Origin of the sequence: Caballeronia sordidicola, assembly GCF_001544455.2 — a bacterium.
In the GTDB taxonomy this organism is placed as follows: domain Bacteria; phylum Pseudomonadota; class Gammaproteobacteria; order Burkholderiales; family Burkholderiaceae; genus Caballeronia; species Caballeronia sordidicola.
Window position 1 is genome coordinate 1 of record NZ_FCOC02000031.1, and the last position, 57,671, is coordinate 57,671.

At 59.3% G+C, this 57,671-nt stretch carries 46 protein-coding genes (1 of these 46 running past the window's edge); 30 read left to right on the forward strand and 16 right to left on the reverse strand.

The features are described 5' to 3' along the window. The first annotated feature begins 518 nt into the window (after positions 1-518). The gene (locus tag AWB64_RS28605) at positions 519-2,513 is read left to right on the forward strand and encodes a tetratricopeptide repeat-containing glycosyltransferase family protein (protein ID WP_244164239.1); all 1,995 of its coding nucleotides are present in this window, start codon (positions 519-521) and stop codon (positions 2,511-2,513) included. Between the two features lie 56 nt (positions 2,514-2,569). Here the strand turns inward: AWB64_RS28605 and AWB64_RS28610 are convergent, their stop codons facing one another. After that, complete coding sequence (locus AWB64_RS28610) at positions 2,570-3,436, reverse strand: alpha/beta hydrolase family protein (protein ID WP_060858788.1); 867 nt, start codon at positions 3,434-3,436, stop codon at positions 2,570-2,572. A 215-nt stretch (positions 3,437-3,651) separates the two neighbouring features. On the opposite strand from AWB64_RS28610, the gene AWB64_RS28615 reads away from it, so the two are divergent. Further along, on the forward strand, positions 3,652-5,586 hold the full coding sequence (locus tag AWB64_RS28615) for a methyl-accepting chemotaxis protein (protein ID WP_244164240.1): 1,935 nt from the start codon (positions 3,652-3,654) through the stop codon (positions 5,584-5,586). Between the two features lie 112 nt (positions 5,587-5,698). After that, entirely contained in the window at positions 5,699-6,085 is a 387-nt protein-coding gene (locus AWB64_RS28620; protein WP_060858789.1) for an ester cyclase, read from the forward strand. A gap of 9 nt (positions 6,086-6,094) precedes the next feature. Here the strand turns inward: AWB64_RS28620 and AWB64_RS28625 are convergent, their stop codons facing one another. The 5 genes from AWB64_RS28625 to AWB64_RS28645 all read right to left on the reverse strand — a co-directional run bounded on the left by AWB64_RS28625 (position 6,095) and on the right by AWB64_RS28645 (position 10,700). Further along, positions 6,095-6,823: an SDR family NAD(P)-dependent oxidoreductase gene (locus AWB64_RS28625; protein ID WP_060858790.1), complete on the reverse strand. Its 729-nt coding sequence runs from the start codon at positions 6,821-6,823 to the stop codon at positions 6,095-6,097. A gap of 21 nt (positions 6,824-6,844) precedes the next feature. Continuing rightward, on the reverse strand, positions 6,845-8,146 hold the full coding sequence (locus tag AWB64_RS28630) for an MFS transporter (RefSeq protein WP_060858791.1): 1,302 nt from the start codon (positions 8,144-8,146) through the stop codon (positions 6,845-6,847). A 77-nt stretch (positions 8,147-8,223) separates the two neighbouring features. Then, the gene (locus AWB64_RS28635) at positions 8,224-8,976 is read right to left on the reverse strand and encodes an SDR family oxidoreductase (RefSeq protein WP_060858792.1); all 753 of its coding nucleotides are present in this window, start codon (positions 8,974-8,976) and stop codon (positions 8,224-8,226) included. Next, the gene (locus tag AWB64_RS28640; RefSeq protein ID WP_060858793.1) at positions 8,973-9,500 is read right to left on the reverse strand and encodes a 2,4'-dihydroxyacetophenone dioxygenase family protein; all 528 of its coding nucleotides are present in this window, start codon (positions 9,498-9,500) and stop codon (positions 8,973-8,975) included. Before AWB64_RS28640 ends, AWB64_RS28635 begins: the two co-directional genes overlap by 4 nt. A gap of 156 nt (positions 9,501-9,656) precedes the next feature. After that, complete coding sequence (locus tag AWB64_RS28645; RefSeq protein WP_060858830.1) at positions 9,657-10,700, reverse strand: LacI family DNA-binding transcriptional regulator; 1,044 nt, start codon at positions 10,698-10,700, stop codon at positions 9,657-9,659. Positions 10,701-10,958: 258 nt separating this feature from the next. On the opposite strand from AWB64_RS28645, the gene AWB64_RS28650 reads away from it, so the two are divergent. After that, the gene (locus tag AWB64_RS28650; protein WP_060858794.1) at positions 10,959-11,834 is read left to right on the forward strand and encodes a sugar phosphate isomerase/epimerase family protein; all 876 of its coding nucleotides are present in this window, start codon (positions 10,959-10,961) and stop codon (positions 11,832-11,834) included. 82 nt (positions 11,835-11,916) lie between these two features. Then, positions 11,917-12,534, forward strand: coding sequence for a nucleoside/nucleotide kinase family protein (locus AWB64_RS28655; RefSeq protein WP_060858831.1), 618 nt, complete (start codon positions 11,917-11,919; stop codon positions 12,532-12,534). Between the two features lie 56 nt (positions 12,535-12,590). On the opposite strand, the gene AWB64_RS28660 is transcribed toward AWB64_RS28655, so the two are convergent. Next, entirely contained in the window at positions 12,591-12,914 is a 324-nt protein-coding gene (locus tag AWB64_RS28660; protein WP_082850673.1) for a c-type cytochrome, read from the reverse strand. Beyond that, entirely contained in the window at positions 12,911-14,179 is a 1,269-nt protein-coding gene (locus tag AWB64_RS28665; protein WP_060858795.1) for a PQQ-dependent sugar dehydrogenase, read from the reverse strand. The genes AWB64_RS28660 and AWB64_RS28665 overlap by 4 nt, the downstream gene beginning before the upstream one ends. A 1,213-nt stretch (positions 14,180-15,392) precedes the next feature. Between AWB64_RS28665 and AWB64_RS28670 the strand changes: the two genes are divergently transcribed. The 3 genes from AWB64_RS28670 to AWB64_RS28680 are packed head-to-tail and all read left to right on the forward strand — an operon-like array spanning position 15,393 to position 21,226. After that, positions 15,393-18,584 (forward strand): efflux RND transporter permease subunit, encoded by a 3,192-nt coding sequence (locus AWB64_RS28670; RefSeq protein WP_060858796.1) that lies wholly within the window; start codon positions 15,393-15,395, stop codon positions 18,582-18,584. Then, positions 18,574-19,761, forward strand: a complete 1,188-nt coding sequence (locus AWB64_RS28675) for an efflux RND transporter periplasmic adaptor subunit (protein ID WP_060858797.1) — start codon at positions 18,574-18,576, stop codon at positions 19,759-19,761. Before AWB64_RS28670 ends, AWB64_RS28675 begins: the two co-directional genes overlap by 11 nt. 1 nt (position 19,762) lies before the next feature. After that, a complete protein-coding gene (locus tag AWB64_RS28680; protein ID WP_060858798.1) occupies positions 19,763-21,226 on the forward strand; it encodes an efflux transporter outer membrane subunit in 1,464 nt (487 codons plus the stop codon). 27 nt (positions 21,227-21,253) lie between these two features. Here AWB64_RS28680 and AWB64_RS28685 read toward each other — a convergent pair whose 3' ends face one another. Beyond that, a complete protein-coding gene (locus tag AWB64_RS28685) occupies positions 21,254-21,985 on the reverse strand; it encodes a FadR/GntR family transcriptional regulator (RefSeq protein ID WP_060858799.1) in 732 nt (243 codons plus the stop codon). A 166-nt stretch (positions 21,986-22,151) separates the two neighbouring features. Between AWB64_RS28685 and AWB64_RS28690 the strand changes: the two genes are divergently transcribed. From AWB64_RS28690 to lhpI, 3 genes are read left to right on the forward strand one after another with little or no spacing between them, the layout of a single operon-like run. Then, positions 22,152-23,270, forward strand: a complete 1,119-nt coding sequence (locus AWB64_RS28690; RefSeq protein WP_060858800.1) for a branched-chain amino acid ABC transporter substrate-binding protein — start codon at positions 22,152-22,154, stop codon at positions 23,268-23,270. Positions 23,271-23,298: 28 nt separating this feature from the next. Further along, on the forward strand, positions 23,299-24,306 hold the full coding sequence (gene lhpH, locus AWB64_RS28695) for a trans-3-hydroxy-L-proline dehydratase (protein ID WP_060858801.1): 1,008 nt from the start codon (positions 23,299-23,301) through the stop codon (positions 24,304-24,306). Between the two features lie 2 nt (positions 24,307-24,308). Further along, positions 24,309-25,211 (forward strand): bifunctional Delta(1)-pyrroline-2-carboxylate/Delta(1)-piperideine-2-carboxylate reductase, encoded by a 903-nt coding sequence (gene lhpI / locus AWB64_RS28700; RefSeq protein ID WP_244164241.1) that lies wholly within the window; start codon positions 24,309-24,311, stop codon positions 25,209-25,211. Positions 25,212-25,223: 12 nt separating this feature from the next. Here lhpI and AWB64_RS28705 read toward each other — a convergent pair whose 3' ends face one another. The 4 genes from AWB64_RS28705 to AWB64_RS28720 form a co-directional block, all read right to left on the reverse strand. After that, complete coding sequence (locus tag AWB64_RS28705; protein ID WP_060858803.1) at positions 25,224-26,477, reverse strand: four-carbon acid sugar kinase family protein; 1,254 nt, start codon at positions 26,475-26,477, stop codon at positions 25,224-25,226. Positions 26,478-26,489: 12 nt separating this feature from the next. Further along, positions 26,490-27,545 carry a 4-hydroxythreonine-4-phosphate dehydrogenase PdxA gene (pdxA, locus tag AWB64_RS28710; RefSeq protein ID WP_060858804.1) on the reverse strand — a complete coding sequence of 352 codons (1,056 nt, stop codon included), beginning with the start codon at positions 27,543-27,545 and terminating at the stop codon, positions 26,490-26,492. Between the two features lie 12 nt (positions 27,546-27,557). Further along, positions 27,558-29,000 carry an FAD-binding oxidoreductase gene (locus AWB64_RS28715; protein WP_060858805.1) on the reverse strand — a complete coding sequence of 481 codons (1,443 nt, stop codon included), beginning with the start codon at positions 28,998-29,000 and terminating at the stop codon, positions 27,558-27,560. A 92-nt stretch (positions 29,001-29,092) separates the two neighbouring features. After that, positions 29,093-29,881 (reverse strand): DeoR/GlpR family DNA-binding transcription regulator, encoded by a 789-nt coding sequence (locus tag AWB64_RS28720; RefSeq protein WP_060858806.1) that lies wholly within the window; start codon positions 29,879-29,881, stop codon positions 29,093-29,095. Positions 29,882-30,115: 234 nt separating this feature from the next. Here AWB64_RS28720 and AWB64_RS28725 point away from each other — a divergent pair, with 234 nt between their 5' ends. From AWB64_RS28725 to AWB64_RS28800, 16 genes are all read left to right on the forward strand, one after another. Next, positions 30,116-31,468, forward strand: coding sequence for an MFS transporter (locus tag AWB64_RS28725; RefSeq protein WP_208603330.1), 1,353 nt, complete (start codon positions 30,116-30,118; stop codon positions 31,466-31,468). Between the two features lie 5 nt (positions 31,469-31,473). Continuing rightward, positions 31,474-31,932: a MaoC family dehydratase gene (locus AWB64_RS28730; protein WP_060858808.1), complete on the forward strand. Its 459-nt coding sequence runs from the start codon at positions 31,474-31,476 to the stop codon at positions 31,930-31,932. Next, positions 31,925-33,103: a CaiB/BaiF CoA transferase family protein gene (locus tag AWB64_RS28735; RefSeq protein ID WP_060858809.1), complete on the forward strand. Its 1,179-nt coding sequence runs from the start codon at positions 31,925-31,927 to the stop codon at positions 33,101-33,103. The genes AWB64_RS28730 and AWB64_RS28735 overlap by 8 nt, the downstream gene beginning before the upstream one ends. Beyond that, positions 33,100-34,305: an ABC transporter substrate-binding protein gene (locus tag AWB64_RS28740; protein ID WP_060858810.1), complete on the forward strand. Its 1,206-nt coding sequence runs from the start codon at positions 33,100-33,102 to the stop codon at positions 34,303-34,305. The genes AWB64_RS28735 and AWB64_RS28740 overlap by 4 nt, the downstream gene beginning before the upstream one ends. Positions 34,306-34,308: 3 nt before the next feature. After that, on the forward strand, positions 34,309-35,898 hold the full coding sequence (locus AWB64_RS28745; RefSeq protein WP_060858811.1) for a class I adenylate-forming enzyme family protein: 1,590 nt from the start codon (positions 34,309-34,311) through the stop codon (positions 35,896-35,898). A gap of 43 nt (positions 35,899-35,941) precedes the next feature. Then, positions 35,942-36,718: an IclR family transcriptional regulator gene (locus AWB64_RS28750; protein WP_060858812.1), complete on the forward strand. Its 777-nt coding sequence runs from the start codon at positions 35,942-35,944 to the stop codon at positions 36,716-36,718. Positions 36,719-36,922: 204 nt separating this feature from the next. Next, positions 36,923-38,200, forward strand: coding sequence for an MFS transporter (locus tag AWB64_RS28755; protein WP_060858813.1), 1,278 nt, complete (start codon positions 36,923-36,925; stop codon positions 38,198-38,200). A 24-nt stretch (positions 38,201-38,224) separates the two neighbouring features. Next, entirely contained in the window at positions 38,225-39,433 is a 1,209-nt protein-coding gene (locus AWB64_RS28760; RefSeq protein WP_082850674.1) for an alpha-hydroxy acid oxidase, read from the forward strand. Between the two features lie 48 nt (positions 39,434-39,481). After that, entirely contained in the window at positions 39,482-40,306 is an 825-nt protein-coding gene (locus AWB64_RS28765; RefSeq protein WP_060858814.1) for a phytanoyl-CoA dioxygenase family protein, read from the forward strand. 4 nt (positions 40,307-40,310) lie between these two features. Then, positions 40,311-41,408, forward strand: coding sequence for a Zn-dependent alcohol dehydrogenase (locus AWB64_RS28770; RefSeq protein ID WP_060858815.1), 1,098 nt, complete (start codon positions 40,311-40,313; stop codon positions 41,406-41,408). A 2-nt stretch (positions 41,409-41,410) separates the two neighbouring features. Beyond that, entirely contained in the window at positions 41,411-42,409 is a 999-nt protein-coding gene (locus AWB64_RS28775) for an alpha/beta fold hydrolase (RefSeq protein ID WP_060858816.1), read from the forward strand. A gap of 84 nt (positions 42,410-42,493) precedes the next feature. Next, positions 42,494-43,492, forward strand: coding sequence for a GntR family transcriptional regulator (locus AWB64_RS28780; RefSeq protein WP_060858817.1), 999 nt, complete (start codon positions 42,494-42,496; stop codon positions 43,490-43,492). Between the two features lie 235 nt (positions 43,493-43,727). Next, positions 43,728-44,075, forward strand: coding sequence for a hypothetical protein (locus AWB64_RS28785; RefSeq protein WP_244164242.1), 348 nt, complete (start codon positions 43,728-43,730; stop codon positions 44,073-44,075). 1,122 nt (positions 44,076-45,197) lie between these two features. Then, on the forward strand, positions 45,198-46,355 hold the full coding sequence (locus AWB64_RS28790) for a glycosyltransferase (protein WP_060858819.1): 1,158 nt from the start codon (positions 45,198-45,200) through the stop codon (positions 46,353-46,355). A gap of 57 nt (positions 46,356-46,412) precedes the next feature. Further along, complete coding sequence (locus AWB64_RS28795) at positions 46,413-47,354, forward strand: glycosyltransferase (protein ID WP_060858820.1); 942 nt, start codon at positions 46,413-46,415, stop codon at positions 47,352-47,354. A 73-nt stretch (positions 47,355-47,427) separates the two neighbouring features. Continuing rightward, the gene (locus AWB64_RS28800) at positions 47,428-48,360 is read left to right on the forward strand and encodes a glycosyltransferase family protein (RefSeq protein ID WP_060858821.1); all 933 of its coding nucleotides are present in this window, start codon (positions 47,428-47,430) and stop codon (positions 48,358-48,360) included. Between the two features lie 69 nt (positions 48,361-48,429). Here the strand turns inward: AWB64_RS28800 and AWB64_RS28805 are convergent, their stop codons facing one another. From AWB64_RS28805 to AWB64_RS28815, 3 genes are all read right to left on the reverse strand, one after another. Next, positions 48,430-49,506 carry a hypothetical protein gene (locus AWB64_RS28805; protein ID WP_208603331.1) on the reverse strand — a complete coding sequence of 359 codons (1,077 nt, stop codon included), beginning with the start codon at positions 49,504-49,506 and terminating at the stop codon, positions 48,430-48,432. A 40-nt stretch (positions 49,507-49,546) separates the two neighbouring features. Next, positions 49,547-50,767: a polysaccharide biosynthesis protein gene (locus AWB64_RS28810; protein ID WP_244164243.1), complete on the reverse strand. Its 1,221-nt coding sequence runs from the start codon at positions 50,765-50,767 to the stop codon at positions 49,547-49,549. A 101-nt stretch (positions 50,768-50,868) separates the two neighbouring features. After that, entirely contained in the window at positions 50,869-53,124 is a 2,256-nt protein-coding gene (locus AWB64_RS28815) for a polysaccharide biosynthesis tyrosine autokinase (protein WP_060858823.1), read from the reverse strand. Positions 53,125-53,810: 686 nt separating this feature from the next. Between AWB64_RS28815 and AWB64_RS28820 the strand changes: the two genes are divergently transcribed. The 3 genes from AWB64_RS28820 to AWB64_RS28830 form a co-directional block, all read left to right on the forward strand. Continuing rightward, positions 53,811-54,746 carry a polysaccharide deacetylase family protein gene (locus AWB64_RS28820; protein ID WP_060858824.1) on the forward strand — a complete coding sequence of 312 codons (936 nt, stop codon included), beginning with the start codon at positions 53,811-53,813 and terminating at the stop codon, positions 54,744-54,746. 311 nt (positions 54,747-55,057) lie between these two features. Next, positions 55,058-56,701 carry a NosD domain-containing protein gene (locus AWB64_RS28825; RefSeq protein ID WP_244164244.1) on the forward strand — a complete coding sequence of 548 codons (1,644 nt, stop codon included), beginning with the start codon at positions 55,058-55,060 and terminating at the stop codon, positions 56,699-56,701. A gap of 263 nt (positions 56,702-56,964) precedes the next feature. Next, positions 56,965-57,671, forward strand: partial view of a hypothetical protein gene (locus AWB64_RS28830; RefSeq protein ID WP_244164245.1) — the 5' portion only. 16 nt of this gene lie beyond the right edge of the window; 707 of the gene's 723 nt are visible here — the first part of the coding sequence; it begins with the start codon at positions 56,965-56,967; its stop codon lies beyond the right edge, outside the window.

A 57,671-nucleotide genomic window follows, 5' to 3' on the forward strand; every position in this document is an offset into this window, starting at 1 on the left:
ACGTGGCTGAACACGGCGTATCCGAGCGGTAACTATCTGAGTTTGATCAAGAACTGATCGATAGATAGCGGCATATATGCAGCACAGAACGCGAGGCTTCCGGCAGGTCGGAGCCTCGCGTTTTTTATGGGCGAGCTGAACTCAGGGTCTGCGATCGGTTGAACGGATTTTCTTCGACATGATTTTACATGGCACCTTAAGATAATATGGGATCCTAAAATAATAACAACTGGCGAGTTCTGCTGATCAGAAGCCAAGTCTGACCACATTGAGATAAAGATTGTGATTATGAAAAGCGCCCGCGTTAGTGCCGCGAAAGGTCCGAGTCAACTGTGAGGGACGGCAGCTTTCATGCAGACATTTACGCGCGCGCTGACCGTACGCTGCTTGGATTTATCAACATTTGCCGGCCAATAAGATAGGCATGTCTATCAAGTGTCAGTGATGTGTGCCTTTGCCTTCACCTCGTTCTTGATCTTTGGCGGTCCGGTCAATCACGTCTTCATCAGAAAACGGCAATGAACGCGGCGGCCAGTGTGCGACGACCTGTGTTGACCTGTGTGTATCAAACGAATTTCAAGATACGGAAAAAGAAACGTAATTTAAACTGCTCGCGAGCCGCTCGTCAGTTTATTTTTCTTGTTACCGAATGTTTGGGAGCGAAGCATCGCGCTTTTTACGCGTGGATCCATATTAACTACTCCAATCACACGTTCATGCCCGAGTCGGAACTATCAAACACAATTGATCCAGTTATCGCCGTTTGGCACTTGCTGCGTAACCGGGGAGTCGACGCGGCAGTGAACCATTCCAGCATCACGCCTCAACTGCGTGGAGAGGTACGCATAAGCGCCGACGAGCTATCGGAGTCAGGCGGAGATGAATCGGCGATCAAGCCCGAGGCGGCCAACGGCGCGCGCTATGCACGAATCGCGTTATTTTCCGACGCGCTCGGCAACCCGGCCGCGACCCGTCGATATAGCGAGAGAGCCGTCGCCGTGCTCGGAGCAGCCTTAAGCATCCGGTGGATCAACTGGTTGATCAGCCAACGCGCGTTGTCGGCAACAGTTGCGATGCTTCGTGCTTATGAGCAACTAGAAAGTGAAGATTCGCGGGCAGCGTGGTGGCTGGCTTCGGCGTTGGCGCAGTTGCCCGGCGACGATGCGCGGGCGGAGCGTTGTGCGGCACTTGAGCGCGCTTACGCGCGCGATCCTGCGATTGATCAGGCGTTGCCGCTGGAACTGGCAATCTCATATCGCGAGAGCCGGGACTGGGATCGCGTTGAACAAGTCTGTCGAGACGTTCTATCGCGGGAACCGGCCAACGCTGAAATTGCCTGGCAACTCAGTCACGCGCAATGGCAACGCGACAATGACGCTGTTGCGGCCGAAGCGACGATGCGCGCAGTCAATGCCACCGCACCGGGCAATAGCAAGGTGGTTGCCGCGATCGGCCTTTATCTCGCTGAGCAGGGACGCTACCGAGACAGCGAGGCTGTATTGCATGCATCACTCAAGCTAGATCCTGGCAACGCCCAGGCGTCCGCCGACCTGGCAGAACTCCAATTACGCCGGGATTTCTGGTCTGCGGCATGGCCGCGATTTGAAAAACGCCTGACGACTGCCGATCGCGCTTCGGACAATGTCGTCCATGTTATGGCCTCCTTGGCCCCACGCTGGCAGGGAGAATCGTTGGCTGGCAAGACGCTGATCGTTTATAGCGAAAAGGGCAGCGGCGATGATATCCAGATGGTCCGTTTCATTCCGGCATTGGCTGCGCAAATCCGTCAGGCAGGCGGCACGCTCAGGCTTGCAGTGCGTCGCTCATTGCAGCCGTTGTTTTTACGCTTTTATGAGAATTGCGTCGCGATCGAAGATAAGTTGCTGGGCACACCTGACTATGTACTGGCCATGATGAGTGTCCCCCACGCTATACGCCTGCGAAAGAGCCAAGTGCGCGGTGTACCCTATCTGGTTGCCGACACTCGCAAAGTGAAGACTTGGCGCGAACGGCTCAGCTCAAACGAGGGCGCGCTGCATGTTGGATTGGTTTGGAGCGGCGATCCCACGCATCGGCGCGACGCAAAACGCTCGATCGCATTGACCGCCCTGGAACCGGTCTTGGCTATGCGGAATGTGGTGTTCTATCCATTGACGCCGGGTCGCTCCAACGACTCCATGGCTTTGCTTGATCGAGGTTATCGAGTGTGCGATCTGACCGATCGCTATACCAATGGTTTCGACGACGTTGCCGCGCACATCACAGCGCTTGACGCAACAGTGACGATCGATAGCGCTCCATTGCATCTGGGTGGCGCGCTGGGTCGCCCCGTGTTCGCGATGCTCGATCATGTATCGCACTGGTGTTGGGGCGATGCGCAAGCGCAACCATGGTACGACTCGGTCGAACTTTTCAGGCAGCCCAAGCCTGGGGAGTGGGCGCCTGTGGTCGAACGGGTGGTGGCACGTTTGGGCCGCATGACAGGTGTCTCCTGCGCGCATGCGGACGACTAAATCGCTTGTCTGAAAGTGCTTGTCCTTCAACGATAACGAATCGCGGCGCACATCGGCTATTCGTCAAAGCGCACGCCAAGAGTCCGCACCAAGAAATCGTGGACCAAGACCGGAAGCACTTCATGGAACTGCTCGCGATCAAACCCTTCCGGATCTGAAGCAGGTGGAAAGTCCGCCCGCTGCATTGCCACGGGAAAGGGCGACAGGAAAGAAAAGTGCCCCGCGCCCGGTACGACGATCATTTCCAATGGCGTGCCCGCCGGCAATCGTGCCAAGGCACGCTGGATTGCGTCAGGTGGCATAACCGGATCGCGCTCTCCGGCCATCACCAGTAACGGCGTGACTACGCTGTCAAGCGCTCCGGGCACCATGAACCAGTCCGTGGCCGGCGCGAGCAAAACAGCGGCTCCAATACGGCTGTCTGCAGTGACCGGCAGTGGCTGACCGGAACGCGACCAGGCATGGCCGCCAGCGAGTGCCAGGGCCGTGAATCCGCCCATCGAATGCCCCACTATGCCGACACGGCAGGCATCCGCCGACAACCGAAAGAATGGATCCGCGAGCAGAGCGTCGAGGGCAAGCGACATATGACGCGGACGCGCCACCGCAGACTCGTCCGTGTTGGAGAGGGAGCGATCGTTGTTGTTGTCGCCCGGATGCTCCGGACTGAGCACAATAAAACCGCGCCTGGAAAGATGAGTACCAATGCTCCGGTAGAGAAGGTGCGAGCCGCCACCACCATGCGATATCAAACATACGGGAAACAGGCCCGACGCAATCGGAGCGTCCAGTGTCGCGTCGAATGTGTAGGGGCCGAGTGTTGTCCCCGACGCCGCCGCCAGTGTCGGATATTGAACGATGCAGGCAAACGTAATGGCTCGATCATGATCTTCTATTTGCACGCTGCGCAAGCCGGAATTCATAAGACCTCGAAGAGCGGTTGCCTGGGCGAGTACGCGGTGTCGGCAATGCACCGGAAGCGCAGTTTAATGCACCAGATACGTGCCGTGAAGAAGATTAAGCCACTTAAAAAGCACAGGGTTTGTGCATCGCAAAATTTCCGTTGATGGGCCTGTTCAGTTGTGAACGTCAGCGCCGTTATCCCCCATAACCCTGACCTAAAAGGAAGTGACTCGATATGCGTTTGTTTGCACCCGGCATGGTCCTGATGGGCCGGCTGACCATGCCGAAAAAGCTCGTTGTTCTCGCGCTGCTGTTTCTGTTGCCGCTTTCAGTTTGCCTCTTCTCCACGCTGCGCGACGCCGATCACGCCTATGCATCCACGCAGCAGGAAATAGAGGGCGTGGCATTGCTCGGCACGAGTCAGGCGCTGATCAAGTCGGTACAAAAACGCAGAGGCGCAAGTGCCGGGGTCATGGCAGGCAACGAAGGCATGCGTTCCGCTTTCAACACCGCAAACGCCGAATCCGACCACTTGCTGAAAGCCTTGAGCGCTCAGGCCGCCTCCACAAGAACCTTCAGCGTAAAGGCTCAGGTCGATACACTCGCTGATCAATACGCGAAGCTCGCGGCAATGCCGTTGTCGGCGAATGCGAAGGATGTATTCGACGCACACACCGCGCTGGTTCGTGCAATCTTTGCGTTCACCGCCGACCTGGCCGATAGCTCCAGGCTCGCGCTCGATCCAGAGCCTGCAACGTATTACCTCATCAACACTGTCGTTGTATCGTTGCCTGCGGCTGCGGAAATGGCTGCGATCGCACGGGGCAAGGGTACAGCGGCACTCAGCAGCGCGCAGATCAATCCCGCGGATCGGGGCGCGCTTGGCGTGCACGCAATGATGCTGCGTGACCAGATGGAAAACGTGCGGCAGGATCTCGTGCGCGTGCGCCGTGCCCTCGACGATTCCGCCGCGCAGAATCAGTTGGGTAATTCTGATTTCGACGACTTCGATTCCTTCGGGAAAACCGTCGCAAGCCTTGCGTCGGATGCGGGCGCGGCCACGGTGGATGCAGGTGCGTATTTCGCCATGGGCACCCGTGCTGTCGATTCGCTTTATAGCGCGCATACACGCCTTTCCGCCTTGCTTGGTAGCCTGCTTGCAGAGCGGGCTGGCGCCGAAGCGCGCAAAGTGTGGACCATGAGCGCGCTTAGCGTGGTATCCGTGGGTCTTGCGCTTTACCTTTTTATCGCGTTCGCGAAACGCACGAGCGAAGATGTCAACGAGATCGCCGCATGCATGGCGCGCGCCGCCGAAGGCGACTTGCGACATCGGCTCGTTGTTGACGGCCGCGACGAGATCGCCTCGATTCGAAGCGGACTCAACACGCTGTTCATGGCGCTCAACGACATGATCGTTTCGACAAAAGCCACCGCCGGGTCGGTGCTTGCGGGCAGTGAAGAGATCGCTTCGGGCAATCTCGACTTGTCGCGCCGAACGGAAGAGCAGGCGGCGTCGCTCGAGCAGACCGCCGCGAGCATGGAGGAGCTCACTTCCACTGTGCGCCACAATGCCGACAACGCGCGGCAAGCGGGCGCGCTGAGCCGCGATGCATCGGCCAAGGCAGGCAGCAGCGGCGAGATCATCACGCGCGCCGTGTCCGTTATGAACGAGATTGCCAAACGTTCTAGCGAGATGGGCGAAATGATCTCGACTATTGAAAGCATTGCGTTCCAGACCAATATCCTTGCACTCAACGCCGCAGTGGAAGCAGCGCGTGCGGGCGATCAGGGCAAAGGGTTCGCCGTCGTCGCGGGAGAAGTGCGCACGCTTGCGCATCGTACGTCGGTAGCCGCGAAAGACGTCAAGGGTTTGATCGAGCGCTCGGCTGAAGGCGTGCGCGGCGGCACGACGCTGTTTCATGAAGCGGATGCCGCGATCCAGAGCGTGATCGCTTCCATTAGCGGTGTGGATGTCATTATCAACGAGATCGCAGGCGCATCGGCGCAACAGGGCGACGGCATAGAACAGATCAATGTGGCGATCGCGCAGCTTGATCGCGTGACACAGCAGAATGCGGCGCTGGTGGAAGAAGCGGCTGCAGCTAGCGCTTCGCTAAAGGAACAGGCGCTGAAAATGGAGGGCGTGGTTGCGGCATTCGATGTTGCGTAGCCCTTGCCCCCGCAATGCACGTCCCTGGTCGCGAGCGGGTATATTGAGCGGATCCGCGAAGCGCGAGGCGTCACGCTTCGAAGAACCGTCTTGATCGATCAGGGGAATTGCAATGGAAAAAAGCGAGCTTTCCGACCTCTACCGAGCCTACATTGCCTGCTTGAACAAGCAGGACTGGACGCAACTCGGACAGTTCGTTCATGACGATGCGTCCCATAACGGCAAACGCTTCGGCCTGGCTGGATATCGTGAGATGCTGGAACGAGACTTCGATGAAATCCCGGACCTCCACTTCAACATTCAATTGCTGATCGCCGATCCTCCGTTTATAGCAAGCCGGCTCGCCTTCACGTGCGCGCCAAAGGGAAGATTTCTCAGCCTTCCTGTGAATGGCAAGACGGTTTCCTTTGCGGAGAATGTCTTCTATCAGTTTCGGGAAGGAAAGATTGCGGAGGTATGGTCGGTGATAGACAAGGCGGCTATTGAAGCGCAGCTCTAGCTTCGAAACTCATGCCGCCAGATACCCGCCGTCCACGGGCACGATAGCGGCGGTCATGAACGACGCCGCGGGCGTGCACAAAAACGCCACAACCTGCGCAACTTCCTCAGGTGCGCCCCAACGCTTCATGGGCGTGCGATCGAGAATCCCTTGCGAGCGGCCCGTATCTTCCTGCAGCGCCTGCGTCAACGGCGTGGCAATCCATCCCGGCGCAACCGCATTCACGCGAATGCCGTCCGCAGCGTAGGCAATGGCGAGCGATTTGGTCAGTTGCGAAATCGCGCCCTTGCTCGCGCTATAAGCGGGCACGAGGCCGCCGCCGAAAAAGCTCAGCATCGACGCCGTATTCACAATGCATCCCGACGATGCCTTGAGCAACGCGCGCGCACCGGAACAGACACGCATGGTGCCGTGCAGGTTGATATCGACAACGTCTTCGAATACGTCGACTTCGTGTTCGGCTCCGCGCCGGATCACGCCCGCGCAATTCACGACAATATCGAGCCGGTCGAACTCCTTGAGCACGGCGCTTACGTTCGCTGCAGAACGCACGTCGAGCGTGACCTTGCGCACGGCCGGCGCCAAACCATCCGGCGCCTCCGCTGCAAGCGGCAAGCCTGCCGCCACCACGTGCGCACCAAGCTGCGCCAGATGATTGGCAATGGCTGCGCCAATGCCGGACAGGCCACCGGTGACCAGCGCCACCTTGCCTTCGAGCACGTTATCCTTGAAAGTCATGTCCAATCCTGAGAATAAAATTTACGAGGGCTGTGTCTCGATTGAAGCGGGCAGCACGTCGGGCGCGACCTCTTTCACCACGAACAAATAGACCAGCGCAGCGGCGAAAGCGACGCCCGCGCTGATCAACAGCGCGTTGACGAACGAATGCGTCTGGTCGACCACAATGCCGGTGATGATCGGCGCGAACGATCCGCCAAGATAGCCGCCAAAGTTCTGCATGCTGCCCAACGATGCCACCAGATGACGTGGCGCCGCCACGCTGACGAGCGCCCATGCGGTGCCACTCGACATATTGACGAAGAACATTGCGAGCGAGATATAGACAATGGCGAGCGTGGTGCTGGGCGTATAAGCCGCCGGCACCGTGAACGCAGCGGCGCCGACCAGCCCAATGCAGACCGGCCACTTGCGGCTGCGAATGGGCGCCATGCCGCGCTTGAGCAGATGATCCGCAATGTAACCGCTTGACACCATGCCAATGGTCCCGAAAACATAAGGTATCGATACAAGCCAGCCCGTATGCGCAATGCTCAGGTGACGTTCGTTTTCGAGGTAGCCCGGCAACCACGTCAAATACAGCCACACCATATAGATCACGCCCATGAAGCCGAAGATCATGCCCCACGTATTGCGCAGCTTGAAGAGGTTGCCCCATTCGGCGAGACTCACGCCTTTTGCGCGCGGCTCGACCTTGTGATCCGACTCCAGATAAGCAATCTCCGATTCGTCCAGCGCCACTTCATCGCGGTTGCGATACGTCATGTACCAGCCAATCGAAACCAGTATGCCGAGCACGCCCATGATGACGAACATAGTTCGCCATCCGAATGAAAGCATCAGTACGGTCAGCAGCGGTGGCGCGATCATCGGCGCAATGGTCGAGGACGCGACAAAAGTCCCGGTCGGACGGCCCCGTTCATGCACGGCGAACCATTCGTTCACGACTTTTGCGCCCGCTGGAAACAAGGGCGCTTCCGCCACGCCGAGAATAATACGCGCCGAGAGGAAATGATTCAGCGACTGAATGAAGCCGCCCGCAAGCTGCGCGACCGACCATATCAGCATGCCGAGTCCGAGCATGGCGCGTGAACCAAAGCGATCAAGGAGGGCGCCTACAGGAAGCTGGGCGAATGCATACGCCAGCGAAAACGCCGACAACAGCAAGCCCATTTGCGAAGCGGACAGATGCAGTTCCTGGCTGACCGAATGATTCGCTATGGACAGCGTTGAACGGTCCAGGTAATTGACGATACCCGCTATGGTCAGGAATGTGACCGCGATTATCTGCGTGCGCTTAAGGCGTGGGGATTTCTGAAGCATATGCTTGTCTCCTGCATGGAATGTGTCTTGAGCAATGACTGCTTTCTTGTTGGCGCGTGATGCTTGTAGACCCACGCTTAGTAGGTCGCGCGTCCTCCCGACAGATCAAACGTCGCACCCGTATTGAAGGTGCAGGAATCCGAGCATAGCCAGAGCGCGAGGGCGGCTACTTCCTGCGTGGTGCCGAGCCGGCCCATGGGGCTTTTATCGATCATGGTCTGCACGTGGGCCGCGGCCATCTGCTCGAGCAAGGGCGTTTCCACCGCTGCGGGCGCGATGCCGTTCACCAGGATGCCGGTCTGCGCCAACTCCTTGCCAAGCGACTTCGTCATTGCAATGACACCCGCTTTTGCCGCGCTATAAGCCGATGCATTCGCCGTGCCTTCCTTGCCTGCAAGCGACGCAATATTGACGATACGCCCAGTACGCGCCCCGCGCATGACCGGCAGCACGATCCGGCTCACGTGATAGGTGCCCAGCAGGTTGACCTCGATCACGCGCTGCCATTCGGCGGGATCGCATTCGTCGAGCGGCTGTGTGGAACCGGCAAAGCCCGCGTTGTTCACAAGGTAATCCACGCGGCCATACCGGTCGATGGTAGCGGCAAGCGCCGCTTCAATGGAAGCGGGGTTGGTGATATCGACATGAAAATGCGCGGGCGCATCTGGCGTGCCAAGGTCGCCCGCGATCCGGTCCCAGTTCACCGCGTACGCACCGTTGGCGCTGAACGCCTTGCAAATCGCCCGGCCGATTCCACCGGCCGCGCCTGTCACGACCGCCACGCGTCCAGCGAAGTCATATCTCGCGTGCGAAGAAGAAGCCGTGGTCATCGAATGAACTGGTCCACGTAGTCTTCGCCCAAACCGTTCGATGCATAGTGTTTGCGGCACATCTCGATCTTGGTGAACACGTCTTCGTAGCCGGTGTAGTTGCCATACGGATCGCAATAGAACATCACGCCGTTCACCTGGAAGTACGTGATCATCTCCTCGACGTCATCGGGCACGTACAAGGTATGGGTTTCGCCGGGAGGCTCGTAGACGTAGCTTCCTTCCGTTGCGGTCCATTCGTGTTCGAGGTACTTCCAACGCCCTTTCAACACGAACCCGTGAACGCCTTGCGGATGACGATGCCGGCTCAGGACACCCGACTTGCGCACGCGCAGCAGGTTCATCCAGTAGCCTTGCGAAGCGTTGAGGCACAGTGGGCGGAACGACACGTTTTCGGCTTGCGGCACCCACACGCGTTCATCGGTCGGAATGGCGAACGGCACCACGACTTCCTTCTGCGCCTCCTTGGGAAAGGGCAACTGATACGGCATGGTGGCGGGATAGGTATTGACGATATCTGGCATGGGCGACCTTTATAATTGTCCATAATATGGACTTACGTCCACAATGTGACTAATTATCGAAGATTTTGAGATGCCAGGTCAATCCTGGGGTATTTACCGAGATGTCTCAGTTTCTGCGTCCGATCAGGTACGCCTCGAACCCACGTGTGCGATGGACTAGCGGGTGGCGTCGTGTTGGTCGAGCAGCCTTCCGAAGTCCGTCGGTACGATCACGAGCGGGCGTGTAGCCGGGTCATGCGCATCGGCCAGGGCGAACGCTTGCGCGATGATGCGCTCCACGTCCTGGCGCATCATGGTGACATCGAAGGGAAGGTGCGCCGCGAAAGGGTCCCAGTCGAAGCACCCGAACACCGAGGACTGCCACGCTTCGCGAGGTAATTGCGATGCAAACTGAACCAGCCCTTCGAACGCGGTAATCGAGTTCATGAGCAAGCCCGCAGGAAGGCGGCCGAGCTGCTCGACCCGCCGGGCGAGCGCGCGGCGCGCATCCGCTGCGAGATAGCCGCAGCATTCCACGGCATCGAGTGAGGGCGTCAGATTGCGTGCCGCGAAGGCCTCGCGAAATCCGGCTATACGCTTTTCCGTCGCGTACTCGTTCGCAATACCGCCAAGAAACACCAGCTCCTCAGCCGCGTCGCCGCGAGCCTGCATCTTGCCGATGAGCACGTCGGTCAGCGCGCGAGCGCCGCCCTGGTTATCGGAGACGACCGACGGCGCGTCTGCACCCGGCAAGTCCACATTGATGCACGGAACCCCCGCCGCCGCGCATAGCGCGTTGAGCGGCGAAGGATCGCGCACGCCCGCGATAAAAAGGACTTCGACGCGTTGCGAAAGCAGCGTCTGCGTGACGCTGCCTTCCACCGCGGGATCGCGCTGCGTGCTCACGACCACGGGGCACAGGCCGCGGCGCCTGGCTTGCTCTTCAAAGGTCTCGGCCAGCCCCGCAAAAAAACGGTTTCGATAATGCGGAAGGATCATGCCGGCAAGCCCGGAGCGCGATAACCGCAGCCCGCGTGCGGCCATATTCACGTTGTAGCCCAGTTGCTGCGCACTTTCGAGAATGCGGTTTGCGGTCTCTTCCTTGATGCGATATCGCGTCCACGTGCCGTTCAGCACCATGCTCACCGCCGCCACCGACGAACCGGTCGCCCTGGAAATATCGTAGATCGTGGATTTGCGTCCAGCAGCGGTGCGGGTCATCTTGTTTTCCTTTTCAGATTCGTCCGTTTGCAGCAGGAAGGCTGATGTACTTCGGTGGCTCGCCATATTAGGGTATTCGAGCGTTGACCGGATGGCTGAATGGATTCAGCATCGTTTTTCAAATTTAGCTGAATGGATTTAGCATTTAAGAGGTTTTGCACCGGCAAGAATTAGTTTGTTCTCGATTCCGTCCAAAGCTATGGTTATTTTCAATCCCGGGTCCGCTGGCGCGCGGTCGCTACAAAAAGGAGTTTCGCAATGAACAAGTTGGGCGTCCACGCATTGGTATGGGCCGGCGATCTCACGCCGGAATCGACCCGCAAGGTCATCAGCCAGACCAAGGCGGCCGGTTTTGATCTGGTCGAACTATCGCTTCATGGTCCGAAGGTCATGGACCTGTCGCTGACGCGTGATTTGCTGCAGGAACACGGTCTGGAAATCGGCTGTTCTCGCGGTCTAACTTTCGATGCAGACGTCTCCAGCGATAATCCCGAATCGGTCGTGCGCGGTCTCGCGCTGCTGGAAGAGGGCGTCAGCATCACCGCCGAACTGGGCGGCACGTATTTCGGCGGCATCCTGTATGGCGCGATGGCGAAATATTCCGCGCCGATCACGCCGCAGGGACGGCGGCACGCGGTGGACTCGCTCAAGCGCATCGCCGACTTCGCGTTGAAAAAAGGCGTGACGCTCGGCCTGGAAGTCGTGAACCGCTACGAAAGCAATTTGCTGAACACGGCTTCGCAAGCGCTCGACATGCTGGATGAAGTCGATGCACCCAACGTGGTCGTGCATCTGGATACCTATCACATGAACATCGAGGAATCGGATTTCATGCAGCCCGTGCTCGCATGCGGCAAACGCCTTGGCTATGTTCATATTGGCGAAAGCAATCGCGGTTATCTGGGCTCGGGTACTATCGACTTCGCGCAGTTTTTCCACGCACTCGCCATGATCGACTACAAAGGCGTGGTGACCTTCGAGAGCTTCTCTTCGACTGTGGTGAACGAGCAGTTGTCGAATGCGCTGGCGATCTGGCGCAACTTGTGGGAAGACAGCATGGATCTGGCAACGCATGCGCGCGCGTTCATGGCCGGTGGCATCAATGCTGCGGCGAAGGCCCGCGCGCACCATTGACGAAGCAGGCCGCCACGCTCGCCGGTATCGTGTTCAGGCGTTGCCCGGCAGTTGCTTTTGCACATTATCCTGGATGGAGCCGATGATCGAAGACCGCTTTTTAGAACGGTTGCAGCACCTTGTTGACTATGGCCAGCGCCGCATTCTCGGTCTCGCGGGTGCGCCGGGCGCGGGAAAATCGACGCTGGCCCAGGCCATTCTCGATGCGTTTCCCGGCCGCGCCGTTGTCGTGCCAATGGACGGGTTTCATCTCGCGAATGTCGAGCTCGAACGTCTTGGGCGCGCCTCGCGCAAGGGCGCGGAAGATACTTTCGACAGCGCCGGTTTTATTGCGTTGTTGAGCCGGATTCGCGCGCAACGCAAAGGCGAAATCATCTACGCACCGACGTTTCGCCGCGAGATCGAGGAGCCGATTGCCGGCGCGATTCCCGTCATGGCGGACGTGCCGCTCGTGATTACGGAAGGCAATTACCTGCTGTTGCAGCGCGGGCATTGGAACGCGGTTCGTTCCTTGCTCGACGAAGCCTGGTATGTGGATGTCGATCGGCAACTGCGCGTGCAGCGGCTGATCGCGCGGCACATGCATTTTGGCCGCGACGAAGATGCTGCAAGGACATGGGTGCAGCAAACCGATGAAGTCAATGCGGCGCTTATCGAATCAACGCGCGAGCGCGCGGATATTGTTTTCCGGTGGGAATGAAAGTCGCATTTCCTGACTGACTGACTGACCCGTTCCCACCGTAATTTGTCGCCGCGTCAGGGCCGTCCAAGGCTGTGGTAATACGCGGCGAGATTGGCGATGTCGGTATCTGAAAGCGGCTTGGCCATCATTGTCATCATCTCGTTCTGGCGCGCGCCGGACTTGAAATCGTTCAGCGCCTTGACCAGATATTCCTCGGTTTGTCCGGCCAGATTGGGCGCGTCGGGAATCTTCGACAGCCCGTCAATGCCGTGACATGCCTGGCATTGCACGGCTTTCGCGCGCCCGGCCTGCACGTCGCCCGCGAACGCCGCGCGGCCCGGCCACGCGGCGGCGAGCAGCAACGCCGCCGCAGTTATCATCGTCAAGGTCTTCTTCATTTGCCGCCCGTGTACGAGATGCGATAAATCGCGCCGGCGAAATCATCGGAGACGAGGAGCGACCCGTCCTGCAACTGCTGTACATCGACCGGCCGGCCCATGTATTCGCCCGACGCGGTGAGCCAGCCCTCGGCAAACACTTCTGCCTCGCCCGCCGTGCCGTCGTCCTTGACCGGCGTGAACATGATGCGCGCGCCGATTGGCTTCGTGCGGTTCCATGAACCATGCTGCGCATCGAAGATCCCGCCCTGGTACTTCGCCGGGAACATCTTGCCGGTGTAGAACGACATGCCGAGGTCAGCCGCGTGCGCCGCCATTTCCACCTGCGGGAATACGATGCCAGCAGGCGGTGTCGCGTCCTTGTATTCGACCGTGCGCACCTTCCCGCCGCCATACCACGGGAAACCGAAGTTCTCGCCCGCCTTTGTCGCGCGGTTGAGTTCGCCGGGCGGGATGTCGTCGCCCATGCCGTCGACCTGGTTGTCGGTGAACCACAGCGTCTTGTCTTTCGGATTGAAGTCTAGCCCAACCGAATTACGTATGCCGTGCGCATAGATTTCGCGATTCTTGCCGTCCTGATCCATGCGGATAATGCCCGCCAGACCGTTGCGGTCAAGGTCGGCGAGTTTGTCCTTGGGCGGCACGTTCCACGGTTGCCCGAGCGTGATGTACAACTTCTTGTCCGGGCCGATGCGGCAGGTGCGCGCGCCGTGATTGAAGCTTTCGAACTGCGTGGGGATCAGCTTGCCTTGCGGCACGACGACGGCGGCCGCGACGTCGCTGCCGCCTTCGCCGAAGAACTGCGCAGCGGGAAACGCGAGCACACGGTTCTGCTCGACAACATAGAGCACGCCGTCGGGCGAGAAGCACACGCCATTGGGCACCTTGAAGGTCACCGAGCTTGCAAACGCGACCACGTCGTCCGCGACGCGGCGCTTGGTCCGGTCCGTCACCTGCCAGACGCGCGCCTTGCGCGTGCCGACAAAGACCACGCCTGTAGAGGGTTCGATAGCCATATGGCGCGCTTCCGGCACGACCGCATACAAGTCGATCTTGAAGCCCGGCGGCAGCTTGATGGCCTTGAGATTCTCGCGCAGGGCGTCGGCGCGCTGGCCGGACTGCGGCACTTGCTCGGCGGGGGCGGTGTTACCCGTCTGCTGGAAATTCGACAGCGTATTGACGTTGTCTTGCGCTGCGTAGGCGCAGGGCAAGACGGCGAGCATTGCGCCGAGGGCAATGGGTAAAAGCTTGAGCGCTGCGTTCATGTGTTCGTCTCCTGAGATGCTGCTTCGTTTTTAGTGACTGCAACTACGGGAAAACGTGATGCGCGACGGGGGAATTGCCGGCTGCGGCCTATTCGCGGTCAAGCGATGTCATGAGGGGTCTGGGCGATTGCCGGAGAGGTTTGCTCAAACGGGAGGTCTTTTTCATTTGTTTCCTCGCAGCGCGTTCGATCCATGACGGCGGCGTGCATCGGCTGCCAACTACAAGACGTAGCGAGCCGGCACGCATTTAAATCCGGAAACGCGGCCTTCAACGACGGGCGTTTGCGACGGCCGACTGTTCATGCGTATGAAAGGCTGGGTTGAGTGTCTGGTATAGACCGTCCGCGCAGACAGGTCAAGGATGAGTTAACAGCTTCACGTACTGTGGTTCGGCCTGCCAGCGTTTCCCGGTAATAAATATCAAGTGTCGCGGAAGCTTGTTCCAATGTGTTATGTGGCAAAAGCGGCAAGCGGCAAGCGGCAGTGGCTACCTTATCGTGATTCCGTGACGTTCCCGGACACATATGGTTATGAATTTTGGTTCGTTCCGGGGACTCCGAAGCAGGTCGAAAAATAGTCACGTTAGCATTAATTCGATGGAATTTGCCTGCGCGTGCGATCGTTTTTACATAGGTAATACGGATACCGAAATATGAATTTCTCGCTAGCAATCGCATTCATGCGAACGCAAACTCAGCGACAAGAATTGCCCGAACAACTCCGAATCCGAAAATGGCAAAACTGCCAGCTTCGCGATGTACTGACTATGTACACTCCGCCAAGCGGGATTTTGTCGACGCGGCCCGCTGGCGGGGTACCAGTGCCGCACGATCGAATTTTTGTCCCAAGGTGCGGACGGTCACTGCAAATTCATTTTCGTTTGTGTACATTCCTGCATCGTCGGGGCTTTAGCGAATTCAATTGCCATGGCGATGCGTTGATTTCGACCTGCCTGTTTGAATGACTTTCAAAAGGCATGCGAGACCTATTTCAATTCCGCTCGACTGACATTTATGGTGCTCGAGATTCCAAACAAATTAAAACCGGGATCAATTTGGTTCGCTTCCGGCGGTTGTACAGGCCGTCGTGACCAGAACGATCCTGCCCGGCGTATTTCACGGGCCGCTCGAATGATTGCGGCCGCTTCTTGCAAATTGCCGTGCGAGGCGGCTCCACGGCGCTCGCCGGTTCAATCCCAAGTCCTGGAATTCACATGCTCGCCCTAGTACGTGTCGCGTTGCGGCGACCCTACACGTTTGTCGTGCTGGCGATCCTGATCCTGATCATCGGACCGCTTTCGGCGCTGCGCACGCCCACCGATATCTTTCCCGATATCCGCATTCCGGTGATCAGCGTCGTATGGCAATACACGGGTTTGCCGCCCGACCAGATGGTTGGACGAATCACCTCGCCGTTCGAGCGCTCGCTGACCACGACGGTAAACGACATCCAGCACATTGAAGCGGAATCGGTGAACGGCTTCGGCATCATCAAGATCTTCTTCCAGCCAGGCGTCAACATCAGCAATGCCAACGCGCAAGTGACCGCCGTTGCGCAGACGCAGTTGCGCCAGTTGCCGCCCGGCACCACGCCGCCGCTGATACTGAACTACAACGCATCGACGGTGCCGATCATCCAGCTCGCGCTATCGGGCAAGGGATTGTCGGAACAAAACCTGGGCGACCTCGGGCTGAACCAGTTGCGTCCGGCGCTCGTCACCGTTGCAGGCGCATCGATTCCTTACCCGTTCGGCGGCAAGTCGCGCCAGGTGCAGATCGACATCAACCCGGCGGCCCTGCAGGCGCGCGGCCTGTCGGCGCAAGACGTGGCGAACGCGCTGGCGAGCCAGAACCTGCTGACGCCCATCGGCACGGAGAAGATCGGCGATCACGAGTACACGCTGCAACTGAATAACGCGCCGTCCGCCATCAAGGCGCTGGGCGACCTGCCGATCAAGGCGGTGAACGGCACGACCGTTTATATTCATGATGTTGCCAATGTCCGCGACGGCAGCCCGCCGCAAACGAACATCGTGCACGTGGACGGCAAGCGCTCCGTGCTGATGTCGGTGTTGAAGAACGGCTCGGTATCCACGCTCGGGATCATCGACGGCATCAAGCAGCACGTGATCGATGCAAAGGCGTCGCTGCCCGATGCGCTGCAGATCGCACCGATTGGCGACCAGTCGCTGTTCGTGCGCGCGGCCATCAGCGGCGTGGCGCGCGAAGGCGTGATCGCCGCCGCGCTGACGAGCCTGATGATCCTGCTGTTCCTTGGCAGTTGGCGCTCGACGGTGATCATCGCGACCTCGATTCCGCTCGCAATTCTCGGCTCCATCGCGACCTTGTCCGCGCTCGGCGAGACGCTCAACATCATGACGCTCGGCGGTCTGGCGCTCGCGGTGGGTATTCTTGTGGATGACGCGACCGTCACCATCGAAAATATCAACTGGCATCTGGAGCAGGGCAAACAGGTTGAAGAAGCCATCCTCGACGGCGCCGCGCAGATCGTCACGCCGGCGTTCGTTGCGCTCCTGTGCATCTGTATTGTGTTCGTGCCGATGTTCTTCCTCAACGGCGTAGCGCGTTTTCTCTTCGTGCCGATGGCGGAGGCCGTGATCTTCGCGATGATCTCGTCGTTCATCCTGTCGCGCACGCTCGTGCCCACGATGGCGAAATACCTGCTGCATCCGCATGACCTCAGCGAAGACGCGCACGAGAAAAAGCGTCCGGGACCGCTTGGACGCTTCCAGCAAGGGTTCGAACGGCGCTTCGAGAAGATTCGCGCAGGCTATCACGGCTTGCTCGAACTTGCGCTGAACCATCGTGCGCCGTTCGTGAGCTGCTTCCTCGGCTTCGTGCTGATTTCGTTCGCGCTCGTGCCCTTGCTCGGCCGCAACTTCTTTCCGTCGGTGGACGCGGGCCAGATCCTGCTGCACGTGCGCGCGCCGGTCGGCGTGCGGGTTGAGAAAACCGCGCAGATCTTCGCCGACGTGGAAGGGTCGATTCGCCAGATCATTCCGCCCGCTGAACTCAGCACCATGGTCGACAACATCGGCTTGCCCGTGAGCGGTATCAACCTCGCGTACAACAACACGGGGACCATCGGCTCGCAGGACGGCGATATCCAGATCGCGCTGAACGAAAATCATCATCCAACCGATGACTACGTGCGGCAGATGCGCGAGAAACTGCCGCGTCTTTATCCCGGCGTGACGTTCTCGTTTCCGCCTGCCGACATCATCAGCCAGATCCTGAATTTCGGCTCGCCTGCGCCGGTCGACTTGCAGGTGCGCGGCAACAACCTGCCTGCGAACTTCGCCTATGCAAACCGCCTGTTGCGCGAGATCCGCCAGATTCCCGGCGTGGTCGACGCACGCATCCAGCAAGCGCAGAACTCGCCGACGTTCAACGTGGATGTGGACCGCACGCGCGCGCAACTGCTTGGCATCAACGAACGCGACGTGACGAACAGCCTGGTGGTGAATCTCGCGGGATCGAGCCAGGTCGCGCCAACATTCTGGCTGAACAATGCGAACGGCGTGTCGTATCCGATCGTGATGCAAACGCCGCAATACAGCCTGGATTCCCTTGCGTCGCTGCAGAACCTGCCGATCACGTCGAGCCTGCAAAGCAGCGGCCAGATTCTCGGCGGCCTCGCCACGGTCGAGCGCGCGAACACCAATGCGGTCGTGAGCCAGTACAACATCCAGCCGATGGTCGAGATCTTCGCCACCACACAGGACCGCGATCTGGGCGCGGTTGCATCGGACATCCAGCGCATCGTGCAGAACAATGCGGGCGCGTTGCCGAAGGGTTCGTCGATTGCGTTGCTCGGCCAGGTGCAGACCATGAACAGCGCGTTCGCCGGCATGCTCTTCGGTTTGCTCGGCGCGGTCGTGCTGATCTACCTGATCGTGGTGGTCAACTTCCAGTCGTGGGCCGACCCGTTCGTGATCGTCACCGCGTTGCCCGCCGCGCTCGCGGGCATCATCTGGATGCTGTTTGCAACGCACACTACATTGTCCGTGCCGGCGCTGACCGGGGCGATCATGTGCATGGGCGTCGCGACCGCGAACTCCATTCTCGTTGTCAGCTTTTGCCGCGAGCGGCTCGCCGAACACGGCGACCCATTCAAGGCCGCGCTCGAAGCCGGCTTCACCCGCTTCCGGCCGGTGCTGATGACCGCGCTCTCCATGATCATCGGCATGGCGCCCATGGCGCTTGCGCTGGGCGAGGGCGGCGAACAGAACGCACCACTTGGCCGCGCCGTGATCGGCGGCCTGATTTTCGCCACCACCGCGTCGCTGCTCCTGGTCCCGGTGATCTTCTGCATCATTCACTCGCGCCCTGGCCGCGCGATTGCCCCGACACCCGTTACGGGAGGTCCTGCTCATGTCGTCTGAACCTGTTATCACCAATAACCCGCCCGTGCCGCGCCGCCGGCTAGTCGTGATCGCCGTGGTCGGCGTTGCCGTTGCGTTGATTGTCGTGGCCGCAGGGGTTGCGCTGCGCGCCGTCGATGCCCGCAACCTCAAGACCTGGACCGCCGCGCAAACGGTGCCGACCGTGACGGTGATTCACCCTGTCAGCGCGGCGAACGGCCCGACGCTCGACCTGCCTTCGCATCTGGAAGCGTATTCACGCGCTCCGATCTTCGCGCGCGTGAGCGGCTATCTGAAGTCGTGGAGCGTGGATATCGGCACGCCTGTCAAGGCCGGTCAACTGCTCGCAGTGATCGAGTCGCCGGAACTCGACCAGCAGTTGCTGCAGGCGCGCGCGGACCTCGCTAGCGCTCAGGCCAACGCGGCGCTTGCCGGCACGACCGCAAAACGCTGGCAGGCGCTGCTCGGCTCGGACTCGGTCGCCCAGCAGGAAGTCGATGAACGCACCGGCGACTACACCGCGAAGAAAGCCACGGTCGCGGCCGCGCAGGCCAACGTGGACCGCCTGCTTGCGACCAAGGGTTTCGAGCGCATCATCGCGCCGTTCGACGGGGTGGTGACCGCCCGCGATACGGACGTGGGCGCGCTGATCAATGCGGGCAGCGGCGGTATTGGGCAGGAATTGTTCGTGGTCTCCGACGTCAAGCAACTGCGCGTGTATGTGCAGGTGCCGCAAAGCTATGCGCCCGATGTCCGCGCCGGCACGACCGCCACGCTCACCGTGCCGGAATATCCGGGGCAGCGCTTCACGGCGCGCGTGATTGCATCGGCGGACTCGGTCAATGCAACGTCAGGAACGACGCTGGTGCAATTACTCGTGGATAACACGGCCGGCAAACTCTTGCCGGGTGGCTTCGCGAGCCTGCAATTCAAGCTCCCGGTACAGCAAAACGCGGTGCGCGTGCCCGCCAGTTCGCTCGTGTTCGATGCACGCGGCCTGATGGTCGCAACACTCGGCGCGAACGGCGAAGTCGTGTTCAAGAAGGTGACGATCAATCGCGATTTCGGCGACTCGGTGGAGATCGGCTCGGGACTCGCCGCAACGGATCGTGTGATCGATACTCCGCCTGACGGTCTGGTCGATGGCGATCACGTGCAGGTCGCCAGCACCGCCAAGAAGGTGTCCGCAAATGGCTAGGATGCCTGAACTACGCGCTCCGGCGCTGGTGGCCGCGGTTTGCGTCCTGGCTGGCTGCTCGCTGGCGCCTGATTATCATGTGCCGCCCACGCCGGTAGTCGCGCAATACAAGACAACGGGACCGTGGATCAGCGCGCAACCCGCCGACCAGCTGAGCCGCACCGGCTGGTGGAAGAGCTACAACGACACCGGGCTCGACGATCTCGAACAGCGCCTGCTCGCGAACAACACGGACCTTGCGGCGGCGTTTGCGCATTACCGGCAGGCGCAGGCGTTTGTTGATCAGGTCTCGGCGGGACTATTCCCGAAGATCACCGCAAGCGCGGTCCCGCAGCGTGACAAGCAGTCGCGTAACCGGCCCCTGCGTGCAGGCGGTCCCGACGAATACAACTCCGCCACGCTGAGCGGTGAAATCGATTACGACCTTGATTTATGGGGCCGCGTGCGTGATTCGGTGGCGGCCGGCAAGGACGAAGAGCAGGCATCGAAGGCCGATCTTGCATCCGTGCAATTGAGCTTGCAGATTCAACTCGCCGATAGCTACATTCGTCTGCGTGGTCTCGACCAGCAAACCCAGTTGCTCACCGACACCGTCGCGGCGTTCGCGCGCGCGTTGCAGCTTACGCAAACGCTGCACGGCGGCGGGATTGTTTCCGGGCTCGACGTATCGCGCGCGCAGACGCAGTTGTCGTCGGCGAAATCGCAGTTGTCGCAGAATCTGGCGCAACGCGCGTTGATCGAGCACGCGATCGCGGAATTGATTGGCGCGTCGGCTTCCGAATTCAGCTTGCCGCAGCAGACCGCGTCGATCACCTTGCCGGTGATTCCGGCCGGGTTGCCGTCCACGTTGTTGCAGCGCCGTCCGGATATTGCAGCGGCCGAGCGCCGCGTGGCCGAAGCGAACGCCAAGATCGGCGTGGCGCGCGCGGCCTATTTTCCGTCCATCACGTTGAGCCTGCAGGGCGGCTTGCAGAGTTCCGCATACGCCGGATTGATCAGTGCACCGAATCTCTTCTGGGCAATCGGTCCGCAGCTCGTGCAATACGTCTTCGATGGCGGCTTGCGGCGCGCACAGCTCGACACGGCGAAAGCGGCAACCGATGAAGCCGGCGCGCGCTATAGAGGCGTGGTGTTGTCGGCGTTCCAGCAGATCGAAGACAACCTTTCGCTGCTTCAGGAACTCGGCACGGCGCTCGAACAGCAACGCGACGCGGGCAACTCGGCGCAGCATTCCGTTGATCTGGCGCTGAACCGGTATCGGCAGGGTGCGGTGGGTTATCTCGACGTGGTGCAGGCGCAGACCGCGGCGCTCGACGCCCAGCGAGCCGTGCTCGACATCCAGACGCGGCAGTTGAGCGCGAACGTGCAACTGGTCAAGGCGCTGGGCGGCGGATGGTCCAGCGACGAACTGGCGAGCACGGCGCAGGCGCCCGCGCTCGTGGCCGCGACCGATCCGAAGGGTTGAGCGCGCGGCGAGCGAATGGAGCGGGATTCACTTCGGCGTGATGTCCCTTTCCACGCGCTTGATATGCTGCTCGACGTAGAACGCGGCGGCATTGGCGTCGCCCTGGATCACCGCCTCGTAGATCAGCCTGTGCTCGGCCACGTAGAGACGGATGCGGCCTGCGTCGTAGATGCCTTCGTCTTTCAGGCGTTTCCACAAGGGCTGGTCCATCGAACTCGCGACCTCGTCGGCGATCTTGACCATCAGGGCGTCGCCCGTCATGACGGCGAGTTGCCGGTGGAACAACCGGTCGCTGCTGTTCCATAAGGCGCGCTGCGCGGGGTCGTCGATGTCGTAGATGTTTTCCATCTGACCGAGATAGTGTTCGGCCAGCCGGTCGCGTTGAGCGCGTGCAGCGGCGCGCCGGGCGATGGCAGGTTCGAGGACCATGCGTACGTCGAGCGTGGAACTCGGGCTGAAGTCCGCGGCTTGCGCGCTGCTCGCGCTTCCGTGCGACAGACGGTCGAACGCGTCGCCGCACACGAACGTCCCGGAGTTCCGTTTTGTTATGACCAGCCCTTCGTTCTGCAGCGCGCCGATCGCCTCGCGCACGGCCGGCCGCCCCACGCCGAACAATGCGGCGAGGTCGCGTTCGGAAGGCAGCCGCGACTCGGGCATGAAACGCCCGGCCGCAATCTCGTCGCGAATTTTCTGCGATACCTGTTCATAAATTTGCCTGGGCCGGAATGAGCCGTCCAGTTCGGCGTGCACCGCTGACATTCGTGTTCTCGCTAACGTGGCAAAGCGGATGATTCAATCTACTTGGTCAAAAAACAAACCAGAATGGGTCCGCTTTATTTTGAAATGGTTGCGACCATGACCATTTGTGGTCTACATTAATTGGTATGCAATGAAGACCAGTATAGTCCCACACGGAGCGAAATAAATGAACAAGACAGTCGCAGGGTTGATGGCCGCCGCCGCATTGGCAAGCATGGGCGCCCACGCGCAAGAAGTGGTGACGATTGGTCATTCGGCGCCATTGACCGGTCCGCAAGCGGTCAATGGCAAGGATAACGAGAATGGCGCGCGCCTGGCCGTGGAGGATCTGAACAAGAAAGGCGTGACGGTCGCGGGCAAAACAGTGACCTTCAAACTGGACTCGGAAGACGACCAGGCTGATCCGAAAATTGGCGTTCAAATCGCCCAGAAACTCGCCGACAGTGGCGTGGTCGCCGTGCTCGGACCCTACAACTCTGGCGTCGCGATTCCGGCGTCGCGGGTTTTCAGCACGGCAGGAATTCCCATGCTGCCGGTGGCATCGAACCCCGCGCTGACCACGCAGGGCTTCAAGAATATTTTCCGCATTGGCGCGAGCGACGAACAACTGGGCGGCGCAATGGCCGTGTTCGCGAAGAAGACGCTGAAGGCGAAAACGGCGGCGGTTATCGACGATCGCACAGCTTATGGCCAGGGCGTCGCCGAGCAGTTCGTGAACGTGGCAAAGGCGCAAGGCATTCAGATCGTCGACAACCAGTACACCAATTCCAGCGCGACCGATTTCCTCGGCATCCTGACCACGATCAAGGCGAAGAATCCGGACGTCATCTTCTTCGGCGGCTACGCTGCGCAAGGCGCGCCAATGGCGAAGCAGATGCGCCAGCGCGGCGTGCGCGCGAAGCTGCTCGGCGGCGACGGCATTTGTTCCGCCGACATGGGCAAGGTCGCGGGCGATGCCGCGTCGATCGTGTATTGCGCGCAAGGGGGAACGTCGCTCGAGAAAACGGCCGCGGGCCGCGACTTTGTGAAGCGTTACAAGGACACGTATCACACTGACACGCAGGTCTACGCTGTAAGCTACTACGACGGCATGATGCTGCTCGCCGACGCCATGGTGAAGGCGGGTACGACCACCGATCGCGCGAAGCTGATCGCGCAACTCGCGAAGACCGACTATAAGGGCATTGCCGGCACCTATTCCTTTGACGCCAAGGGCGACCTGAAGGGCGCGCCCACGACCGTGTACGAGATCAAGGACGGCCTGCCGGTCGCGTACGGGCAATGAGTCCGGCAGTTAGCGAACCGGACACGAAATGAAAATCACGAATGCAATCAGCACGGTCGAAGTTCATACCGGAGGGGAAGCGTTTCGCATTGTGACGAGCGGTTTGCCGAAGATGCAGGGCAAGACGATTGTCGCGCGCCGCGCGTGGCTGAAGGAACATGCCGACCACATTCGCCGCGCGCTGATGTTCGAGCCGCGCGGTCACGCCGACATGTACGGCGGTTACCTCACCGAACCGGTCAGCGAAGGCGCCGACTTCGGCATCATCTTCGTTCACAACGAGGGCTATAGCGACCATTGCGGCCACGGTGTCATCGGGCTTGCGACGGCGGCGGTCGAGTTGGGATGGATCGAGCGGACGGAACCTGAAACGCGTGTGGGTATCGACGCGCCTTGCGGTTTCATTGAAGCGTTCGTTCAATGGGACGGCAACCATGCGGGCAATGTGCGTTTCGTCAACGTTCCTTCGTTCATCTGGCAACGCGACGTTACCGTTCAGACGCCATCGTTCGGTAGCGTGACCGGCGACATCGCTTTTGGCGGCGCGTTTTATTTCTATACCGATGGCGCGCCTTTTGACCTGCCGATCCGCGAGTCGGCAGTCGATAAGCTGATCCAGTTCGGCGCCGAAGTGAAGGCTGCCGCCAACGCGGCGGTGAAGGTCGTGCATCCTGAGATTCCAGAACTGAACCATATCTACGGCACGATTATCGCGAACGAACCTCGGCACGGGGGTTCATCGCAGGCGAATTGCTGCGTGTTCGCCGACCGCGAAGTCGATCGTTCGCCAACGGGTTCGGGCACTGCCGGCCGCGTCGCGCAACTGTACTTGCGGGGCAGGTTGAAGAAGGACGAAACACTCGTCAACGAGTCGGTGATCGGCACTGTATTCAAGGGCCGCGTGCTGAGCGAAACGAAGCTCGGTTCCTTCGATGCGGTCATTCCCGAAATCGAGGGCAATGCTTATATCTGCGGTTTCGCGAACTGGATCATCGACGATCGCGATCCGCTTACCTACGGCTTCCTGGTGCGATGAACATGATCGAATCCTTCGATGAACAACAGACCGCGGCGCTGCTTCCCTATGTGGAACTCGTCGATGCATTGAGCGTTGCCGTGACCGAATATGGCGCGGGAAAGATCGTGAGTCCGGAGCGGCTCGTGGTGTCTTTGCAGGCAAACGGCGTGATGCTGTCCATGCCCGCGAGCGCGGCCGATCTTGCCATTCACAAGCTAGTGAACGTCTGCCCGGGAAACGGCGCGAAGGGATTGCCGACCATCCATGGCCAAGTGACGGCTTACGATTCGATCACGGGCCAAGCGCTTTTCACACTCGATGGCCCCACGGTCACGGGCAGGCGAACTGCGGGAATATCGGCGCTTGGCATCAGGCGTCTTGCGCGCAGTGTGAAGTCCATTCTGCTGATCGGCACGGGCAAGCAGGCGAGCAATCACGCCGAGGCGTTCGCCGCGCTGTTTCCGGAGGCCACGCTTTACGTCAAGGGTTCGTCGTTGCAATCGGCGCAGCGGTTTGCGGCAACGCGTGAGGGAATGGTGGCGCTCGACAACGACATCGTGCCGGATGACGTGGACGTGGTCGTCACGCTCACCACGAGCAGGACGCCGGTCTATCGCGATGCGGCGCGCGTGGCGCGGCTGGTTGTCGGAGTCGGCGCATTCACACCGGACGGAGCAGAAATCGCCTCCCCCATTGTTCATGCGAGCGCCGTGGTCGTGGACGATCCAGCGGGCGCGAAACACGAAGCGGGCGATCTGATTCAGGCGGGCGTCGACTGGACGGCGGTGGATGCGCTGGCCGCTGTTATCGATGGAACATGGGGCAGGCCGTCCGATCGTCCGGTGCTCTTCAAGAGCGTCGGGTGCGCGGCATGGGACCTGGCTGCCGCGCGGCTCGCGCGCAAGCGCTTGTCCAACGTGTAGGCTTTTCGCGCTTCAAGTCAGAGCAAAGCGGGCGAAGTTGACCATGGTGACAAGATCATCAGATGTCCCGAACGATCCTGGCTTGGTCAGGAACGGACGGCGATCGTAAGCGCCGCCCCTGACCGTTGCCACCGGCGTGCCGGGCAGCACTTCGTGACCGTAGATGGTCAGCCCGTCCGCACCGAGCAGGCGGAAGATCGATTGCGCCGTTGCCCCGCCCGAAAATACGAACGCATTGCAGCGCGGCAGAAAAGGCGTAACCAGAAACTGCAGCAATGCTTCGATGCGCGCGGCAAGCATTGGCTCATCCCAGCCGGCTTTGGCCGCGAGTTGCCGCACGCGGTCGCTCGCCTCATGTGAACCGGATGTGTGCAACAGGAGATCGCCGCCGCCGCGCAGCCGTTCAATATAGGGCGCGCCGAACGCTTCACAGGATTGCTCGAAAAATGCCGGGCCGAGTTCAAGCACGACGCTGCGCGCATCGATAGCCGCCTCCAGCCGCGCGACCTGCTTGCGCGTCATGTCGCTGGTGGAACCGGCAACCACCAATACCGCCGATGCACTGCGTGCACCGCCCGCATACGGACGCAACGCTTCGCCGAGGCCGTACGTTCCCGCAAAGAACCGGACGCCCGCGCCGTGCGCTGCCGCAACCACCGCGTTGAGGTCGGCTTGCGTGGCGCTATCGGCGACCACGATGCCGTGTCCCACCGCATCGAAAAACGCGGCCAGCGCTGCAGCGCCTCCCGCGATCACGCGGGCATCGAGACAATGAACCGGGCGCGCCGTCTGTTCACGCAACCGGTCGGGCACATACGACGATGCCACCGGCGCGCCCGGGTCAACCATGCGCATGCGTTCGGCGAGCGGCAGGCCATCGACGAGTTGATAGCCGCCAACTGTAATGCGCCCCATTTTCGGCGATGCACACAGCACCACGCAGCGCTCCTGCGCGCACGCTGACATGATTGCGTCGATCTCGTGTCCGAACGGTCCGCGCAGCAGGGAATCGAACTTCTTCACGATGAACGCCGGGCCGAGCCGCTGCAATGCGCGCGCGGCATCGGACACTTTCTCGCGTGCCCGAGGCGGCGTATCGTAGCGCGATTCGGTATCGAAGATCAGCACCTGGGCCGCGTTGCCTTGCGCGCGAACTGCATCTGAATCCTGCACGAGCACGGTCGACAATCCGCAGCGCGCGAATTCGGCGCCGGTGCTGCTCGCGCCCGAAAGATCGTCCGCAATGACCGCAATGGAACCGTTCATGACGCTGCTCCGTCAGCTTGAAGCGGCGGTCGCCGCCGTGCGCCGGCGCAGATCCGCGAGTTCAGCGGCAAGCAGGATCGCGCGAACCAGCACGTCGCACTTTGCAATGCCCTTGCCGGTAATGTCGTAAGCGGTCCCGTGACCCGCCGTGGTTCGAATGATCGGCGTTCCCGCGATCACGGTCACATAACCGTAGCGCTTGAGCGGAATCACCCCTTGATCGTGATACATGCCGATCACGCCATCGAACGTGCCTTGCTCCGCCGAATAATAGAGGCTGTCGGCGGGACCCGGCCCGACGAGCTGGAACCCTTCGCCGCGCAGACGTTCCATTACGGGAATCACGTGTTCGATTTCCTCGCGCCCGAAGAGGCCGCCATCGCCCGCGTGCGGATTGAGCCCCGCGACCGCGAGCTTGGGATCGTCGATATGCCACAGATCGCGCAATGCCTCGCGCGCGATCCGGATCACGCGCTCCACACGTTCCTGCGTGACGAGATCGATAGCCTGCCTGAGCGACACATGCGACGAGACCAGGAACACTTTCACCTTGCCGCCCGTGAGCACCGTGAAGAAGTTCTTGGTGCCCGTGGCTTCGGCGAAGACTTCCGTTTGTCCCGCATAGAAGTGGCCGGCCGCGTGCATTGCTTCCTTGTTGGTGGGCGCTGAAGCAATGGCGTCGATACGGCCATCGAGCGCCATCTGCGCCGCCGTGCGAATGTATTCCACGAACGCCGCGCCGCATGAGGCGTTGATCTGGCCGGGCGTGAAGCTGTCGGGCGCGAGGTTTTCGAGGTCGAAGACGTCGATCACGCCAGGCTCGTAGCGTGCTTCATCCACGGAATGAATCGCCCGTACGCTCAGCGGCAAGCCCGCCGGTTGATCGCCGTTGCCGGAAGCCAGCGCGAGCGCGTTGCGGACAATGCGCGCGTCGCCGATCACGAGCGGGCGGCATGTGTCGTACAGCGCGCCTGAAGCAAACGACTTGGCGATGATTTCCGGGCCAATGCCCGCCGCGTCGCCAAGAGTAATACCTACAACAGGGAGTGCGGATTCAGAGTGCGGCATGCGTGGCTCCGTTCATTGATCGTTGAGGCGAGCGCCCGCGTCAGGGGCAGCGCCGATCCCGAACTTGCCGGGGTTCATGAGGTTGCGCGGATCGAGTGCGTGCTTGATCCGTTCGAGCATGGCGAAGCCGCTGCCGAGTTCGTCTTTCATCCGCGCGGCGCGAGCGAGACCCACGCCGTGATGATGTCCAATGGTGCCACCGGCCGCGAGCACGCGCGCCATGACCGTGTCCCACACCTTCAGATAACGCTCGCGGGCGGCGGCGCTGTCGGCGGCGTCCACGAAGAAGATGAAGTAGAGGCACGCGCCGGTCGAATAGAAATGCGAGTAGTGACCCATTGCCTTGCTGCAAAGCGGCGCGACATCCTGCATCAGCTTTTCATAGAGCGGCACGAGTTCGTTCCACGATGCGGCGACTTCGATTGCATCGGCCATGCGTCCTGGGCCGTCATTGCCGCGCGTGAGCCAGCTTGCATCGAAACGATGGGCTTCCCATGCCGCGCCAATCGCCTCGCCAAGCGGCGTTGCGCCATGCCGTATCGCGATGTCCGAGAGTACTTTTTGCTCCGCTTCCACGATCTCGCTCGCGCCTTCGTGGCCCACTATCAGCAGCGGTTTGTTCAGGTTCTCGCCCACCCGCGCGTACAACCCTTCCGCCTCGATTGCATCGTAAAGACGCAAGACGGCCGCGCGTACGTGGCGTCCGTACGCTTCGCGCAAGGCGCGGGTGGCGCTCGCAAGGTCATCGAATGCATAGCCCGATAACGCCAGCCGCTCCGCTTTCGGAAATACGCGCACGGTCACTTGCGTGATGAGTCCAAACGCGCCTTCCGCGCCGATAAAAAGGTTCGCGAGGCTCGGTCCCGCCGCCGATCGCGGTGTTGGTCGGAAGGCGACGGTCTCGCCATCGGGCAACACGGCTTCGAGTCCGAGCAGCAGGTCTTCGATGCCGCCGTACTTGCTCGAAAACGTGCCGGTCGAGCGCGTGGAGACGAGTCCGCCCATCGACGCGAGATACAGGGACTGCGGATAGTGCCCGAGCGTGAAGCCGCGCTCGCCAAGCCAGCGCTCGAGATCGCCGCCTATCACGCCGGGTCCGACCGTGACCATGAGATTGTCTTCATCCAGGTGAACGATGGCGTTCATCTTTCGCAGGTCGATCACCACCGATCCCGCCGCTGGCACGGCCGCGCCGGTCACGCCGGAGCCCGCGCCGAACGGCACGATTGAGAACCCTTGCTGCGTGGCGATACGCACCGCCTCGCGCACCCCTTGTGCATCCACAGGCTGCACGACGCAAGCCGGACGATGCGCGCCGGCTTCCTCTGCCGTCCACTTGGCGGCGAACGGCCATGCGTCGTTTGAATGGGCCTGTAACACGGCAAGTTCTGTCGATACGGCTGCTTCGCCCAGGCTTTCACGCAGTGTCTTCACCACGATGTCATTGCTGTTCATTGTGAGTCATCCTCATTTTCGTCATCATGCTCGGCTGAAATTTGGCTAGTACGTGGCTTGCCAGAACTAACGTCGCGCAGGGCGTTGATTCTTCATTCATCGGCGGCTCGCAATACATTCACGCCGCGCTGGCGTAATGCGTCGCCGACTTCCTCCGGCAGGCGCGCGTCCGTGTGCCAGCCATCCACGGCGTCTATTGGCGTGATCGAGGCGAAGCAGACCTTTTCCCACTTCGAACTGTCGGCAATGGCGAACACGCGGCGCGCGCGTTGCAGCACCGCTTGTTTCACATCGATACCGACCGGGCTGCTCGCAGTCCATCCCGCCACAATGTCGATACCCGATACCCCAAGAAAAAACAGGTCGAAGTTGAGAGCGCCGATCTGCGCGAGCGTGGCGGGTCCGCTCGCGCCAAAGGTGTCGGGATAGATCTCGCCGCCAATCTGATGAAGCGTGATGTTCGGATGCCCGGCCAGTTCCGCGCCAATGTTGATGGCATGCGTGCTCACGCGCACTTTCAGGTTCTCTTCAAGACTGCGCCGCACGAGCGCGCGGGCGACTTCGATGGCGGTCGTGCCGGTATCGAGGTAAATCGACTGGCCTGTTTCAACCTGGCGCGCCGCTGCAATCCCGATTGCGCGCTTCTCTTTCTGGAACTGCTTGAAACGCAGCCAATAGCCCGGGTCCCGATCCGAAGCCAGCACCGCGCCGCCGTGTACGCGGCGTGCGAGGCCGCGGACTTCGAGGTCCTTGAGGTCACGGCGCAGCGTCATCTCCGACGCGTCCAGCAAGGCGGTCAGGTCCTTGAGCGACACGCTGCCACGCTCGGCGAGTAGCTCGAGGATGGCCTGCGTGCGAGAACTCTTGATCGGTGTCGCCATGAAAATCGATCCTTGCCGGTGTTAGATTTTGTTATATCTTACACAAAACGGCGCGGTTTAAAGAGCAGGAATATAAAAAATTTGGTGAGTTCGCATGCGTGCTTAAAACTTCGGATGCGAGTTAACCCGGGTATGCAAGAGTAAAACGAGCCTTCTACACTGGGCCACATCGATGAAAACGTAATAGAAAGCAACAGTGTGTCTGACATACCAGACAAAACGAAGGAGACCGCGATGACCCGAAGCACTCGAGGACCTGCCGGTGAGCTCACCGCAGCCAGCCCGGCAACCACCGGCCGCATGCGGTTGCGCTGGGTGATCCTGGCCATCACGTCGCTGGTGCTGATCCTGAACTACGCGGATCGGGCGGCGCTCGGTGTCGCGGGCTCGCACATCATCAAGGAGTTCGGGCTCACCAAGACCGAGTTCGGGCTGATATCAAGCGTGTTTTTTATCGGCTATGCGCCGTTCTGTTTTATCGGCGGGTGGCTTTCCGACAAATACGGGCCGCGCGTGGTCATGGGCATGGCGGTCGGCTGGTGGAGCCTGTTCACCGCGCTGACCGCAGCGGGCGCGGGTTATCTCAGCTTCATGGTGATCCGCTTTCTGTTCGGCTTTGGTGAAGGACCGCAAGGCGCGGTGACCATCAAGACCATGCGCAACTGGTTTCCGCAACGGCAGATGGGCACGGCGGTCGGGGTATCGCAGGGCTGCACGCCGCTTGGCGGCGCGATTGGCACGCCGCTCGTTGCGTGGTTGATTGCAGGAACGGGCGACTGGCGCACGCCGTTTATTGTGCTGGGCGTACTCGGCTTGCTGATGACCGTTGGCTGGTTCGTGCTGGTGCGCGATACACCCGAGAAACATCCGTGGGCCGTCGAGCAGGACGCCACCGATATTGCCGACATCGTCGACCCGGACGTCGCGCAAGTGGCGGACGAAGATGCGCCGCCAGTGAGCTTTTACATTCGCCAGCCGCTGGTGCTCGCAACCGCGCTCGCGTTCTTCGGCTATGCATGGGTGCTGTATTCGTTCCTTTCGTGGTTCCCGGTTTACCTGGTCGAAGCGCGCGGCGTGAACCTGAAGGAAGTGGCGCTGACGGGCGCGCTGCCCTGGTTGCTTGGCTTCGTGGGGTATTTGCTCGGCGGCGTGCTGACGGACAACATCGCCGTGCGTACCGGGCGTCCCGCGTTCGCGCGCAAGAGCGTGATCGTGGTCGGGCTGACGCTCACCGCTATCCTGTTGTGCTTCGTCGGGCTCGCGACCACGCTTACGGGAGCGATGGTGCTGATGTCGTCGGTCGTGTTCCTGCTGTATCTCACCGGCAGCCAGTATTTCACGCTCATCTCCGACACCATTCCGAAGTCGCGCCTGGGCGGCGTTGTCGGCTTCGTGCATTTTCTGGCGAACACATCCGGCGTGTTCGCGCCGCTGGCCGTGGGGGCAATCGTCGATCGCACGCACTCGTGGGTGCTTACGTTCGGCGTGTCGGCGGGCGTGTGTATAGCAGGCGTGGTCGCCATTCTCGTCTGGGGCCGCACGCCGCCGCGCGCGCCGCTTGCAGCTACATCATTGAAAGGGGAGTAAGTCTCATGCCAGGCTGGCAAACCGTTGAACGTTATTTCGAAGACTATGTGCTGGGAGAACAGGAGGGCGAGCGCCGCCGCACAGTCGACCAGGGCGACATCAGCCAGTTCGCCGGTCTCACGCTCGACTTCCACCCGGCGCATACAGATGCGACCTATGCCGACCCGCGCTATGGCGGCAGGCTCGCGCACGGCATGCTGACCTTCGCGCTGGTCACGGGCCTCAACGTGGAATACAACCTGCGCGCGATTTCGTACGGCTACGAGAAAGTGCGTTTCCCCGCGCCGGTTCGCGCGGGCGACACGGTCATCGCGAAGTCCGAGGTGATCGAACTCACGCCGCACAAGCGCCCGGAGATCGGGCTCGTGACCAAGCGCTATACCGCGACGAACCAGGATGGCGCAGTGGTGTTCAGTTGCCTGCATGTCCTCGCCGTAGACCGGAGGAAAACCGCTCATGAGTGATTTTCTCGATCAGTATCGCGGGAATGGCCCCTTGCGCGATATCACCGTGCTCGATTTCACGCAGATGATGATGGGACCGGTCGCGACCCAGTTGCTCGGCGACATGGGCGCGCTGGTGATCAAGGTGGAGCGTCCGGTCAGTGGCGAATGGGAGCGCAGCTACAACCCGCGCGGCCGGCGGCTGCATGGCGAGTCGCCGTATTTCCTCGCGATGAACCGCAACAAGCTCGCGATGACCGCCGACCTCACGAATGCCGATGACCGCGCGATGATCTGCGATCTCGTGAAGCATTGCGACGTGGTCGTCGAAAATTTCCGTCCGGGCGTGATGGAACGGCTGGGGCTGGGTTATGACGCGCTGCTCGAACATAATCCGCGTCTTGTCTATGCGTCGGGTTCGGGATATGGGCCTAAGGGGCCGCTGATCCATCGGCCGGGTCAGGACATGCTGTTGCAATGCATGAGCGGCCTTGCCGCCAACTCGGGTCCCGCCGATGGTCCTCCCGTACCCGTTGGCGCACCGGTGCTGGATGCATCGACGGCGTTCCTGCTCGCGTTCTCGATTGTCTCCGCCGTGCATGGCGCCCGCGCGAACGGGACGCCGCGGCTCGTGCAGGCGAGCTTGCTTGGTACGGCGTTGCTTATCCAGTGCCAGGAAGCGCTGGTCGCCATGAATACGGACCTCGAATGGCAGCGCAGCGAAGCCGGCATTGCCGCGCCGTGGACCGACGCGCCTTATGGCGTCTACGAAACGGCAGATGGGTTTATCGCGATGTCGATGACACCGCGCGCGAAGCTCGCCGGAATTTTCAGTCTGCCGGCCGCGATGATCGATTGTACGGACGACGAATGGTTCTTGAAGCGCGACGAAGTCAACCTCGTTTTGAAGGAGCGGCTCAAGCACAAGCCCGCGGCGCAATGGATCGATGAACTCACCGAAGCCGGCATGTGGGTGGCGCCGGTGCAATCGGTCTCCGAGATGGTCGGGCAGGAACAGACCGCCGCCAATTCCTATGTGGAAGAAATCAGCACGCCGGGCGGCAACTCGGTCAGGGCAATCGGCTTGCCAGTGACCATGAGCGGCATGGACGGCGTCAACCGGTTGCCGGTGCCGTACATCGGCGAGCATGACGCCGTTGTACGCGCCGCACTTCGGGGGACGGGCACATGAGCGGAATCGATCAACAACGCCCGGTGAAACTGCGCGGCATGACATGGTCGCATCCGCGCGGACTCGATCCGTTGCTTGCCGCCACGCGTGCGTTCAGCGATCAGGGCGTGGCCATCGAATGGGAAGCGCGTTCGCTCAAGGGCTTCGAGGAAGCGTCGATTGCGGACCTTGCGGCCGACTACGATCTGATCGCGATCGATCATCCGTTCATGGGCAAGGCGTTCGAACAGCGCGCGCTGCAGCCGCTCGACACGCTGTTCGATACCTCATGGCTCGCGCAGCTTCGCGCGGCGTCTGTCGGGCCGAGCTTCGAGAGCTACGTATGGAACGGCTCGCTCTGGGCGATTCCCGTCGATGCCGCCGCGCAAGTCGCCGCGTATCGTGCCGACCTGCTCAGTGCAGCCGATGCCGAGATTCCGCGAGACTGGAACGCCGTGCTGGCGCTTGGTGCGCATTTGAGAACGCGCGGGCAGTGGATTGCCGTGCCCACCAATCCGACGCACCTGTTTCTTGCGTGGGCGACGATCTGCCATGCGTTCGCTGCGTCGTCCACGCGTCAAGCCGATCTGCGGCCTTTGTGGTGGACCGATAGAGGTATAGAACCAGCGCTGGGTGCGCGCGCGCTCGGTGTATTGAGCGAATTGCTCGCGCTATCGCATCCGATGTCATGGGATGCCGATCCCATCGAATTGTTCGAGCACATGAGCCGCAGCGGCGATATTGCCTATACGCCGGTGGCGTTTGGTTATTCGAATTACGCGCGGCCATCGGCTGGACTGCACCCGTTGAGGTTCGCAGGCGTGCCTTCGGCCGGGGCGGAAATGCGCGGCGGCATGCTTGGTGGCGTGGGGCTTGCGGTGTCGCATCGCTGTACACAAACGGAGGCCGCGGCACGCTTCCTGAAGTATGTGGCCGATGCTCCCGTGCAGCGCCGTCTTTACGCCGATGCCGGCGGCCAGCCGGGTCATCGCGAGGCCTGGACCGACACGCACGTCAACGCCATCTGTCCGCATTTTTTCGCGCCGACGCTGGATAGCCTCGATGCCTCCTTCGTTCGTCCGCGCGTGCCGTATTATCCTGACTACCAGCGCGACGGCGGCCTGCTGCTGCACGCGCGCTTGAAAAATGGCGATGAAGCCGCGAAAATCGTGGCCGAGATGAATGCCCTCTGGATGCACATGCGGCGCCAGAGCACCGGGTAAGCAATGTCACACACGAACGATCATGGAACGCCGCCGGACACGTGGGCGGCGTTGCTGCAGGAAGCGCATCGCCGGTATGCCGGGCAGGTGGCCGTGCTCCCCGACTTGTCCGATGCAACCAGTACGCTGCAAGCACCCATGACGTACCGGCAGCTTTACGAAGCGGCCTCGCGCGTGGCGGGCAGGCTGGCAACGCTTGCACCTCGCGGCGCGCGCGTGATGCTTGCGCTCGACAATCGTCCCGAGACCGTGGTGATCGAGCGTGCGCTTGCGCTGTGGGGCTATGTGCGCGTGGCGGTCAGTCCGCGCCTGCATCCGCTCGAACTGGCGTTCATTGCCGGCGATTGCGGGGCGCGCGTGATCGTCTGCGAGGCGCATCTTGCGGCGGCTTTGCGCGAGTCTGCTGACGGGCTTGAGATCATCCCCGCTGATCCTGTGGATGGTTTTGTACTGACGCTCGCCGGATTGATCGATGCACGCAACGACGCGCCGGCTCTGCCCGACATCCTTCCCGACGACATTGCTTCGCTGATGTACACCTCCGGCACGACCGGCCGCCCGAAAGGCGCGATCAATACACATCGCGCGTGGGCGGCAATGGCGCGGCGGCTGCTGACCCGGCTTCCTCCAGCAGGTCCCGGCGATATCCTCCTGCACGTCGCACCGATGAGCCATTTCAGCGGCTCGGTTTCGTCGGCGTATATGGCGAGCGGGGGCGCCATCGCAACATTGCGCCGGTTCGATCCCGCCGCCACGCTCGATCGTGCGCGTGAGCTTGAAGCAACCTGCCTGCCTCTCGTGCCGACCATGCTTGCCGCGCTCACGCGCGAGGCAAGCACACTCAAGGCGCACGCGCCAGCGTTGCCTGCCATGCGAGCGATTCCCTATGGCGGCTCTCCAGTCGCGCCCGCCACACTCGAACGCGCGCACGATATCTTCGGTCCCGTGCTCGTGCAGTTCTACGGCATGAGCGAAGCGTTGATTCCGCTCACATGTCTCGGTATCGATGAACACGGTGCGGGTCCCGAACGTGAGCATCGGCTGGCGACGGCGGGTAGCGCGGTTCCCGGCGGCGATGTAAAGCTCGACGCGGTGAAGGAGGGTATCGGCGAAATTTGCGTGCGGGGGCCGCATGTGTCGGCGGGATACTGGCTCACGCAGGATGCAATGCGTCCCGCGCTCGATGCCGACGGCTGGCTGCATACGGGCGATCTCGCGAGCATCGATGCATCCGGCCGTTTCCGCATTGTCGATCGCAGCAATGACGTCGTGATCTCGGGCGGCTTCAACATCTATCCGGCGGAAGTGGAGCGCGTGATCGCGGGCGTGCATGGCGTCGCGGATGTGGCCGTAATTGGCGTGCCGCACGAGAAGTGGGGCGAGGCGGTGACCGCGTTGATCGTGGAAGAGCCTGGCGCGCATTGCGCCGATGAAGACGTCCTCGCCGCGTGCCGGGCGCAGATTGCAGGCTACAAGAAACCCCTTTCCATAGAACGTCTGGACGCGTTCCCGAAAACCAGTACCGGCAAGACCGACAAACGCGCATTACGTGAGCGCTACTGGAAAGACGCGCCACGAAAGGTGGGGCAATGACCATTGCATGCGTCAGCGCGATGCGTGTGCGCAGAGGCGTTGAATGAGGGTCGTTCCGGGTCTCGACCGGGGACTTCGCATCCTCGCGTTGCTCGCGCAAAAGCGGGTGCCGATGCGCGTTTCCGATCTCGCGCGCGCACTCGAATTGCCCCGCAGTGCCGCCTATGAACTGGTTCACACCCTGGCGGTTCACGGCATGATCAAGCAACTGGAAACGGGCGAAGTTGCACTTGGCCCCGGCTTGCCCGTGCTCGGTCACGCGTATAGCGCGGAACTCGATTTCGAGGCGCTCGCGCGTGAGACCGTGCAGCGCGTGACGGCGCAATGCGGAGAGACCGCGCAGATCGGCGTCCTCGACGGCTGCAAGGTTTTTTATATCGCGAAGGCCGATTCACCCAACGCGGTGCCGCTCGCATCGACTGTTGGCGTGAGGCTTCCGGCGCAATGCACGGCGCTCGGAAAAATTCTGCTCGCCATGCTGCCGCAAGACGAATTCGAACGCCGCATTGGCATGGCGCCACTCGCGCGCCTGACCGACAGATCGATCACCGATCCCGACGCATTGCGCCGTCATCTTCGCGAAGCGCGTTCGCAGCGTTTCGCGTGGGAGGAGTGCGAATCGAATCCGAATATTGCGTGCGTGGCTGCGCCCATATCGAATGGCGCGGGCGAAACCATCGCTGCATTGAGCATTTCCATGCCGCTTGCGCGCATGAATGCGCAGCGCCGGCATCAGTTGCGCTCGCTCGTGGTCCAGGCAGCCGATGCACTGTCGGCGCAGCTTGGCAACAGCGCGGCGCCCGGTTTCGTCGCGGCTTGATGCTGGCCGATCAATCCACCGGCAGTTTGTGGCTCAGTGCCCCAAGCGGGTAAACCCGCTTCAAGAATTCGTTGACATCGATAAAGCCGGTTACTAGAGTGAATGTACTTTGGATGCAAAGGACGTTTTTATCAAACGTCCGGCTGATCCAATCCCACGTGGCAAGCCGGCATAAGAGCGGACGCCATCATTCTGGAGACGTTCATGACGCAACAGCGGCCTCGTTGGGTACTCATCACTTTGTTATTCGTGGGCGGGATGATCAGCTACCTCGACCGGGCGGCTTTATCGATTACCGCGCCGTTGATCTCCAAGGATCTCCATCTCGATCCGGCGCAACTCGGCATTGTCTTCAGCAGCTTTTTTGTCGGTTATGCGCTGTTCTGCTTCGTTGGCGGCTACGCGTCGGACCGCTTTGGCCCGAAGGCGGTATTGAGCGTCTCGATGCTGGTCTGGTCGCTGTTCTGCGGCCTTACGGCGGGCGTCTTCAGCATTGCGAGCCTTTTGGTGGTGCGCGTGATTTTCGGCATGGGCGAAGGGCCGTACTGCGCGAATATCAACAAGCTCGTTTCGAACTGGTTTGCGCGCAAGGATCAGGCGACGGCCATTGGCGTGGCAAATTCCGGGCAGTCGTTCGGCGCCGCGCTTGCGGGGCCCGTTGTCGGGTTTATTGCGGTGAGCGCCGGCTGGCGGACGTCGTTTGTCGTGATTGCGTCAGTGGGCGTGCTGTGGGTCGTCGCGTGGATGCTGTGGGCGAAGGACAAGCCCGACGTCGCGCCCGAGTCCGGCCTCGACGCGCGTCAGGAACGCGCCGAAGTCCAGCATGCGCCTGCCGGAGAAACGGGTCCGCTGCTTCATTACCTCCTGCGCCCGGGCATTCTGGCGACGGCGTTCGCGTTCTTCGGCTACGCGTACATTTTGTACTTCTTCCTCTCGTGGTTCCCCAGCTACCTGACCATGGCCCATCACCTCAGCATCCAGAAGATGTCGGTGGTGAGCGTGATTCCGTGGCTGGTCGGAACAACCGGGCTAGTGGCGGGCGGCTTTGTGTGCGACTGGATTTACCGGAAGACAGGCCGTGCCATTTTCGCGCGCAAGCTCGTGCTGATCACGAGCCTTGCCGCGGGCGCGCTGTGTATTGCGGCAACGGGGGCCGTGACCGATCTGACGCTCGCCGTCACGCTGATGGCCGTAGCAGTCTTCTTCATGTATGCGTCGTTCAACACGTACTTCGCGATCATTCTCGATACCGTCGAAAAAAATCGCATCGGTGCGGTGAGCGGCTTTGTCCATCTGATCGCGAATCTGGCGGGCATCGTGGCGCCGGCCGCGACCGGCTTCCTGGTGCAATGGTCCGGCAACTTCAAGAGCGCGTTTCTTTTGACCGGCTTGATCGCGGCGCTGGGCGCGTTGTCCGTTGCGATCTTCGTGCGCTCGCCCAGGCAGCAAGTGTCCTTTAAAGCCGAACCCGCCAGAAGCTAGGCGTCAATTACACGGACCCTCGAGATGACCTATTTCGCGACTGTCGAAGAACTGCGAATCGCAGCGAAAAGGCGCGTGCCGAAGATGTTCTACGAATACGTCGATGCCGGTTCGTGGACGGAATCCACGTATCGCGCGAACTCGGACGACTTCGCCCGGCTGCACTTCCGCCAGCGCGTGGCGGTGGATTTCAGCGTGCGCAATCTTTCGACCACGATGGCCGGTACGCCCGTCACCATGCCCGTGGCGCTTGCGCCGACCGGCCTCACCGGCATGCAGCACGCGGACGGCGAGATACTCGCGGCGCGCGCGGCCGAGCGCTTCGGCGTGCCGTTCACGCTGTCGACCATGAGCATTTGTTCCATCGAGGATGTTGCCGGGGCAACCACGCGGCCGTTCTGGTTCCAGCTTTACATGATGCGCGACCGCGGGTTTATCGCGAGCCTGATCCGGCGTGCCGAGGCAGCGGGATGTTCCGCACTTGTGCTGACACTCGACCTGCAAATCCAGGGGCAACGCCACAAGGACCGCAAGAACGGTTTGTCCGCGCCGCCGAAACTCACGCCGCGCAATATCGTGAACATGATGAGCCGGCCGCGCTGGTGCGCCGGCATGCTGGGTACGCCGCGGCGTACCTTCGGCAATATTGTCGGGCATGCGCCCGGCGTGACGGGCATTGCTTCCATGGCCGACTGGGCCACCGATCAGTTCGACGCAACCCTCACGTGGAAAGACGTGGAATGGGTGAGGCGTCTCTGGAAAGGCAAGCTGATCGTGAAGGGCATCCTCGACCCGGAAGACGCGTTGATGGCAGCGCGGTGCGGCGCCGATGCGCTGATTGTCTCGAACCACGGCGGCCGGCAGCTAGACGGCGCGTTATCGACTATTTGCGCATTGCCTCATATTGCCGATGCCGTCCGCGGCGAAATAGAAGTGCACATGGACGGCGGCATTCGCTCCGGCCAGGACGTGCTCAAGGCGCTCGCATGCGGGGCGAGCGCGGTTTATATAGGCAGGGCTTTCTTATATGGACTTGGCGCGCAGGGCGAGGCGGGCGTGACCCGTTGCCTCGAGATCATTCGCAGCGAACTGGATCTGACCATGGCGCTGTGCGGTATCACGGACGTGCGTGGCGTCGACTGCCGCGTCTTGACCTCGGGCGGCCACTCGCTCGAACCGCCAACTGCCGCGCAAGCGCAGACGGAACGCCTCGCAGCCGTTCAGGCGGCGTAGACGGTGTAAGCGGCGCAGGCGCCCAACGTTTTAACCCGGAGACGATACATGTTGAAAGCACTCACTGCAGAACAGGTCCGGCACTTCAAGGAGTTCGGCTACGTTGCGCCCATCCGCGTGATGCCGGTGGCGCAGGCGCTCGAACTGCGCGAACGCCTGGAAGACTTCGAGCATGGCAACGACAAGCTGCGCAAGAAAGCGCTGAACGTGAAAAGCCACTTGCTGTTTCCGTGGTTGAACGAGCTGGTGAGACGGCGTGAAATTGTCGATGCCATCGACGACCTCTACGGCGAAAACCTGCTCTGCTGGGCAAGCAGTTTCTTCATCAAGGACGCGCGCGATCCGGCCTTTGTTTCATGGCATCAGGATTCGACGTATTGGGGACTGTCGGCGCCGGACGTGGTGACCGCGTGGGTGGCGTTGTCGGAGAGCAATAAATTGAACGGCGCCATGCAGGTCGTTCCCAAAACACATCTCCTCGACCAGATTCCTCATCGAGATACATTCTCCGAGCACAACCTGCTCACGCGCGGGCAGGAAGTCGCCGTGGACGTGGACGAGTCGCAAGCGGTATCGATCGAACTGGAGCCCGGCGAGATGTCGCTGCACCACGTGCGCATTGTGCACGGCTCGCCGCCGAACGCGTCCGATAAACGCCGGATCGGTTACGCGATCCGCTACATTCCAACCTACGTCCGCCAGCTGGAAGGCGACGACAGCGCGACGCTCGTGCGCGGCGTGGATACCTTCAACACTTTCGAGCACGAACCGCGGCCAACGGCCGATCTCGAACCCGAGTTCGTCGCGTTGCACCAGCAGATCGGCGAGCGCAACCAGCAGATACTTTACAAGGGCGCGGCGCAGCGTCGTTGATCCCATGAACTTTGCCGCGGCGGTATTGACTGAAACAGGGCGGCCACTCACCGTCGAGCGCCTGACGCTCGGTGCGCTGGCCGATAACGATGTTGTGGTCAGCGTGCGGGCAACCAGCCTTTGCCACACGGATCTTGAAGCGGTCCGCGGAGATCTTGGCGTGCCGGTGCCGTTCGTGCCTGGCCACGAAGCGGCAGGCGTCGTGCAGTGGGTGGGCAAGGCGGTGACGCATCTCGCGGTGGGCGACCACGTGATCACGTCATGGAATCCGCATTGCAACGGCTGCTTTTATTGCATGAGGCAGCAATCGGTACTTTGCCAGCAGTATCGTGACCGGTCGCCGGCGGCGTGGCATTTCGACGGCAGGCCGCGGCTTTTTCTCGACGAAAACCCGGTGCATCAACTCATGTATTCCGGAAGCTTCGCGGAACTGTGCGTGGTGACGGCCGATTGCGCCGTGCCGATATCGAAGGAGATGCCGTTCGACCGCGCGTGCCTGATCGGCTGCGGCGTGATGACAGGCGTGGGCGCGGTGCTGAACGTCGCCAAGGTCGAGGCCGGAAGCTCGGTCTGCGTGATCGGCTGCGGGTCCGTGGGGTTATCGGCCATACAGGGCGCAAGGCTTGCAGGCGCCGAGCGGATCATCGCGGTCGATCGCGATGCGCACAAGTTGCAGTTGGCAAGCACCTTCGGCGCAACCCATGCGCTCTTAGCCGATGAACATCTCAACGGCGCGCTCGCCGAACTGACATGGGGGCGAGGCGCCGACTATGTGTTCGAAGCAGCAGGAAACCCCGTCGCGTTTCGCGCGAGTCTCGAACTCGTGCGTGTGGGCGGCAACGTGATATGGCTCGGCAAATTGCCCGCGCAAGAAAACCTTTCATTGCGCTGGTCGACGCTGATGGGCGAGAAGCGCATCGTGCGCGCGAGTTATGGCGGCGCGGTGCCCAAGCGCGACTTTCCCATGCTGGTGGACGCGTATTTCAAAGGGACATTGCTGCTGGACGAATACATCACTGACCGCATCAAGCTCGCCGATATCAACATGGGACTGGACCGGCTCGCGCGCGGTATCGACATCCGTTCCGTGATCGAGTTCTGATCATGCCGCATCCGCCGATGCAACCCGGATGGATCGAGTCCGCGCATCATGAATGTGCGCTCGGCGCGTTCCGGCTGGAGTCGGGCGAGTGCATGGACGAGTTGAAGATCTCGTACGTGATCCACGGCGATCTCGCCGATACGTCGAGACCTGTGGTGCTCGGCCTGTGCGCCATTGGCAGTACGCATCACCGGCTCGATTTCCTGATTGGCCGCGAGCGCGCATTCGATCCCGACAAGGTCACGATCATTGTGGCCGATGCCATCGGCAACGGCTTGTCGAGTTCTCCATCGAATTCGCCGAAGCAGCCCGGCCGGCAATTCCCGCGCTTTACAATCCGAGACATGGTCGAAAGCCAGATGGCGCTGCTCGGGCATCTCGGCGTTCACAGCCTGGAATGCGTCGCTGGCGCATCCATGGGCGGCATGCAGGCGCTGCAGTGGGGCGTTTCCTATCCGCGATTCATGCGCAGCATTGTTGCACTGACGCCGATGGCAAAGACCGCGCCATGGGCCGCGGCGATGAACCACGCTGCCCGTCTATGTCTCGAAGCGGGAAGCGGAGGAGCGCAGGCCTGGACCGCGATCATGCACATCTTCGCGATGCGCACGCCAGAACGATTTGCCAGGGACGTGCCCGATGCCACCAACGTTCCTGGCTGGATCGCGCAACGGGCTGCGTGGTTGAGCGAACAGCGGGGCGATCCGTTGGACTGGATTTATCAGTCGTGGGCTTACGATGCGCATGATGTGGGTATGACGCCCGGGTTCGACGGCGATACGGAACGCGCGCTGCAATCGATCCGGGCGCGGACGCTGATTGGCGCGCCCGGGCTGGACCTGTACAACCCGGTCGAAGCGGCCGAGTTCGCAGCAGGTATGATTCAGGACTGCACGTTCCTGCGCTTGCCCTCGACGAGCGGCCACCTCGCGGCCACCGACGCCGACGCGCATTCCGCCGATTTTCTGAACCGCGAGATCGGCCGTTTCCTCGCCCGCTAGTCTGATAGCCGCGCTGCTCCCGCCGATGCAACGATGCGCTAGAGTAAGGCTTCGTCATTTTCGAAACGCGCGCCACGACCCAACATGAGTTCATCAATCGTCACACCAGAGGCTGAGTCGCCTGCAGAATCCAGCGATTCGATTCGTCGACGCGTTTATCTTCTGTTGAGAGAGATGATCGAGTCCGGGCGCATCCTGCCCGGAGAGAAGCTGCTCGAAGCGCAAGTGGCGAAGTCCTTCAGCATCAGCCGCTCTCCGGCGCGATCCGCACTGGCCGCTTTATGTGCCGACAAACTCCTGACGGAAAGCGAAGGGCGGGGCTATCTCGTGGCGGGACGATCCAGCGGCTGCCCGGACGGCCGCTCCGCCACGCTCGATAAACTGGAACTGACGAGCACGCCGCAATGGGAGCGCATGTACGCGGCCGTCGAACGAGAACTCTGCACGCGCGTGCTGTTCGGTTCCGTGCGCATTACGGAAGAGCGGCTCGCGCAACATTTCAACGTCAGCCGTACCGTCGCGCGGGACGTCATGGCGCGCATGCATAGCGTGGGCGCCTTGTCGAAGGATCGCATTGGTCACTGGGTCGCCGAACGCGTCACGGCGGAGCGCATCGGGCATCTGTTTGAAATGCGGCGGCTGCTCGAACCCACCGCGCTGATCCACGCCGCGCCGTTCGTCAGCCGCGAAAAGCTGGGGATCATGCGCGAACGCCTTGCCGCCGAAATCGCGCGCGGCGGCTCGGATATGGATACGGCGGAAACGGATCTGCATATCGATCTGCTTTCACATTGTCCGAACCGTGAGATCGTTCAGGCGCTTGCGCGCACCCATGTGCTGTTCGTGCCGACGCGCTATCTCGCTGATCCGTACCTGAGCATTCCGGGCGAACTGATCGATAACGCGCTTGCCGAGCACCTGCGCGTATTCGACGCGCTTCTTGCCGGCAAGCCCGCACGCGCCGCAAGAGAGTTGCAAAAGCATCTCGACGAAGCCGATACCCGCTGGATGCTGCGTTTTGATCTTGTGAGCCGTCTGGAACAGCCGGAGTTGCCGCCTTATCTGAGCGCGATCCCTTCGTGAAAAAGCGCGCGGCCTGATGTTTGCCTAAAGCGTTCCGGCTGTTGTTTCGGCAGACTTGCCCTCATATGGGTAAGCTCTTGCAATGCGGTTCACGCGATTGACCATACCCCAAATTCCGAAACCCACCTCGCCGACGACTTATCGTGGCAGGATATCGGATGCCGCAATCCAGGCGGATCGCTGCCAATACCTTCCGGCGTTCATTGTAAAAAGTGCAAGTATGGAAACAGGTGATATGAGCCTCCTTCCCGAGGCGCACGCGGAACTACTGTGCTTTGTCGTCGCCACGGCCGCGGCGACGTATGCGCTTGCCAGTGACTGGCGCGTCGACCATGTCGTGATTGCGTGCCGCTCATGGCTTTCGGTCAACCGCCTGAATCTGCCGTGGCTTGAGAGGGTACGCCTTGGGCAACTTGCGTTGCAGATTGCGCAACGCGACCTGCTTACTGTGGGCATTGCGTTAAAACGCGCCGATGTCCAGGGTCTTTTCACCGGCGACATGAGGTTGAATCCGGCAAGTACCGTCGTTCAGCGGATGTTGCAGGTCTGCCGCCACGCGCTGGAGGATCACCGGTTTGCATGAATGCGGACTGGCAGTTACGTGCCGGCCCGCAAGGACGAGTACAGCCGAAAATCAATCGCGATCACGACGGGCGCTCACCGGCAACCTGAAGCAAAGCGTTTGCATTCACAGGGGCTCAGGCGCATGGTGGCCCTTGCGATTTGTCGGATCGGTTCTTCGATCGATTGACGATTTTTTCAACAGTCTGGAAAGCCCACATAAGCACGGTAAGCGTGAGAAAGACGAACATCACGAGCACCACAGAACCCGCGCGTTTGATTTTTAACCACATCAGATCTGCCTCGCCGCATCGAGTGCGCCAAAACCGTGAACGGAGCACGAGTCTTCTACCAGACATAGACTCGAATTAAAAACGGGTGTAATCAAATCCCGGCCTTGTCTCAAGCCTCAGGCCGTCGGCTTATCCAGGCTGACGCCAACCCTCAACCAGCGGTCGGTCCGAGCATACGCTATGGTGCGCCGACAAAAAAGATTCCACCTACTACAAAACGCGCATTATAGAACGAGAAGCTCGCAATTTAATGGCGTCGGAAACCGTTCCAAATCGGTCATTTGCTGTTGGATATACTGACTGTTTTGATTAAAATAATCGTCCTTAAATAATAATAATACTCACAATTCTTATATTATTTTATATGACAAAAACTTATGCTTCTGCGGTGTGTCCTTCCGCACAGAGCAGCATTTTTAATGCTTTTACTGTCACGTAAAGATTTCGTGGCAGGCATTATCGAGATTGAATTTATACTGATGCAGCTTTGTTCGGGGCATGCGTCAACCCGATGGTTAGCTTGTTAAGCAGCACAGTCGAAGGCCGCTTGGCTGCACAGACCGTGCGAATACAGGCCGAAATTATGTCTGCTGAATCTGTCGTTTCCTCGCCGATTTATATCTGATTATTGCTCCTTCGATTTATAAGAAGGTTGCTGAATCCAAAGCAGTAAGTACAGAAATCCCGCAAGCAATGCAGCTGATACCGCAATCCTGCTGCCGCTTTTCGTTTTGGAAAGTGCTTTTGCAATCTACATACCAGATCAATCTCGGGCTCAAGACCGCCAACCAAAACATGAGTCATGAGTATTTCGAAAACCGGGGAAAATTGATAATTGGCGTGGGAGGCCCATGAAAATCGTTCACGTTACAGAGGCATTGGGAGGAGGCGTTTTATCAATGCTGACAGAGCTTTGCAACCGCGCGGTATCAACGGGGGCCGAGGTCACGGTGCTCTATTCCATACGAACTGAGACGCCGAAAAACTTCGCGGAACTGTTCCATCCCAAAGTCGACTTGGTGTATGTCCACATGTGCAGGGAGGTCCACGTCCGGAACGACTGCTTAAGCGTTTGGGGGCTAGTGAGGCAGCTTCGCCGGTGCGGGCCGGACGTCATTCACCTGCACTCCTCAAAAGCGGGTGTGCTGGGGCGAGCAGCTGCAAAGATTGCAACCCCGAATGCAAAGGTGTTCTATTCGCCACACGGTCTTTCTTTTCTTCGCCGCGACGTCTCCCGTAAAAAGCAACTCGCTTATCTGACTTTCGAACGAATGGCGCATTTAATGGGGGGGACGGTCGTTGCTTGCTCACCAAGTGAGCTACATGAGATCGAGACGCAGCTTCGGGTGAAAGACGCCAAACTGATCGAGAACGGCGTCGATATCAATAGTATCCCGCTTCGCGTGGTCCGCGATGACGAAAATGTGGTCATAGGAATGAATGGCCGCGCGTCGTTTCAGAAGCATCAAGAGCTCTTTTTCGCGCTTGCTATCGAGTTACACGATGTGACTGCCAAGTTTCTTTGGATCGGCGGAAACACAGACGAATTGTCCCTTCTTGAGCAAAGCTCGGCTATCACTTGTAGTGGTTGGCTCACACGCTCGCGCGCTTTGGAGTTGATGTCGGGACTGGACATTTATGTCCAGACGTCGCGCTGGGAAGGGATGCCCGTTGCGTTGATCGAAGCACAGGTCGCGGGCATCCCCGCTGTGGTGACCGACGTGGTCGGCAATCGTGACGTTGTGGTTCATGGCGTTACAGGATTTATCGCCTCGACCAAGGAAGAGATGGCAAGTTATCTGAAGCAGTTGCGCGATGACCGGCAGCTTAGAGAGCGAGTGGGCCATGCGGCGCGGGAACTCGCCCTAACCAAGTTTTCAATGGACACGATCTTTCGCAGATGGCTGAACACCTACGAGTCGGCAGTTGAAAAAGATACAAAGGAAGCGTTCGAGAATCGTGTAATCGACCCGTGCGACGTCCAGCCTAATGCGGACGAACCCGCGTAGTTATCACGCACACAATTGATTGATGCGGTTATCGCATCGGCGTTTCGAGGAGCAATAGTGTACAAACTCTTCCTATTACACCCCGGTCGGGCTAATTATCCCGAGCTTATGGCCTACGCAGATTACTATAGGGCGCGCGGCGTTGAGGTGGTAATCGGTACGTTAAGCGATTATAAAGCACTGGAGAATAAGGAAGCTTTCCTCGTGTGGGCAATCATGGGGTTTTATCCGCAACGGATTACCTCGGACTTTGTTATTCACGACTACCGGTCGCTGTCCGTCGGCAGCACGGCGCGGATCAAAGATATCGCAAAGCGTTATCTGAATGCCAAGCCAGATCTTCGCGTTTTTCAGAATACGCTTCAGCAAAACATCATGAGGTTCAACGACGACGTTCCATCGGTGATTCTTCCAATGGGGGTTCCAGAATGGATCTTTGATGTACCGCCATTGCCGCCGAATGCCGAAAATATCGCGGATTTTTGCTATATCGGAGATATGAGCTTCGAGCGAGGCTTCAATTTTGTGATCGATGCATTTCTTGGTAATTTCCAAAATACTGAAGCCTCATTCCTCCTGGTTGGTAAGCCAGAACCTCGCCTTTATGATCGTTACGCTAGCAGGCCAGGCTTGGTCTTCGCTGGGCCCATGCCGCAACGCGACGCGCTCGCCCTTGTAGCCAAATCGTCGGTTGCGGTGTCGTATTTCCCATATCATCGTCCGCATTGTTACCAGACGCCCACTAAGTTGCTGGAATACGCCGCACTCGGAAAAAAGATATTATGCAATGATTCCCCTTCAAATGTTGCGTGCTGCGAAGACTTGCAGATCAATAGCATTATCACCAGTTCTGACATATTTTCCGAAATTACCACGGCGACCATCAATTCCGCGAAATCGAATCAGCGTATTAACTTCACGCAGCTCACATGGGACAATATTATAAAGAATTCAAATATAGACAGTTACATTCTGGCAAAACTCAACATCTACGCATAGCCAATTTAATTCATTTTTCAAAATATCGGATGATAACTATAAAAACCAAGCACAGAGACAGGGGTTTAGAAATATGAAGATATTTATCTTGCACACAGGAAAAGCCAATTATCCGGAAATAAGCGCCTATATCGCGTACTTCCAGAACAAGGGTTACAAAGTTTCTTCTGGGATGATTGCCGACTATGGAAAAATTGGCGATCCTGAAAATTATGTGCTCTGGTGCATTATGGGGTTTTATCCCAAAAAACTGGTGTCGCGTTACATCATTCATGATTATCGTTCCTTGTCCGTCGGAAGTTACATAACGCTGAAAGACGCTGCAAAAAGGGTGTTGCAGCCGCGTCCGCATCTGCGGATTTTCCAGAACAGTTCCATGCGTGAGCTGATGAACTTCAAAGACGGCGTAGAAACGATTCTGTTGCCAATGGGTGTACCAGACTGGATTTTTTCAAGCCAAACGCCACGTAACCGGTCGCTACCTTCCGGGACATTCTGCTATATGGGTGAGATCACGCGGGAGAGGGGCGTTCATGAATTCCTTGCAGGGTTCGTTTCTGCCGGGCGATCGTCCGAGACGCTGGTGCTTGTCGGCGCTGTAGAAAAGGAAATTGCCAACGAATATCAAGGTGCACCTGGCCTGATATTTACGGGAAGATTGTCGCAACGCGATGCGCTCGACGTCGTTAAGAACTGCACCTTTGCAATATCGACGATTCCATACACACGTCCATACAACGTTCAAACGCCGACGAAGCTTCTTGAGTATGCTGCGCTCGGGAAAAGGATTATCTGTAACGACTCGCCGTCCAATCTGAATGCCGCTGCTGCGTTCGGCATACAGTGCAAAGTGACCGGCCCGGACATATTCGCCGGAATGGGACATCTGTCGGACAACGCGGTCCCGCTCAACGACCCTTCGACGCTGGAGCATCTACGTTGGAACAACATAATTGCCGCCTCGGGTATAGATCGCTGCTTGGACGACGCGGTCCACATTCGCTGATGCCGTGAACTGCCGTTCATGTAGTACTGAGCGAATTTCCGAATGCGGTCGCCTGGTCTTCTATCCCGGCTAAGATGCATCGGACTCCTGCGCTGATCGCGACGAGAGCAATAGATACATTAAGAGCGGTGAAATGGGCGAAAGGTGGCGGAGGAACGAGCCGTAGTCAGGCTCGAAGATCGCCTGGGTTACAAGAAAGCTGAATGCAAAGCAAAAGCACAGCTTCTCGAAGCGGCGAGGTTCCCGGAGCGCTTTCCACGTACGGTAGCGCGAAAACATGGGAACAAGCGTGAAAAAAGTGCAGATTCCGCCAATAGTCTGAGTTGCCACGCCTGAGAGGATCAGCGGCACGGGAAACAGGAACGTGCTCAAGATAAGCATGGCGTTAGTTACATCCGAGACCATATTACCTCCCGGAATGAATTGCACAATAAGCGAAGCGACCTCGGTTGGATCTCTCGTTTCGTTCACCATCTGCCGTGCAAAATCCAGCGCTTCGCCGTACTGGATGCGGAAGTCCACGGCCACGCATGCGAACACGAGGACGGCAAGCGCAATGAGAAACGGAAGCCTGCGAAAAAATGGCGGCCCAAAGTAAAGCATCAAGGTTGGAACAAGCGTGATCGCCCAATAAGAACGAAAGAAGATCGCGATAACCGATGAACAGGTTATGAAGACCAGGATCAAGAACCGCGAATCTTTGCATAGGAGAAGGAGCAACACTGCTAGCGATATGACAATTTCCTTGGAAAGCATCCCGATGTACACCGTTTGATCAAAAAGCCAAAAGCACGTGATCAGGAATTCCATACAGCTCAGGCTCTTCACTTCCGATCGCCAGATTGCGAATACGAATCCTAAGGTCGAGCCAAAAAATCCGACTACCGTGATCGCTAGCGTGCTCAACCCGAGTGAACGAAAAATCCACGCAAGATTGTCGAACGCGTCGCCGAACGCTTCAAAATGCACGTCGGCGATCATTCGTTCAAGAATGAACTGTTCATCCAATAAAAATCTGGCGGGAAGCGTTGATTCATGGCTAATGGCAACGAAGCATAGAAGGGATAACACCAGCAGCCAGATCGCTGCGGACACACCCGGACTCGCGCTTTCCCCGATCACGCCGGGCAATTTGACAATACGCACGTTGATTCCCTCCAGTTGCCAGGAGCGCAAACCCAATGGCTTATACAGCAGACTCTAGCCTTGGGCTACCTTTGGCCACGTTGACGGAGTAATAAATGCCGATGCATGCCACCAACGTTCCGGATAAACTCAGAAGGAGAATGACCAGCATGAAATCCAATTTGAAGATGCTGGTAGCGCCAAAAATAAGGAAGATGCTTACCGTACTCATTATCTGGATCAAAAGGTCGAATTTTTGCTGGTTGAAAACAATAAAGACCTGAGCCAGCGATCCGAACACGGCCATAGCCAGGAAGTATGGGCAGAAGACCAGATAAACGTGCATTGACGGCTGCCAAAGATCGCCCATCTTGAAATTGATAATGAGAGCGAGGCCAAGGTAGCCGGCGAAGATAAGCAGCACGCTGAGCGGCATGAGAATCCGCGAGAAAGAAGTTGCTGGATTGCGAATGCTGCCCGTGCCGTTTCCATTTTCCACAAGATCGATCAGATCGCGGCGGAATACGGCACCGAGGCTTTGAGATAAAAGGGACGCCGGAAAATATCCGACGCGGTATGCCAAGGCGAACACGCCCGCATCGTGTGGTGCGAATGCAAGCGGCATAAGGATCGCGATCGAATAGATCACAACTGAATTGAGAGACGTGGTCGGTAGCGAAAATTTGGCGTAATCCAGTTGCAAACGCGAAAACTGAAGGCACCGCCGCGTCAACATTGCCCGGTTAGAAAATAAGTAGCTGAACAATGGAAGAGCGGCCGATGCAAAAAAGACCAAGCTGTACACAACAAAAATGTGCGCGCCGCTCCATGTGGTTTTTGCGACCGTCATGAGCACGACGAATACCAATGCAAACACGACATTCGGAAGCGCGCGCTGCACGGCGATACCGACATACCTACGTTCACTTGCCAGTGCTGAACCGAGTGCTGCCTGATAAAAGACACCGCAAGAAAGCAAAAGCACGGACATGTACTTTTCCTGTCCGCTGGCGACACCAAGGCCGGCCAAAAGCAGCGCTATCGCAGTCGCCACAATGCTTGAACTAACCAGCGCTTCAACGGCGATTTTCTTTTCCGCCGCCATGCAGGCGACCTCTAGCCGCAAGCCTAGCACCGATCCTGCGAAAAGCCCGATTGCGTTCAACTGACTGAAGTAGCCGAGTTCGCTCGGCCCGCAAAACTTTCCTATCAAGATTACTGCGATGAAATTTGCGGTCTGGCTCAAGATGACGCCCGCGACGCTGACGACCGAATGCTTCACATTTACGATCATTGTCTAGTCAGGGTTCGGTATGACAAGGCCAAGTCAGCCATACCGCATTCATCTTCCGCGGGATGGCGCTAATTATGAAAAACAAAAAATCAACTACCCGATTTGGTTTCTGCCGCAACAGTCGAATACTGGAACTGATACGAAGAATATCGGTCGCGGCCCGCTGCGCTGAGGCTGTAGCGGTATGCGGCGGGATCGAACGCGTTGAAGATCACACCTTTCAGCTCTACGCTCGCTTGCCTGAGCCGCTTTACCGATTCGCGCAGTTCGCCCGCAGATGTCGTGCCAAAACGCGCGACGAGAAACACGCTGCCGCAGCGATCCGCCAGCACCGCTGCATCGGAGACGGCAAGTACGGGCGGAGTATCGATGAGCACCATGTCGTAACTGCTGCCGATCGAATCCAACAGGAGTCCCATCTGATCGCTCATCAAAAGCTCCGCAGGGTTGGGCGGCGTCGTGCCGTTTGCGAGGAAGTCGAGCCCAGGCGCGACGTTACGCTGCAGCGCCTGATCCACCGTGGCACGTTGCATCAACACATCGGAAAGTCCCGGCTGGGCTTTTTTGCCGAAATATTGATTCAGGTGTCCCCTGCGCAGGTCGGAATCGACCAGCAGCACGCGCTTGCCGGCGCTTGTCATCACGACCGCGAGATTCGCGCACAGAAACGATTTGCCGATTTGTTCGCTCGGACCGGTGAGCAACACGCGATTGCTTCCTGCATCCAGCATTGCCAGCCGCAGCGCTATGCGCAACCCTCGCAGGCTTTCCACCGACGGGTCCTCCGGTGCATGCGTTGCAAGCAGGAACAGACCATCCTTGCGCGTCCGGGCTTCTTGCTCAAGGTTCGCTTGCATGCGCGAAACTGGCACGGTTGCATAAACGGTCAGCCCGGTTTGTTCTTCGATATCTTGAGGATCTCTAATGCCGCCACGAATGCTATGACGGACAAACGTCACCACCACCCCCAGCAGAAGCCCGAGCGCTGCCGAGGCGGCGATCAGCAGCGGTTTGTTCGGCTTGACAGGATCTTTCGCTACAACAGGGCGGTCAAGCAAACGCACAGTACCGACTTTGCCCGCTTTGACCAGTTTTAACTGTTGCATGTTATTTAGCATGCCGACATAAAGGTCATTGTTCACGCGGACGTCACGCGTTAGCCGTAGAGATTCCTGCTCCAGTTGAGGCAGGTCGGTCATTCGCTGCGACAAGGAAGCTGCTTTGTCGCTCAGAGCGGCAATTTGTTGATCGACGGCCCGAACTGCCGGATAGTCTCCGGTAAAATGCCCGGCGAGTTCCATGCGTTTTTGCTTGAGCGCAATCAGATTTGCCTGCAAGTCGACACTTTCTTTCAGATAGGTTTTGCCTTCCTCACTCAGGTCGAACGTACCACGCTTGATTCGCAAAGCGTTATAGCTGCTCTCCGAACTCTCAAGGTCGCTCTTGAGTTGCGGAAGTAAATCACCAAGGAACGCCAAGGATTTCTCCGCCTCGGCGGCTTTTCGGGCGATGTTCGTTGCGACGTATTCTTCGCCGATCTCGTTGAGGATTTTTGCCGTCAATTGCCGGTCCGCACCAGTCAATGACGCGCTGATAATGCCACTTTGCTTGCCCTTCTCTAAGATGAACAGCTTGTCTTGCAGAGTTTCCAGCGTCTTCAGCCGTGACTTGCGCACCAGAATGAACTCGGTTCCGGGGTTGGCGTTGAGTGCCTGCACGCGGATCGTGACTAATCCAACATCTTCGTTCGAGACGATCGTCTCGCCGACTCGCCCATAAATCGGCGCGTCGAGATTTTTCTGCCTGACCTTGTATCGACCATTCCCAAGCGAGGTTAGCTTGAAGTCTTCGCCTTCGAGATCCTCGGGCACGTCAAAGACAGCGACGTTGATCGATTCATTGCCCCATGCATAGCCGCCAGCTCCTAGCAGGCCAGGTGTTGACAGGCCTTTATTCCAGCGCGCGAGAAAGCTTCCGATCAGCGGAAAGCGCTTAGGTTCCGCATTGATATAAAGCTTAAGATTATCAACGGCTTTTCCAACCACCATGCGGGAACGCAGCACTTCGATCTGCGCAGTAGTTTCCGTTTTGACGTCGAAAAGACTTGATACGTCGCCAAGCAGACTTTTTGTGTTGGTAGGAACTTCCTGTTCAACTTGAATCAAAATGTCTGATTGATAAACAGGAGGCGAGAGAAAGCTGTACGCGGTTCCTAGAGCCAAGACAGTGCCGGCGATTGCGAGGACCAGCCAACGGTGCGCGGAGATCACGTCGAGATACTGGACCAGATCGATATTATTTTGGCGTTGGTTGGCAGCCTGCAACCTGGGAGAAAGCTCGTTCATAAGGCGCCCATCATTGATGAAGAGGTTTAGCCGATCGCTTGTATCAACCCGGCGAAGCGCTGACGCAAGCTAGGTTCCGGTGTTGCGGTTGTGTTGGCTTGATCCAATGCCCCGAACGCCGGGACGTTTCGATTCTGCTATCCAGCTCGTATCATTCACAAGAATTCGGCAACGCCGAGTGGACTTTCTTTTGTCTGAACGGAAGATGTGCGGCGACAAGACTACGTAATACTAATAATTCGGCTCATCCCTCGGCGCTCACTCCGTTTTGGTCTGGTTGCCGGGATACGGTGTGAAGAAGCACTTCAATGCCAATGTCTTTGAAGCTCGACCAATGCAATCTAGCCATGCAGGAAAGTCTTGCTTGCGGGTATGCCAAAGCAGGGCGCAAAAGCGTTCTTCCCATCTAGCACAATCACAGTCTGCGATGCAGTTTTAATCCCGTCCGTTCGCAAACGCACAGCGAAGGAGCTAAATAAACCGTTCTTCCTGGTGGCAAGAAAGCGGTATAGGGTAAAAAGACTTACTTGATTTTCTTCAGACGTGATGCACCCGTACGGAACGGATTTGCTTGGAACTTCGGCCGCGCCGGACTTGATGTGTGTGTAACCGTACGTTCATGGGTTATTGAGGACTGTATAACGATATGCAACGCATGCGCACGCACAGGACAATCTAGAGGCGACATGAAACCGACGCCAATGACGCGAACGATCCTGACACAATCGGTTATTCTCGACGTCCTGAAGACGGTAACGCGTCTTATGCTGTGGCGAGATCGAGTCGCCGTGCTCTTGTATCACGATCCGAATCCCGCGACACTCGACGCCCATCTTCAATATCTGAAGCAGTACTGCGACTTCGTTCCGATGTCCGAGGTCAATACGCCCGGCAGAGGCCGCCCCCGCGCAGCACTTACGTTCGACGATGGTCATGTCGGGAATGCAGCGTTGCTGCCGGTGTTTATCAAGCACGGCATTCGTCCGACGATCTATATATGCAGCAGTATCGTGGCGCATGAACGCACGCACTGGTGGCTTACGCCGGGAGCACAACGCGCAGGGATCAAGCGCCTGATAAAACTGGCAAATGCCGAACGGCTCGAAGAACTGGCGTCGTATGGATACCAGCAGCACGAACGCAGCATTGATACCCCGGTCAGCGGACTGAGCCGCGAACAAATCGAGGCGATGCTTCCTCACGTCGACTTCCAGTCTCACACGCGCTTTCATCCGACGCTCACGCGCCTGAATGTTGAAGAATGCACCGACGAACTGGTGTGCTCGAAGCAAGAGGTGGAGCAACTCACGGGCGCGTCTTGCGAACACTTTGCGTATCCGTACGGCCGATACACAGCCCGCGAAGTGGAAATACTCAAGGCGACGGGATACAAGACCGCGCGCACCACGGCGGTGGGCTGGAATGACGAGAGGACCGATCCGTATCGCCTCAGGGCGTTCGACATTGAGGACGACTCCTCCGTGCCGTGGTTTGCGGCGCAGATGACCGGCGTTCCGCTGGCGTGGCGAGTCTTGCCATTGGGAGCGATCAAGTCCGCACTCATGCGGATACCTGGAGTGACCAGAATCCGCAAACCCCAGACAAACGCCGAGAACAAGTAGGTGACTTGATCGGCGCAGTGCTCTTCGTCAACGAACGCCGCAGCGTTTGGTCAACTAGCGCGATTGATCGTCGCGCAAGCTGTTTCCGGCGACTCGTTCACACTCAGTATCCGTAATGTCGCCCGCCCATTCAGCGCGGCTTGAACCTGCGAGAACATGCCGTGACTGAACCGAGGCGCAACTTTCTGACGAGAATCTCCACGACTGCCGGCGTCGCTATTGCGAGTTATTTCGCGGCCGTGCCAGCAGCAGCGGCAAAAGAGTGTGTGCCAGATTGTGAAGCAAGCGTGCTTGACTTCATGGCGCCAGACATGCGCGACGATGCACGCCGGGGAACGCCATCGCTCGACCACAGCGTTGCAATACAAAAAGCGTTCGGCAGCGGCGTGGCAATCATCAATGTACCTGGCGGCTACGTATTCCAGCTCAGGCATCCGCTCAAAATTGGCAAAAAATTGCGCGTGCAGGGCGGCGGCGAGTTGCGCTTTACTGCCGGCATTGCCACTGATGCCGCAATTACGGTGACGGCGGACGCATGTGAATTCGATGGAATTCTTCTCACCAACTGGAACTTGCTTCAATCGAATACGGGCGCTAGAAACGTCGGCATCATGTTTCGCGCAAGCGCAGGAACCGTGACGCGTTCGACGATTCGTCAATTCCAGAACGGAATTCAGGTGGAGTCAACTGGCGAGTATCACGACTTCATCATCTCCAACAACAGGATTCTGGATTGCATTGGCGCAGGTGGCGGGCCATTGCAAACCTCAAGCTATGGCGAGGACCGCGGGGATGGGATCACGGTCTGGGGCTGCGCCGCTACTATTGTCGGTAATCTCGTGACGGCCAAGGTTGGTCAAGACTGCCGCATAGGCATCCATCTCGAAGGGCTTGCCGACTATCATGCTGAGTCGTTCCCCCTACAGGACAATATGTGTACTGTGGTCGGTAACGTTGTACGCGGATCGTTTCGGCGCAGCATCGTTTCCGAAAACGTCAACAATTCGACGATCACGGGCAATACCGTGGAAGGCGCGAAATGGTGGGGCATCGCCATCATTCGCTCGCTCGCCTGCTCGGTCACCGGTAACACGGTGATCATTGATCGCGCGGCAACCGATGGTACCGGGTCGTCCTGGGAGCCGATTCACGCGGGCATCGCTGTTTATGGTGGAGCGGTGCAATGTGTCATATCGGGCAATACCATCGATCTCACGCGCGGTCACGCACAAGCGGCGATCTCCCTGCAGGGATCGGACATTGACTCGGCCGTGGCCGTCAAACAGCGGGCGACGACCGACGGCACCGCGCGGGTCACGCTAACGGCTGCCAACCCGGCGGTCCAACTCGGGCAACTGATTACGGGCGCAGGCGTGCCCAACGCAACTTTCGTCATCAGTGTCTCCGCAAAAATGCTGGTTGCAAGCAATCCGATCGCAGCTGGCGCGCCGCTCCTTACATTCAAGTGGCATGAACGCGGGGAGGGTACTACCGTCACCAACAACAGCGTTCTGTGCAATGCCGCTGATGGCGCGGCCGGCATCCTGGCGCTTCATCAAAATTCCCCGTCGATCCTTGGTAACAATCTGCGCTACATGGGAATGAATGGCATACATTGTTCCGACGTGTCCGATCCCGTTATCAACGGCAACACTGTGGTCGGTCAGGCAAGCGTCAAGCACGGCATACATCTCGAATCGAATCCAAGCGGCGCCGTGATCGTCGGCAACGTCGTTGAAGGGTTCGACGGCCCCGGTGGAAGCGGCATTAAAGCGGTAAATCGTACGGGCGGCGTGGTCTCAGCCAATCTTATACGGCGGTGTGCAACCGCCATCAACCTCAACGGCTGCACCAGTATGTCGGCTAGTGGAAATAGTTCGATCGGCTGCGGCGACAGTTACACCGAAACTCACGGCACCGGGATGATCTTATCGAACAACGTCAGCGCTAATTGATCGCTTGATTCGAATGATCAGGCAAACTAACTTTGAGCCGATTTGATCACCCGTGCATGCACGCGACGTTACGCAACGCACATAACTGCCAACAAACTCCGTGACAACTGAAAGCATTCCTTGAGATATTTGAAAGACACTTAAGACGAACTATTGCGCAAGCGACATCGCACGAGGTGCTTATGGAACCTTCGCCAAATCAAGTGTCGGACTGTGGATTAAGACGCGTAACGGATCAGGGACTCGATACATTGAGCCTCGAAATGGATGCGACCGGCGTTGGAACTCTTCGCAATGTTCTTTCGCCAGACGAAATCTATATGTCAAGCGCTTATGTTCAGCGTGAGCTGGACAAACATCAGCGCCAGATGTTCATTTATGCCGGGCATACCTGGCTTGACGAGTCACCGCTTGCGGCATTCACCGACTCGCCTGACCTGCTGCGAATACTCGACGGGCTTTACCAACGCGGCACAGGGCGTCAAGCCGCGGAAAAAATAATTGTCCCCGCTTTGCGAGTGCTATCGGGCGATCTTGGACTTAAGGCCTCGAACCTGTTCCACTATGACACTTATGTCGTTACCGCGCTGCTACCGCTCACCATTCCGAACTGCCCGAACGAGCCGTGCGGCGATCTGGTGATGTACCCGAACCTGCGCAAGATCCGGTCGTCATCAATGGTCAACCTTGCCGAAAAGGCATTCATGCAGAACTCGTTGACGCGCAGGGCGCTCGCGTCCCCGGTCGTGCGGCGGACGTTCGGTGCACGCGTCGTACTGCTTCAGCCCGGCAACATGTATTTCTTCTGGGGGATGCGATCGCTCCATGCGAACGAGGCGTGCCTGCCGCAGAGCGTCAGGTCAACGGTTCTGTTTCACTTTGTCAACCCGCACTCAGGCGGGATACTGGACAACTTTCGCGAGTGGGCTCACCACAGAAATTCTGCGCCATCCAAAGGCGGGTTTCAATC

Coding starts and splice junctions, on each gene's coding strand:
- AWB64_RS28760 (WP_082850674.1), top strand. CDS start 38,225: ATGACCTATTTCGCGACTGTCGAAGAACTGCGAATCGCAGCGAAAAGG.
- AWB64_RS28790 (WP_060858819.1), top strand. CDS start 45,198: ATGAAAATCGTTCACGTTACAGAGGCATTGGGAGGAGGCGTTTTATCA.
- AWB64_RS28740 (WP_060858810.1), top strand. CDS start 33,100: ATGAGCGGAATCGATCAACAACGCCCGGTGAAACTGCGCGGCATGACA.
- AWB64_RS28750 (WP_060858812.1), top strand. CDS start 35,942: ATGAGGGTCGTTCCGGGTCTCGACCGGGGACTTCGCATCCTCGCGTTG.
- AWB64_RS28660 (WP_082850673.1), bottom strand. CDS start 12,914: ATGAAGAAGACCTTGACGATGATAACTGCGGCGGCGTTGCTGCTCGCC.
- AWB64_RS28815 (WP_060858823.1), bottom strand. CDS start 53,124: ATGAACGAGCTTTCTCCCAGGTTGCAGGCTGCCAACCAACGCCAAAAT.
- lhpH (WP_060858801.1), top strand. CDS start 23,299: ATGAAAATCACGAATGCAATCAGCACGGTCGAAGTTCATACCGGAGGG.
- AWB64_RS28735 (WP_060858809.1), top strand. CDS start 31,925: ATGAGTGATTTTCTCGATCAGTATCGCGGGAATGGCCCCTTGCGCGAT.
- AWB64_RS28635 (WP_060858792.1), bottom strand. CDS start 8,976: ATGACCACGGCTTCTTCTTCGCACGCGAGATATGACTTCGCTGGACGC.
- AWB64_RS28755 (WP_060858813.1), top strand. CDS start 36,923: ATGACGCAACAGCGGCCTCGTTGGGTACTCATCACTTTGTTATTCGTG.
- AWB64_RS28725 (WP_208603330.1), top strand. CDS start 30,116: ATGACCCGAAGCACTCGAGGACCTGCCGGTGAGCTCACCGCAGCCAGC.
- AWB64_RS28720 (WP_060858806.1), bottom strand. CDS start 29,881: ATGGCGACACCGATCAAGAGTTCTCGCACGCAGGCCATCCTCGAGCTA.
- AWB64_RS28655 (WP_060858831.1), top strand. CDS start 11,917: ATGATCGAAGACCGCTTTTTAGAACGGTTGCAGCACCTTGTTGACTAT.
- AWB64_RS28775 (WP_060858816.1), top strand. CDS start 41,411: ATGCCGCATCCGCCGATGCAACCCGGATGGATCGAGTCCGCGCATCAT.
- AWB64_RS28630 (WP_060858791.1), bottom strand. CDS start 8,146: ATGCTTCAGAAATCCCCACGCCTTAAGCGCACGCAGATAATCGCGGTC.
- AWB64_RS28780 (WP_060858817.1), top strand. CDS start 42,494: ATGAGTTCATCAATCGTCACACCAGAGGCTGAGTCGCCTGCAGAATCC.
- AWB64_RS28670 (WP_060858796.1), top strand. CDS start 15,393: ATGCTCGCCCTAGTACGTGTCGCGTTGCGGCGACCCTACACGTTTGTC.
- AWB64_RS28665 (WP_060858795.1), bottom strand. CDS start 14,179: ATGAACGCAGCGCTCAAGCTTTTACCCATTGCCCTCGGCGCAATGCTC.
- AWB64_RS28625 (WP_060858790.1), bottom strand. CDS start 6,823: ATGACTTTCAAGGATAACGTGCTCGAAGGCAAGGTGGCGCTGGTCACC.
- AWB64_RS28675 (WP_060858797.1), top strand. CDS start 18,574: ATGTCGTCTGAACCTGTTATCACCAATAACCCGCCCGTGCCGCGCCGC.
- AWB64_RS28820 (WP_060858824.1), top strand. CDS start 53,811: ATGAAACCGACGCCAATGACGCGAACGATCCTGACACAATCGGTTATT.
- lhpI (WP_244164241.1), top strand. CDS start 24,309: ATGATCGAATCCTTCGATGAACAACAGACCGCGGCGCTGCTTCCCTAT.
- AWB64_RS28730 (WP_060858808.1), top strand. CDS start 31,474: ATGCCAGGCTGGCAAACCGTTGAACGTTATTTCGAAGACTATGTGCTG.
- pdxA (WP_060858804.1), bottom strand. CDS start 27,545: ATGCCGCACTCTGAATCCGCACTCCCTGTTGTAGGTATTACTCTTGGC.
- AWB64_RS28605 (WP_244164239.1), top strand. CDS start 519: ATGAACGCGGCGGCCAGTGTGCGACGACCTGTGTTGACCTGTGTGTAT.
- AWB64_RS28680 (WP_060858798.1), top strand. CDS start 19,763: ATGCCTGAACTACGCGCTCCGGCGCTGGTGGCCGCGGTTTGCGTCCTG.
- AWB64_RS28705 (WP_060858803.1), bottom strand. CDS start 26,477: ATGAACGGTTCCATTGCGGTCATTGCGGACGATCTTTCGGGCGCGAGC.
- AWB64_RS28615 (WP_244164240.1), top strand. CDS start 3,652: ATGCGTTTGTTTGCACCCGGCATGGTCCTGATGGGCCGGCTGACCATG.
- AWB64_RS28785 (WP_244164242.1), top strand. CDS start 43,728: ATGAGCCTCCTTCCCGAGGCGCACGCGGAACTACTGTGCTTTGTCGTC.
- AWB64_RS28610 (WP_060858788.1), bottom strand. CDS start 3,436: ATGAATTCCGGCTTGCGCAGCGTGCAAATAGAAGATCATGATCGAGCC.
- AWB64_RS28825 (WP_244164244.1), top strand. CDS start 55,058: ATGCGCGACGATGCACGCCGGGGAACGCCATCGCTCGACCACAGCGTT.
- AWB64_RS28800 (WP_060858821.1), top strand. CDS start 47,428: ATGAAGATATTTATCTTGCACACAGGAAAAGCCAATTATCCGGAAATA.
- AWB64_RS28685 (WP_060858799.1), bottom strand. CDS start 21,985: ATGTCAGCGGTGCACGCCGAACTGGACGGCTCATTCCGGCCCAGGCAA.
- AWB64_RS28640 (WP_060858793.1), bottom strand. CDS start 9,500: ATGCCAGATATCGTCAATACCTATCCCGCCACCATGCCGTATCAGTTG.
- AWB64_RS28645 (WP_060858830.1), bottom strand. CDS start 10,700: ATGACCCGCACCGCTGCTGGACGCAAATCCACGATCTACGATATTTCC.
- AWB64_RS28745 (WP_060858811.1), top strand. CDS start 34,309: ATGTCACACACGAACGATCATGGAACGCCGCCGGACACGTGGGCGGCG.
- AWB64_RS28770 (WP_060858815.1), top strand. CDS start 40,311: ATGAACTTTGCCGCGGCGGTATTGACTGAAACAGGGCGGCCACTCACC.
- AWB64_RS28690 (WP_060858800.1), top strand. CDS start 22,152: ATGAACAAGACAGTCGCAGGGTTGATGGCCGCCGCCGCATTGGCAAGC.
- AWB64_RS28715 (WP_060858805.1), bottom strand. CDS start 29,000: ATGAACAGCAATGACATCGTGGTGAAGACACTGCGTGAAAGCCTGGGC.
- AWB64_RS28650 (WP_060858794.1), top strand. CDS start 10,959: ATGAACAAGTTGGGCGTCCACGCATTGGTATGGGCCGGCGATCTCACG.
- AWB64_RS28620 (WP_060858789.1), top strand. CDS start 5,699: ATGGAAAAAAGCGAGCTTTCCGACCTCTACCGAGCCTACATTGCCTGC.
- AWB64_RS28765 (WP_060858814.1), top strand. CDS start 39,482: ATGTTGAAAGCACTCACTGCAGAACAGGTCCGGCACTTCAAGGAGTTC.